Genomic DNA, 57043 nt, shown 5'->3' with positions numbered 1-57043 from the left:
GCGCTCGGCGAGCCAGGCATCGGCGCGCACCAGGCCGTCCGGGCCGTCGTGATGGGGGCGCCGGCAGGAGCCGTGCATCAGCCGGCCGTGGCGCTCGGCGAGCACGAAGCCGGGATGCGTCGCGCCCTCGTGCAGCAGGTGGGGCGCCCAGTCGGCGATGCCGGTCGTGCCCGCCTCGCCGGGGAGCTTCAGGTCGTAGTCGATGCGCACGCCCCGGGGCAGGGGCGTGTCGAGGCGGACGTCGATCAGGTGCAGCCAGGCGTGGCGACCCAGCGGCAGCCGCCTCAGGCGCGAATCATTCAGCGCCAGCCGGCGCGGGGGGTGTCCGACCGGGTGCAGCATCAGGCTCGGTGCGAGGGGTCGTGAGCCCACCAGCCAGATCACCAGGCGCTCCGCGCTCAGGCGGCGCAGGATGGGGCCGGCGAGGACCTCGGGCAGGGGGGCGGTGTCGGAAGACATGGCAGTCCTTTGCATCAGTGAGCCGTGGCGGCCGATGACACTGGTCGTGGTCGAGTCAACCGACTAGGCTGGCGGCGGCGAGGTTCCCCCTCGGCCCCCTTTCCATTGATGGAGACCCTGACCATGACCGTGATGCTGCTCGGCCTGTTGATCTTTCTCGGTGCGCACTCGGTGCGCATTCTGGCGGACGACTGGCGAAGCGCCCAGATCCAGCGAATGGGCGAGCTGCCCTGGAAGGCGGCCTTCTCGGTGGTCTCGCTCCTCGGCCTGGCCCTCGCGATCTGGGGCTACGGCCAGACGCGCCTGGACCCGGTGTGGGTCTGGCAGCCGCCGGTGGGCCTTGGCCATGCCGTCGCGCTGTTCATGATACCTGCCTTCGTGCTGCTGGTGGCGGCCTACGTGCCGCGCAACCACCTCAAGGCGAAGCTCGGCCATCCGATGATACTGGCGGTCAAGCTGTGGGCCTTCGCCCACCTGCTGGCCAACGGACGGCTTTCCGACATCGTGCTCTTCGGCGCTTTCCTGCTGTGGGCGGTGGCCGACTTCCGCGCGGCCCGGCGGCGTCCCCGGGCGGCGCTCGCCGCTCCGAGCGTGGTCGGCACCGCGGCCACCGTGGCGATCGGCCTAGCGGCCTATGGGGTGTTCGCCCTCTACCTGCACGCCTGGCTGATCGGCGTGCCGGTGATGTGATCCACCGGCGCGGCGACCAGCGCGCCTAGATCGCCGCCGCCCCGGTCGCCCCGGCTTGACCCTTGGGCCACCCAAGGGTTTAGCCTGAATCGTCATCCATGGCGGGCCGGGGCCCCCGGTCCGCCTTTTCGACGACCGTCGGGGAGGAGCGGATGACGGAACACTTCCTGTCGCTATGGCACGAAGCGGCCCTCACCAGCCTGGGGTTCTTCTGGATGGCGCTCTGGGCCTTCGCCCTGGGCTATCTGATCAGCAGCCTGATCCAGGTGCTGGTCACCCGCCAGCGCATGCAGCGTGCCATGGGCACGGACGGGCCGCGCAGCATGCTGCTGGCGAGCTTCTTCGGCTTCATCTCCAGCTCCTGCAGCTTCGCGGCCCTGGCCACCACCCGCACGCTCTTCCAGAAGGGCGCGGGCCTCGCGCCCTCGCTGGCCTTCATGCTCGCCTCCACCAACCTGGTGGTGGAGCTGGGGTTCGTGATCGCGATCTTCCTCGGCTGGCCCTTCGTGGTCGGCGAGTACGCCGGCGGCATCCTGCTGATCCTGCTGGCCTGGGCCTTCATTCGCCTGACCCGCCCCGACGCGCTGATCGCCCGGGTGCGCGAGCGCCTGCAGGGAGACGGCGAGCAGGACGAGGGCGAGGCCGCCCCCGACTGGCGAGAGACGTTGAAGAGCCGCGAGGGCTGGCGCCGGATCGGCCAGACCTACGTCATGGAGTGGCAGATGGTCTGGAAGGACGTGCTGATCGGCTTCACCGTGGCCGGCGTGATCGCCGCCTTCGTGCCGGAGAGCTTCTTCCAGGCCCTGTTCCTCGGCGCCGGTGACGACGACCCCGGCTTCCTCGCCCTGCTGGCGCAGGCGCTGGTCGGCCCGCTGGCGGCCTTCTTCACCTTCATCGGCTCCATGGGCAACATTCCGCTGGCCGCCGTGCTCTTCGACAACGGCGTGAGCTTCGCCGGGGTGATGGCCTTCATCTTCTCCGACCTGGTGGTGCTGCCGGTGCTGCGCATCAACGCCACCTACTATGGCTGGCGCATGGCGCTCTACATCCTGGCGCTGCTGCTCAGCACCCTGGTGGTGACGGCGCTGCTGCTGCATCTCGGCATGGACCTGCTCGGCTGGCTGCCCCAGGGGAGCGGCACGGGGGCGATCACCGAGCGCGACTTCTTCGCGTTCAACTACGGCTTCGTGCTCAACCTGAGCTTCCTGGCCGCCTCGGCGGGGCTGGTCTGGCTCTGGTGGCGGGGGCGCCAGGCCGGCGGGCATCACCACCATGACCACGGGGGCGGCGGCGCCTCCCTGGGCCGCCGCGTGCTGCAGGCCATGGTGGCGCTCTCCCTGGCCTGGCTGGCCGGTGGCCTGCTCGTGGCGCCCCTCATCGGCTGAGGGGCGCGGCCGGGCGGCGCGCGACGTGTGCCGATTCAACGCCCGCCCTTGCGGTATGCTGGAGCCCTGGCAAGGGAGGGCACATGGCACACGATCATCACCATCATGCCGGGCACGACAGCCAGCGGCGGCTCTTCTGGGCGATCCTGCTGACCGGCGGCTTCATGGTCGCCGAGGTGGTGGGGGGCCTGCTCTCCGGCTCGCTGGCCCTGCTGGCCGACGCCGGCCACATGCTCACCGACACCGCGGCCCTGGCGCTGGCCTGGTTCGCCGCCCGCATCAGCCGCCGTCCGGCCGACGAGAAGCGCAGCTTCGGCTACCACCGGGTGCAGATCCTTGCCGCCTTCGTCAACGGCCTGACGCTGATCGCCATCGTGGCCTGGATTCTCATCGAGGCGATCCGCCGGCTGCTCTCGCCGGTGGAGGTGGCGGGCGGCACCATGCTGGTGATCGCCGGCCTGGGGCTCGTGGTGAACCTGGTGGTGTTCGCCATCCTGCACTTCGGCGATCGCGAGAACCTCAACGTTCGCGGCGCCGCCCTGCACGTGCTGGGCGACCTGCTGGGCTCGGTGGCGGCGATCGTCGCGGCCCTGGTGATCCTGGCCACCGGCTGGATGCCCATCGATCCGCTGCTCTCGGTACTGGTGGCGCTGCTGATCCTGCGCAGCGCCTGGAAGCTGACCCGGGAGTCCGGGCACATCCTGCTGGAGGGGGCCCCGGCGGGCGTCGACGCCGCGGCGCTGCGCCGCGAGATTCCCGAGCAGCTCGAGGCGGTCTGCAACGTGCATCACGTGCACGTCTGGTCGCTGACGCCGGGGCGCCACCTCGTTTCGCTGCATGCGGCTATCGACGAGGGCGAGGATCGCCAGGCCACGCTGGTGGCGATCCGCGCCCTGCTGGTGGAGCGCTACGGCCTTTCCCACGCCACCATCCAGCTGGAGAGCCGCCACCACTGCGCCGACGAGCCCGCGGCCCACGAGGCGCATCGCGACTGACCCGGTGCCGGGGCCTCGACGTGTGAGTTACCCCCTTGAACCGACGAGCCCCACCACGCTGACCAGGATCAGGACGCCGCCGAGCACCCGGAAGTAGAGATTGGTGCGGCTGCCGACCAGGAAACGGTGAGCACGCTCGCCGAGCAGATGCCCCACTAGGGCGCAGGGCAGCAGCCATAGCTGATGGATGAGCTGCAGGTCGACGCCGGCGATCACGAAGGAGACCATCTTGATCAGCACCAGGATGAACCAGAGCACGAAGAGTGTGTCGCGCAGCTGGTGGGTGGCGACATGGGTGGCGAACACCGCGACGATCAGTGGGGCTCCGATCAGCGAGGTACCGCTGACGTAGCCACCAAGCGCCAGGAGCACGCCGTCCAGGACGCGGTTATGGCTACGAAAGGGCCTGTCGAGCACATAGCCGACCGCATAGACCATCACGATCACGAAGATGATGCTGGTCAGCACGTCGCCCGGCAGGGTGAGCAGGCCCACCACGCCGACCAGCTTGGGGATGATCATCACCTTCATCGCCTTGAGCAGATAGCCCCAGTCGATATTGCCCTCGCTCGGCGCCCTGCCGGCGTTCTCGGCCACCAGCTGTCGGTGGCCGCGCCAGGCGATCCAGCTGGAGAAGATCAGCAGATGGATGGCGATGATCGGCAGGAAGACCAGCGGATCATCGAGCACCAGCAGCAGGAAGGGCAGCGACAGCACGGCACCGCCGAACCCCAGGCTGGTGCGCACGAAGCCGCTCCAGACGAAGATCAGCCCGATCAGGACGAGTTGAGAGGTCTCGAGGTCGGCCATCAGGGCGCTCCTTTCCCGTATGGAAGTGTCATGTCTGAGGTGGCCGTGTCATGGCGTCAACGTGCCCCAGACGCCGGCCAGTACCTCCAGTGCCTCGGCGATCACCGCCTCCTCGCCGCGATCCCGGCGCCAGACGAAACTCAGCGCGCAGGGCAGGTGCACGCCTTCGACGACCACCAGGCCCCGTTCCTGGCGCTCGGCCATGGCCAGGGCGTCGCGGGCCAGGCTGAGCCCCACGCCGGCGCGCACCAGGTCGAGCATGCAGGCCTCCTGGTCCACCTGGGCCACGCCGTTGGGCACGATGCCCAGCGGGTCGAGCACGCCATGCAAGAGGCGGTGATGGGCGGAGTCGTCGGGTGTGGTGATCCATGGCAGGGTGGCGAGGCGGGGCCAGTCGGCGCCGGCCAGGCGACTGCCCCAGCCGGCCGGGGCGATCACGTGGTAGTCGAATCGGGTGAGCTCGCAATGGACGATCTCGGCAGCGCCCGGCCCCTCGCCGGGAGGCGCCAGGAAGAAGCCGACGTCCAGCTCGCCGCGTCGCACCCACTCCAGCACGGTGCCGCTCATGCCGTGGTGCAGCTCGGTCTCGAGCTGCGGAGCGCGCTCCACCAGGCGCCGCAGGAAGGCCCCCAGGCGGATGAACTCCGGGTCGACGATGGTACCGATCTTCAGCCGGCCACGCAGGGTACTGTGCAGGGCCCGGGCGTTCTGTTCGAAGGCGGCCATGGCCGCCAGCGCCTTCTCGGCGGCGGGAAGCAGCGCGCGGCCGTCGGCGGTCAGTTCCAGCCCCTGGGGGCGGCGTTGGAACAGGATGAGGCCGAGGCCCACCTGGAACTGCTTGAGCTTCAGGCTCACCGCGGGCTGGGTCAGGTGCAGTCGCTCGGCGGCGCGAGAGACGCTGCCTTGCCTGGCCACGGTGACGAAGGCACGCAGGGTCTGGAGGTCCTGCATGGTGTCGTCTCCTCGGCATGAAGTGATATCAGCCAAACTTATATGCTGGTTTTGGATTACTCAATTGATCCCGGCGACGAGCGGGCTAGTCTAGGCGCCAGGTGGGGCGCTTCTGTCACGCCGCAGCCCCGATGCCGACAACGACGAGACGAGGCCGCCATGAGCACAGCCAACATCCAGCATTATATCAATGGGCAAATGTCAGCCGGCGACTCCGGTCAGCACCAGGCCGTGACCAACCCGGCCACCGGCCAGGTGACCGGTCAGGTGGCCTTGGCCTCCCACGCCGATGTGGCCACGGCCGTCGCCGCGGCCGAGGCCGCCTTCCCGGCCTGGGCCGATACCCCGCCGATCCGCCGAGCCCGGGTGATGTTCAAGTTCCTCCAGCTGCTGGGCGAGCACAAGGATGAGCTGGCGCGGGCCATCACCCTGGAGCATGGCAAGGTGTTCACCGATGCCCAGGGCGAGGTGGCACGCGGCATCGACATCGTCGAGTTCGCCTGCGGCATCCCGCAGCTGCTCAAGGGCGACTATACCGAACAGGTCAGCACCGGCATCGACAACTGGACCACGCGCCAGCCGCTGGGGGTGGTGGCCGGCATCACCCCGTTCAACTTCCCGGTCATGGTGCCGATGTGGATGTTCCCGATTGCCATCGCCGCCGGCAATACCTTCATCCTCAAGCCGAGCCCGCTGGATCCCAGCGCCTCGCTGTTGATCGCTGACCTGCTCAAGCGGGCGGGGCTGCCGGACGGCGTCTTCAACGTGGTGCAGGGCGACAAGGCGTCCGTGGAGGCGCTGCTCGATCACCCCGGGGTCAAGGCGCTCTCCTTCGTCGGCTCCACGCCGATCGCCAACCTGATCTACGAGCGGGGTGCCCGCCACGGCAAGCGTGTCCAGGCCCTGGGCGGAGCCAAGAACCACATGGTGGTGATGCCCGATGCCGACCTCGACAAGGCCGTGGATGCGCTGATTGGCGCGGCCTACGGCAGTGCTGGCGAACGCTGCATGGCGATCAGTGTGGCGGTGCTGGTGGGCGACGTGGCCGATGAGGTCGTGCCGCGCCTGGCCGAGCGTGCCCGTTTGCTCAAGGTCAAGAATGGCCTGGAGCTGGATGCCGAGATGGGGCCCATCGTGACGGCCCAGGCCCACCGGCGCATCACCGGCTACATCGAGCAGGGCGTGGCCGAGGGCGCCGAGCTGGTCGTCGACGGCCGCGACCTCGATGTCGCCACGACCGGCGACGACTGCGCCGAGGGCTTCTGGATGGGCGGCTCGCTGTTCGATCACGTCACCCCGGAGATGACCCTCTACCAGGAGGAGATCTTCGGCCCGGTGCTGGCCTGCGTTCGGGTGCCCGACATCGCCACCGCCATCCGGCTGATCAATGATCACGAGTTCGGCAACGGCGTGAGCTGTTTCACCGAGAGCGGCAGCGTGGCCCGCGAGTTCGGGCGTCGCATCCAGGTCGGCATGGTCGGCATCAACGTGCCGATCCCGGTGCCCATGGCTTGGCACGGCTTCGGCGGCTGGAAGCGCTCTCTGTTCGGGGACACCCACGCCTACGGCGAGGAGGGCGTGCGCTTCTACACCAAGCAAAAGTCGATCATGCAGCGCTGGTCGGATTCCATCGAGCATGGGGCCGAGTTCGTGATGCCCACCGCCAAGTAGGTCCGATCCTTTCGTTTACGCGACGCCACTACCGAGAGTACGCCATGGCCGATCATTCCAACGATAAACACGCCTACGACTACATCGTGGTGGGCGCCGGCACCGCCGGCTGTCTGCTCGCCAACCGCCTGAGCGCCGACCCGGCCAACCGGGTGCTGCTGATCGAGGCAGGGGGGCGCGATAATTACCACTGGATCCATATCCCGGTGGGCTATCTCTACTGCATCGACAACCCACGCACCGACTGGCGGTTTCGCACCGAGCCCGACCCGGGCCTGAACGGCCGCTCCCTGCTCTATCCCCGCGGCAAGACGCTGGGGGGCTGCTCCAGCATCAACGGCATGCTCTACCTGCGGGGCCAGGCCCGCGACTACGACGGCTGGGCCGAGCTCACCGGCGACGACGCCTGGCGCTGGGAGAACTGCCTACCCGACTTCATGAAGCACGAGGACCACTACCGCTTGGACGACGGGGGCGATGCCGATGCAGCCCACCGCGACTTCCACGGCCATGGCGGCGAGTGGCGCGTCGAGCGCCAGCGCCTGAAATGGCAGGTGCTGGACGACTTCGCCGCGGCCGCCGTGCAGGCCGGCATCCCGCGCACCCGCGACTTCAACCGCGGCGACAACGAGGGGGTCGACTACTTCGAGGTCAACCAGCGCGGGGGTTGGCGCTGGAACACCGCCAAGGCCTTCCTGCGCGGCGTCGAGAAGCGCGACAACCTGACCCTGTGGCACTCCACCCTGGTGCGGGGACTCGAGTTCGCCAAGGGGCGGGGGAGCGAGCCGTGTTGCTGCGGCGTCACGGTCGAACGGGGCGGCGAAGTCGTCACAGCGAGCGCCAGTCGCGAGGTGATCCTGGCGGCGGGCGCCATCGGCTCGCCGCAGCTGCTGCAGCTCTCGGGCATCGGCCCGGCCGACCTGCTCGCCGAACACGGCATCCCGGTGGTGGCGGACCTGCCGGGGGTAGGAGAGAACCTCCAGGACCACCTGCAGATCCGCTCGGTCTACCGGCTGACGGGGGCAAGGACCCTCAACACCCTGGCCAACTCGCTGCTGGGCAAGGCGAAGATCGGCCTGGAGTATGCCCTGACGCGCTCTGGGCCGATGAGCATGGCGCCCTCCCAGCTGTGCGCCTTCACGCGCAGTTCCGACGATCAGCCCCATCCCAATCTCGAGTACCACGTCCAGCCGCTGAGCCTGGAGGCCTTCGGCCAGCCGCTGCACGACTTCCCGGCGATCACGGCGAGCGTGTGCAACCTCAACCCGACCAGCCGGGGTACGGTGCGCATCAAGAGCGCCGATCCCCGCGAGGCTCCGGCCATCGCCCCTAACTACCTGAGCACGCCGGAGGATCGCCGGGTGGCCGCCGACTCGCTGCGGGTCACCCGGCGCATCGCCGAGCAGCCGGCGCTGGCCCGCTACCGGCCCGAGGAGTTCAAGCCGGGCCTGCAGTACCAGAGCGACGACGACCTGGCGCGGCTGGCCGGCGACATCGGCACCACCATCTTCCACCCGGTGGGCACCGCGAAGATGGGGCGCGACGACGATCCCCAGGCGGTCGTCGATGCCCGCCTGCGGGTCCGGGGGGTGCGGGGGCTGCGGGTCGTCGATGCCAGCATCATGCCGACCATCACCAGCGGCAACACCAACTCGCCGACGCTGATGATCGCCGAGAAGGCCGCGGCCTGGATCCTCGCCTCGCCGTGACGCCCGTCCTGCGTGGCGGAGGGGGCGCGTCCGGCCCCGTCGCCGCGTCACGGTTTCATCACCGTTTCCTCACTTTCTCGTCACGCGGCGAAAATAAGGTTTGACCTGCCCTCGGCGAGGGCGCACTATGCGGGCAGTTGGTTAGCAATTGGAACGTCCAAGCGGTCATCGAAAGCTCATAGCGTCGATTTCCCGGTGAAAGTTTCTTGTTTTACCCACTGCAACTCGGGTATTTCCCGGCACAATCTCACGCTATTCGAGGAATTCGATCATGGCTACTGGTACCGTCAAGTGGTTCAACGACACTAAAGGCTTCGGCTTCATCTCTCCGGACGACAACGGCGACGACCTGTTCGCGCACTTCTCCGAGATTCAGGCTGACGGCTTCAAGTCCCTGCAAGACGGTCAGAAGGTCTCCTTCGACGTCACCCAGGGCAAGAAAGGCCTCCAGGCTTCCAACATCAAGGTCATCGACTGAACGTCGATCGACCCTGATGTGACTGCCTGACGGCAGTCGAGAAAGGCCCGCGAAAGCGGGCCTTTTGCGTGGGCGGCATTCCGGTCCTTTATTCTAAAAAGTGATTTCTAGATTTCTAAAAATAACTTTTTAGAATAACCGTCGGCGGTCACAATGGGAGCCGTTCTGTCGCGACCGGATCCCCCCATGCCGCTGGATGCCTGGCTCTCCCTTGCCATCGTCATCGCCGTCTTCCCGCTGATGGCCTTCTCGCGCGTCGGGCCGGACATCGTGCTGCTCGGCGCGGTGATCCTGCTGCTGATCCTCGGCGTGATCGAGCCGGCCCAGGCGCTGGCGGGCTTCTCGAGCACGGGGCTGTTCACCGTGGCCTTCATGTACGTGCTGGTGACCAGCATCCGCGAGACCGGCGGCATCGACCTGATCATCCGCCACGTGCTGGGGCGGCCGCGCAGCGAGGGGCGGGCGCTGCTGCGCCTGCTGCTGCCGGTCGCCTCGCTCAGCGCCCTGCTCAACAACACCCCGGTGGTGGCGACCTTCATCCCGGCGGTGCTGAGCTGGAGTCGCCGCGTCGGCGTGCCAGCGCACCGCCTGCTGATGCCGCTCAGCTTCGCCTCGATCCTCGGCGGCACCATCACCCTGTTCGGCACCAGCACCAACCTGGTGGTCCACGGCCTGCTGGTCGACCGCGACCCCTCCCTGGCCATGGGGCTGTTCGACATCGCCTGGGTCGGCGTGCCGGTGGCCCTGGTGGGGCTGCTCTACCTGCGGCTGCTGGCGCCGCGCCTGCTGCCGGCCCGGAGGGGCGCCGCCTCGGCCTTCGACAATCCCCGCGAGTTCACCATCGAGATGGAGGTGGCCCCCGAGGGACCGCTGGTGGATCGCACGGTCGAGGAGGCCGGCCTTCGCCACCTGCAGGCGCTGTTCCTGGTCGAGATCGAGCGCGACGGCAACGTCGTCAGCGTGGTGGGGCCCGGCGAGCGCCTCAAGGGCGGCGACCGGCTGGTGTTCGCCGGGACCAGCGAGGGCGCCGTGGAGCTGCAGCAGATCCGCGGGCTCGTGCCGACCCGCCAGGGCGCCTCGAGCCTCGAGAAGGACTTCAAGGAGCGTCGCCTGGTGGAGGCGGTGGTCTCCGGCCAGTGCCAGTTCATCGGCCGGCGCATTCGCGACGGCCACTTCCGCACCCTCTACGGCGCGGCGGTGCTGGCGGTCTGCCGCGGCGGCGAGCGGGTCGCCGGCAACCTCGGCCAGATCCGCCTGCAGCCCGCCGACGTGCTGCTGCTGGAGGCGCGCCCGCCCTTCATCGAGCGCCATCGCCAGTCCCGGGACTTCCTGCTGATCAGCACCGTCAACGGCGCCGCGCGCCCGGTCCACGAGAAGGCCTGGCTGGCCTGGGCCATCCTGGCGGGGGTGGTGGCGCTGGCGAGCCTCGGGGTGATGAGCATGATGAAGGCCGCCATGCTCGGCGCGCTGCTGGCGCTGGCCACCGGCTGCTGCTCGGTCGGCGCGGCGCGGCGCGGACTCGACACCCAGGTGCTGCTGACCATCGCCGCCTCCTTCGGGCTCGGGGCGGCCCTGGAGAGTTCGGGCGCCGCGGCCACGCTGGCCGGCCTGGCGCTGTCGCTGGCCGACGGCAATCCCTGGCTGCTGCTGGTGGGGAGCTACCTGCTGGTGGCGCTGCTCACCGAGCTTGTCACCAACAACGCGGCCGTGGTGATCACCTTCCCGGTGGTGATGGCCGGGGCCGAGAGCCTGGGGGTGAGCCCCATGCCCTTCGTGGTGGCGGTGATGTTCGCCGCCTCGGCGAGCTTCCTGACGCCGATCGGCTACCAGACCAACCTGATGGTCCACGGCCCCGGGGGCTATCGCCTGGGCGACTTCCTGCGCCTCGGCGGCCCCCTTAACCTGCTCATCGCCCTGGTGGCGCTGACCCTGATCCCGCTGTTCTGGCCCTTCTGAGCACGCTCGCCGCCGGGCGGCGTTTGCGGTAGGGTGTCGTCCTTCGACCGACCCGATTTCCGGCCCTGGAGGCGACTTCATGAATCATCCCGGCGAACTGATCATCGAGCCGAGGAACGGCCAGCCGGCCGATGCCTGCGTCATCATCCTGCACGGCCTGGGCGCCGACGGCCGCGACTTCGAGCCGCTGGTGCCGGCGCTGCCGCTGCCCGATGAGGCCGCGGTGCGCTTCATCCTGCCCCATGCGCCGCGCCTCCCGGTGACCGTCAACGGCGGGATGACCATGCCGGCCTGGTACGACATCAAGGAGATGAGCCTCGACCGCCAGATCGACGAGCCGCAGCTGCTGGCCTCCGCCGAGCGCATCCAGGCGATGCTGCGCGAGCAGATCGAGCACGGCATCGACAGCCGCCGGATCATCCTGGCGGGCTTCTCCCAGGGCGGCGCGGTGGCCTACCAGGCGGCGCTCTCCTTCGAGGCGCCGCTGGGTGGCCTGTTGGCGCTCTCCACCTACTTCGCCACGGCCGACAGCGTGACGCTCGCCGAGGCCAACCGCACGCTGCCCATCGAGGTCCATCACGGCAGCTTCGACCCAGTGGTGCCCGAGTCGCTGGGCAAGGCCGGGTACGATCGCGTGCTCTCGCTGGGCTATCCGGCGCACTACCGCCGCTACCCGATGGCCCACGCGCTCTGCCCGCAGCAGATCAGCGACATCGGCCGCTGGCTGGACGAGCGGCTGGCACGCTGAGCGGACGCCGGCCATGCCCGCTCGCGACGCTCGCGTGACGGCGGCCGCCTCCCCGGTGGGCGCGCTGCGCGTCTGCTGGCGCTGCGCGCGCCCCAATTTCCTGGTGCTGGCGCCGCTCTGTGCGGGGCTGGCGGTGACCAGCGCCTGGCTCGACGGCCGGGCGCCGGAGGGCGGGGCGATCCTGCTGGTGCTGGTTGCCGCGCTGCTGGCCCACGCCGCGGTGAACCTCTTCAACGAGCATCACGACTTCGCCAGCGGCCTGGATGCCACCACCCGGCGCACGCCCTTCTCCGGCGGCAGCGGCGCGCTGCCCGCGCACCCCGGTGCGGCCCGGGTGGTGCGGCGTGCCGCGCTCGCCTGCCTGGCCGGGGTCGTGGTCATCGGCGCTTGGTGCCTGTGGCGCGCCGGGCCCGCGCTGCTCGCCTACGGCCTGCTCGGCGTGGCGCTGGTGGTGGCCTACACCGGCTGGCTGACCCGCCGGCCCTGGCTCTGCCTGGTGGCGCCGGGGGTGGGCTTCGGCACCCTGATGGTGGTCGGGGCGAACCACGCCCTCACCGGCGCCTTCTCCGCCACGGCGCTGGTCGTCTCGGCGGTGCCGACCCTGCTGGTCAGCGCCCTGCTGCTGGCCAACCAGCTGCCGGACATCGAGCCCGACCGCCGGGTGGGTCGCCATCACCTGGCCATCGTGCTGGGCGCCCGGCGGGCGGCGCGCCTGGTGGCGGCGCTGGTGCTCGCGGCCTTCCTCGTGGTCCCGCTGGGCTGGGCCGCGGGCCGGCTGCCCGGCGAGGCGTGGGCGATGTGGCTGGCCGCCCCCCTGGCCCTGCGGCTCGTCGTCGGCCTCTGGCGCCTGCCCTCGGAGGTGGAGGACGGCGAGCTCGCGCCCCTGCTGCCGCTGCTGGGCCTCAACGTCGCGCTGCTGCTGGCGACCCTTGGGCTGCTCAACCTGGGGCTTTGGTTGGCCAGCTGAGGGCTCTGGCGCGCCGCCTGACGCTTCGGCGAAGGTCGCCTCGACAGGCCCATGGCGCCGGGGCAGGATGGCATGACGTGATGCCGCATGCTCCCAGGACCGTGACCACATGAATGCCTCTCCCTTTGCCCCGCTTCCCGATGCCCAGGGCTATTTCGGCCGTTTCGGCGGCCAGCGGATCCCGCCGGCCCTCAAGGCCGTGATGGACGAGATCGACGCCGCCTACGAGGAGATCCGCCACCGCGAGGATTTCCAGCGCGAGCTGGCCGACCTGCTGGCCGACTACGTGGGACGCCCCAGCCCCATCTTCCATGCCCGGCGTCTCTCCGAGCAGCTGGGCGGTGCCCAGATCCACCTCAAGCGGGAGGACCTGAACCACACCGGTGCCCACAAGATCAACCACTGCCTCGGCGAGGCGCTGCTCGCCAAGTTCATGGGCAAGACCAAGGTGATCGCCGAGACCGGCGCCGGCCAGCATGGCGTCGCGCTCGCCACCGCCTGCGCCCTCGTGGGCATCCCCTGCGAGATCCACATGGGGCAGGTCGACATCGAGAAGGAGCACCCCAACGTCACCAAGATGAAGATCCTCGGGGCGACGCTGGTGCCGGTGACCCGCGGCACCGCGACCCTCAAGGATGCCGTGGACAGCGCCTTCGAGGAGTACCTGAAGGACCCGCAGCGCTTCATCTACGCCATCGGCTCGGTGGTGGGGCCGCACCCCTTCCCGAAGATGGTCCGCGACTTCCAGGCGATCATCGGCCGCGAGGCACGGGAACAGTTCCTCGAACGCCACGGTCGCCTGCCGGACCATGTCACCGCCTGCGTGGGCGGCGGCTCGAATGCCATCGGCATGTTCACCGCCTTCCTGGAGGATGACGGCGTGCACCTGGTGGGCGTGGAGCCGGCCGGGGAGGGGCTCGATACCCCGCGACACTCCGCTACCCTGACCCTGGGCCGGCCCGGCGAGATCCACGGCATGGCCTGCTACGTGCTGGAGGACGAGGCGGGCCAGCCGATGGCCGTGCACTCCATCGCCTCGGGGCTCGACTACCCCGGCGTGGGACCCCAGCACAGCTACCTCAAGGAGCTGGGGCGAGTGGATTACCAGAGTGCCACCGACGACGCCTGTCTCGAGGCCTTCCTCACGCTGTCGAGGGTCGAGGGGATCATCCCGGCCCTGGAGAGCGCCCATGCCGTGGCCTGGGCGATGCGGACGGCGCCGACCCTGGCCGCCGACCGGCATATCCTGGTCAACCTGTCGGGCCGGGGGGACAAGGACGCGGACTACGTCGCGGCGCGTCTCGGCCTCTAGCGCTCGTCGCCCCATCGCCTCGTCGAACCGTCGAGTCGTCGAACCGTCGAACCGTCGAACATGTGGTCCCGACCATCCTGGGCTAGGGTGTGAGATGTACGAAGGGCGGGAGATCCTTCATGATCGACGCGGGGAACCCCGGGACGGTGGGCATGGGACGCATCAGGGATCACTGGCGGCACTGGGTGTCGTCTAGGCGGCAGCGGGCCTCGTTGGCCGGCTCGCTGCTGGACGGCTTCCCGGGTGTGGCGATGCTCGTCGATGCTGACGGCGTCATCCTCTGCGTCAATCCCGGCTTCGAGCGCTACAGTGGTCATCCGTCGTACACGATGCTGGGACGGCGCGTCACCTGCCTGGATGTGGATCCGCTGCACGGTGACATCGCCCGGGCCCTGGCGCACAGCGTGACGCGCCGTGGCGCCTGGCGCGGTGGGCTGACGTGTCGCCGGGCCGACGGGCAGGTCACCCACCAGCAGGGCGTCTTCCAGCCGCTGGAGACGCGTCCCGGCGAGCCGCTGCGCCTGCTGATCACCCTGCAGGACATCACCGTGCTGCATCGGAGCGCCGTCGACGATCATGACCGGCTCACCGCCCTCCAGGGCACGGTGGACCGGCTGCCCGGCGTGGTCTTCCAGCTTCGCCAGTCGGCGCGGGGCGATCTCGAGTTCCGCTACCTCAGTGCCGGGCTCCAGGCGCTGGCGGGGCTCCCGTCACGGGAGGCGGTGAAGAGCGCCGAGACGCTGCTGGGAAGGCTGCACGAGGACGATCGTCAGCGCCTCGACACCACCCTGGCGCAGTCGGCGGTCAGCCTGGCGCCCTGGTCGCTGGAGTTCCGCCTCTCCCTCGGTGACGAGGTGCGCTGGATCGAGGGGCGGGCCACCCCCCGCCGGCAGCGCGACGGCGATACCCGCTGGGACGGCGTGCTGCTGGACATTACCGCGCGCAAGGACGAGGAGCAGCGCACCCAGAAACTGGTCCGCACCGACATGCTCACCGGGGTGCTCAATCGTCGCGCCTTCTTCGACTACGGCGAGGCCGTGCGGGCGCTGGCCGCGCGTCACGGGCGGGCGGTGCCCCTGGCCATGCTCGATATCGACCACTTCAAGCAGCTCAACGATACCCACGGCCATGCCGCCGGCGACCTGGCCCTGCAGGCGTTCGCCACGGCCTGTCGCGACTGCCTGCGGCCCTATGATCTCTTCGCGCGCATCGGCGGCGAGGAGTTCGCCGTCATGCTGGTGGATACCTCGCCGGAGGAGGCTCGGGGCGTGCTGGATCGCCTGCGTGCCGCGGTGCAGGCGCTCGAACTGGACGTGCAGGGCGAGCGCCTGCGGGTCACGGTGAGCCTGGGGCTGGCGGTGATCCCCCCGCAGGGGAGCCTCGATTTCGCGCTCTCCCAGGCCGACGCGGCGCTCTACCGCGCCAAGCGCGAGGGCCGCAATCGCCTCGTCTCGGCGCCGGGCTATCCCGAGCCCCATGAACACGTTCGCTGATCGATGGTCCGATGGCTGGAGAAACGCCGCCGAGATCGGCAGGATGGGTAACCCCTACACCGCAACACGAGGAGCCATGCCATGTCTCTGTCGGAAGACTTTCGCCTGCCTGTTGCCTGTCCGAGTTGCGGCAGTCACCTGATGCGCGTCTCCAGCGTCAAGAATCCCGATGACCAGGTGCACTGCGCCTCCTGCCACCGTTACGTCTGCCTGTGGCACGAGGCGCAGTCCGTGCTGAGAAAGGGACCCGGCAGCGAGAGCGAGGCCCTGATCGAGAAGGCGGTCAACCGCGGCGCCTGAGGAATGACCCATGGCGGCGCGCCATCCGCCGAGGCGGACCACCGCGTGGCGCAGCATCGGGAAGGGCCGGGCCGAGAGGCGCCGGCCCTTCGTCGTCTCCGGCCCTCGATCGACTAGAGCAGCTCCTCGCCGGCCAGGGCCAGGCGCGAGCGCTCGACGCTCTTCAGGGTGACGTGGCCGGCGTGGGGCCAGTCGCGGAAGTGCTGGACCACCGCCGCCATGCCGCAGGTGTTGGCGGTGAGGTAGGGGGTGTCGATCTGGCCGACGTTGCCGAGGCAGACGATCTTGGTGTTGCGCCCGGCCCGGGTGATCAGCGACTTGAGCTGTTTGGGGGTGAAGTTCTGGGCCTCGTCGATGATCAGGAAGGTGTCGTTCAGGGTGCGCCCGCGCATGAAGCCGGGGGCGCGGATCTGCACCCGTGAGCCCAGCAGCTGACGGGTGGCGTCCTGGTTCCAGGTGCTGCTGCCGTCGTGCTCGTCGCGCAGCAGGTTGTCCATGTTGTCGTGGAAGGCGCCCATCCAGGGCGACATCTTCTCCTCCTCGGTGCCGGGCAGGAAGCCGATGTCCTCGCTCATGGAGATCGGCGCCCGGGTGAAGACGATGCGTTCGAAGCGCTTGCTGTCCAGGGTCTGCTGGAAGGCGGCGGCCAGCGTCATGAAGGTCTTGCCGGTGCCGGCGCTGCCGGCGATGGTGACCAGGTCGATCTCATCGTCCATCAGCAGGTTGAGGGTGAAGTTCTGCCGGCTGTCGTGGGCGTGCACGCCCCAGACGCTGGCGCCGTGGCGGTAGTTGGTCAGCAGCTCCAGGTGGGCGTGCTTCGGCCCCACCTCGCGGACGATGGCCTCGAAGCTGGCCCCCTCGTCGCTGTCGGAGACCAGCATGCCCAAGTGCCATTCGCGCGGCATCTCGCCGGCGAGGCGGTAGACGACGCGCTGCTCCTGGCGCTCGACCTTCACGTCCGCGGCGAGGCTGTCCCATAGCCCGCTGCCGTCGTGGCCAGCGTCGGGGTAGATCCGGGCGCCGTCGGTCATGGCGTCGCTGTCGTCGAAGGCGCGGTCGGTGAGGTAGTCCTCGACCGGCACCTCCAGTGCCGCCGCCTTGACCCGCAGGTTGATGTCCTTGGTGACCAGGATCACCGAGGCGTCGGGGCGCTCGTCGCGCAGTCGGCAGGTCTCCGCCAGCAGGCGGTTGTCGGGGCTGTCGTCCAGCGGATCGAGCGCTTTCAGGTCGTGGTAGCAGAGCAGGCGCAGGCGACCCTCGGGGCCGACCAGCCGTGGGATGGGAATGCCGTCGCGAATCTGGTCGATATCGACGTTGGCGGTGAGGTCCGAGAGGGTGCGGCTAACTTGACGGGCGGTGCGGGCGATCTCGCGGATGCCGTTCTTGTGCTTGTCGAGCTCCTCGAGCACGGTCATGGGGATGACGACCTCGTGCTCGTCGAACTGGTAGAGGGCGGCGGGGTCGTGGATCAGGACGTTGGTGTCCAGCACGTAGAGCCGGGTGGCCTTCTTGTCGATGCGTACCATCGGCGCAGTTCTCCTGGTGTCATGGTGTCGACACTGCCGGCGCGCGATGTCAGGGAGGTGACAGGGGCGCTGGCGCTGTCGTCCCGCTCGATGTCTGTCGTGTCACCTCCTGATGGCCTGGGATGGGGGCTGGCCAGCTACCGGTCTGTCGGGTACCGGCCTGATTGGAGCATGGACGCCGTTTGTCGATGCTGCAATGCAATATCATGATGAACCCTCAACGCTGGCTCAGCGAGGGGGCTCGACCTCCTGGAAGATGCCTTCCAGGTCCAGCGTGGAGTGCCGGCCCAGCGCCTCGACGTTATCGTCCAGCCAGGCCTCGGTGGTCGCGCGGCCCAGGTCGTGCAGATGGCAGAGGAAGGCCCATTCGGCATTGAGCTTGCTGGAGACGGAGAGGTGCGAGAGCGGCTCGTCGCCGCTGAGGTGGTGGAGCCTGGCGTCGCCATAGCAGCCGATGTCGATGTCGTGCTCGCCGAGCAGCTTCTGCAGCGTCGCGATCATGCGCACCTCCTTGATCAGGGCGGCATTGAAGGTGATCTCGTTGAGCCGGTTGAGGATGTCAGCGGCGCTGGTGGGCAGCTCCTGACGGTAGAGGGGGGTAATCTGCACCAGCAGGATGTCGCCCGCCGTGCAGTCGTGCAGCAGGGGCGAGAGCGAGGGGTTGCCCATGTAGCCGCCGTCCCAGTAGGCCTCGCCGTCGATCTCCACGGCCTGGAAGACGGTGGGCAGGCAGGCCGAGGCCATCACCGCATCGAGACTCATCTCCTCCCGGGAAAAGATTCGCTGCTTGCCGCTGCGCACGTTGGTGGCGGTGACGAAGAGCTTGAGGCGCTCGCAGGCGCGCACCCGGTCGAAATCGACCCGCTCGGCGACGATGTCCCGCAGCGGATTGAGATTGAAGGGGTTGAAGTGGTAGGGCGAGACCAGTCGACTCATCAGGTCCAGGGCGATATAGCCGGGGGAGTGGTCGAGGCTCCAGTTGCCGGTCATCACGTCCAGCGGGGTGCGACGCACGGGGCTCGCCATGCCCGCTCGGCTCACCGCACGCCAGAAGTCACGCAGCGCCAGGCGGGCAGTCTCCTCGTCGCCACGGGTCAGGGCGTCGGCCATCACCACGCCGTTCATGGCTCCAGCACTGGTGCCACTGATGCCCTCGATTTCGATGCGCTCGTCCTCGAGCAGGCGGTCCATCACTCCCCAGGTAAAGGCGCCGTGAGCACCGCCCCCCTGCAGGGCCAGATCTATGCGCTTTCTTTCGCTCATGTCCGCTCCATAGGCCGGTGAGCCGGCACGCGACTGACTGAGGTCTCGCTCAGCGTAATGGTGTGACGGGGCAGCGGCCAGTCCGACCCTCCCGACGGAGAGCCGCCTCGCCTCGACGGGCTTTCCTGCCGGCACTGTAACGTTCTCGAGGCACTCTGCCGAACGTCGTTAACGGATTGTTTTTCAAGAGAATAAAAGCCCCTTCGCGCCAATCTCCCGGTCCTGTGTTCAGGTCATGGAGCACTCACGGTTCCGCAACAAATGGGTGGCCGGACATCCCTATCGGCCCGGAAGTACGCGAGATGTATAAATTTCTCACTCTTACAGTTGCTTACATCTGTGACGAGAGGTCGTTGGCACGGTTCATGCTCCTGTCTTGAAGACTGCGAGCGGGAAGCGTCATTCAAGGGTCCTCCATTATGAGTTGGGACGCTGGCGCGAGTTCGCAGGCTGCAGCAGACACAACAAATGGAGACATGATCATGAAAAAGTATCTTGTACTCGCGGGTACGCCCTTGCTGGCCCTGGTAATGGCCATCTCCACGGCGCACGCGAACCCGAGTGCCGGTTATGCAGATGACATCGACCAGGAAGTGGATTCGAATGCCAATGCGACCGGCGGCAACAGCGGTAGTGCCAACGGTGGCGCCGGATTCGGTATGGGCTATGCGGGCGGTGGTACCGGCGGCAGTGCCGACGGCGCTGTTGACGACTCCGGCGGGAACGGCGGGAACGGTGGTGCCGGCACTGGCGGATATGCAGCAGGGTCCGGCGCAGGTGGCATGGGTGGCTCGACTGGCCGCGGTGGTGACGCCTGGGCCATGAGCGAATCCTACAACACCTCGACCAGTGTCATCTCCATCCAGGAACTCAACTCCACCGTCAATGGTGCCGGTATCAGCATCAGCGGGGCCCGCGGTGCGGCTGGGGCGACCGGTGGTGAGGGTGGCGGTGCCATGTCGGCCAGCCTTGGCATGGGTATCGGCGGCCATGGTGGTGATGGCAATGGCGGTAATGGCGGTGACGCCGGTGCATCGACCTGGACCGACGCCTCGGGTGGAGATTCAGGTAGTACCGGTACCGGCTTCGGTATGGGCTTCGGTACCGGCGAGGGTGGCAATGCCGGTGCATACGCAGGCTCCAGCTCCGGCGCCAATGCAGAGAATGATGATGGCGATGATGGAGCACAGAGGGCCGATTCGGATTCCGGTGCCGGGGCAACCGCCACTGCCGGAACCGGCGGTGCAGGTTCAGGTTCAGGCAGCGGCTCCGGTACGGGTAGCAGTTCCGCCACGGCGGGTGCAGGCGGGAGCGGTGGTGATGCTGGCGCCGTGGCCGGCAACGGCGGCGCCGGTAACGGCGGCGGCGGTGGCGGCGGTCAGGGCACCGGCGGCAACGCCTATGCCTATGCCGGCGCCGGCGGCACTGGTGGTGACGGCGGCAACGGCGGGGCAGCCAGCCTGGCCACCGGTGCGGCCAACGTGTCCGTGGGAGGCGGCGTGTTCGGTGGCATCAACAACATGAACGTGTCCACCGGCCTCTACAACTCTCAGCTGTCCGGTACCAGCGTGGCGGCTCACAGCAACGTGAGCATCGGCAACTGATCCGGAGCGCATGACGCGCTGACATGATGCGAGCGTCGGGAGCCGGTGGAGGAAACTCCACTGGCTCCTCGGTGAAGCGTCCCTATGGCCGGATTTCGGGAGTTCACGCCATGAAGAGCACGACAGTCAATTCTTGCCCCGGCAGGGGCCGTCATCACCCCACGGCGACGATGCCATTCCTCCTGGCGGCGTTGTTGATGATGATGGGCGCGCCGGACGGTCAGGCGGAAACGGCAACCACCCTGTACCACGAAGCCGCCTTGGTCGGAGAGGGGGGCGGAGAACGCATGACGCAAGGTTTCACGACACAAGGTTTCACGGAGGGTTTCGCGGCCATGGAGCAGCTGGATCTCTCCACGATGGAGCGGAGCAGGGCTCGGGAAGGGCAGATGACCGTTAACGTCAACACGGTCAAGAGCGTCCAGAAGATGCAGGCATCAGTGAGCGATACCTCCTTCGATATCGGCGGCAATATGGTCTCGGGAAGCATCACCTTCGCGCCGGAAGCGCTGGGCAGCTACAGCGGCACCGGTATCTTCAGTGCCGTGACCGGCAACGGCAACTCCATCAACAGCGCGGTGGGCATCAGCGTGTTCATTGCGGACTGACGCGATGAACGCTCGTCGCACGACGCGCCCACCAAGAGACGATTTGCCATGAACGTGCATCGACGCCTTCGTTGTGGACTGGCATCACTGCTGATCATTGCAGGCAGCATTGACGCTCTCGCCGGCCAGGTGACCATTGCCAATCGGTTCGGCAACTTCCAGGTCGAGGCCAAGAGCCTGCAGGAGAAGGGCTGGGACCGGGTGATTCGGCAGGAGTACGATTACAGCTGTGGATCGGCCGCCGTGGCGACGCTCTTGACCTACCACTATCAACGCGACACCACCGAGGCCGAGGTCTTCGAGACGATGATTCGCGCCGGCGATGCCGAGCAGATTCAGCGTCACGGGTTTTCCATGCTGGACATGAAGCGCTATCTGGATCGTCGTGGGCTCAACGCCGACGGCTTCAGGATCTCGCTGGACGACTTCATTCGCATCGGCGTTCCGGCCATCACCATGGTGAACACCGGTGGCTACAAGCACTTCGTCGTCGTCAAGGGAATCGATGACGGCAATGTGCTGGTGGGAGATCCTGCCGCCGGGACCCTGGTGGTGCCTCGCGAGCAGTTCGAACAGCTGTGGAACGGCACGGTCCTCGGTGCGCGCGCCGAGATCGAGGTGGCCCGCCGGCATTTCAACCATGACCAGGACTGGGCCGTTCGCCCCGACTCCCCGCTCGCCAGGGGCGTGAACCGCTCGAGCGTCGGTGCCAGCCTCCTGACCCTGCCCGCGTACAACGAGCTGGGGCGGTAACGAGGAGATGGCACGATGAACTCTCGGGCTTTCGGTAACACGACGGCGAGCCGCTTGGGCTGGGCCTTTGCGACGGCACTCTTCCTGACGGCCGCCTCCCAGGAGGGGTCGCTCTCTGCGGGGGCGCCGGCATCGGCCTCCCATCAGTATCAGGGGCCTGTCTCGCTCCACGACGCGGACAGGCTCTATGCCGAGGTGTCGCGGTCTCGCGGCGCCCAGGACGGTTTCCACCGCGGGGCCGTGATCGTGGAAGAGGAGTTGGGGCAGATGCGTGCCGGCTTCAATTTCGGAGGGCTCGATGTGGATTTCGGCGCCCGTCTGCAGACCCTGATCGACAACCGCGTCGAGCTGGTCTCCGTCGTGAACTTCACCAGGGCAGGCGCCAATATCGTCTCGCAGACCTTTCGTGATCCTGGCGGGACGGCGACCCAGGTCGGTAACGGCACGCTATCGGTGACCGACGTGACCCCCGGTGGGGTGAACCTGACGGGCCTGGCCGACTTCTCGGGGATCGCCTTGAACGATGCCAAGGGCTTTACCACTGCCCTGCACAACATCACCCGGGATGCCATCATCAGCGGCGTGGTCAGCAACGCCTCGGGACGCGACATTCAGCAGCGCATCGATATCAACATTCAGCTCAACAATATCGGCGCCCTGGATGCGGCCAGGAAGCGGGCCGCGATCCTGGATTCCTTCTCCGGCATCCTGCGCTGAGACCGACGTTTTCCACGCTCTCTCATCTGGCCATAGCCATAACAATCCGAGGCTGCCTGCAAGAGGCAGCCTCGGGCTTTTGACATCGCTGTGCAGCAGTTCCGTGGGATGATTTCGCGCCCCCGGTGTCGGCCTAGAAGACGTTCATGCCGATAGGCATGCGCAGGGTCAGGGTGGTGTCCGGGGCGTCCTCGGTGATGCCGAGCTCGAGCCCGAGGTTGACGTTCACATCCGGACTCAGCGCGTAGTTCCAGCCCAGCAGCAGGGAGCCGACGTTCAGCGTCTGCGACTCTACCCGGGTGGTGCTGCCAGTGACCGTATTGACGTATTCGGTCTTGGTCTTGCCGATGAAGTCATTCTTGTAGCCCAGCGTGAAGGACGTCCGTGGATTGATCGCATAGGCCATGCCGAAGCTGAGGCGGACGGCATCGCCCGGATCGACGTCGCCGACCTCGATATTGTCCCCATCATCGTCCGTCAGGCGCTGATCGACACTGTCCTCGAGGTGAAAGACATAGCCCAGGTTGGCGAAGTAGACCGCTGGTGCCGACGGCAACAGCATGGTGATACTGGGCTCGATCGAGTGGAACCCCGTGCCCGTCGAGAGCTCCAGCGGGTTGCCGGCGCTGTCGCGGTCGATATCGAAGGGGCCCCTGCCGGTGGTGGTCTTGTAGCGCAGGTTGCCGATGAAGAAGGGCATGCCGTTCTGGCCGCGATTCAGCTGATAGTGGGCGGCCAGTTCGATATCGCCCAGGCTGTCGCCGGAGAGCTCGCGGTCGATGCTGAAGACGTCGTCCTCACTCTGCTCGATGGGGACGTTGACCCTCTCGTTCTCGTCCCGATAGACATAGGGCACCTTCATCTCGAGTTCCAGACGATCGGTGAAGCCCAGGCGACCGGTCAGGGAGGCCGTGTAGTTGTCGCGGTCGACGTCCTGGGCGGTGAACACCCCGATCAGCAGCGTGCTGAGCACGCTGACCCCCTCGAAGGTCATGCGGTTGATGCTTTCGTGGGCGTACTGGAACTCGGGTTCCAGGATGAGCCGGCCCTTGGGCGTGAGCACCCCGCCGTACTCGGCGGCGGCTTGAATCTGCGGTCGCTCATCCTGCGCTTCGGGTGCCTGCCCTACCGGTTTCCCCCGAACGCTCTGTATCGCTTCCTGTCGTGTTTCCTGGGTCGCATCCTGGGCCAGGGCCGGCAAGCAGCCAAGCATGGCGATGAGGCCCGCAGCATAGCGGACAGTCGTGGTTCCTGAACTCATGGCTTCGTTCCTGTTCTTGTTGCTTGTCACGCGCCACATGCTGCGCCCTATCGGCAGCGCCTCGAGGCGTGCAGTGATGATCCCCGTTGCGTCGCCCCTCCCCAGGGGCGAGCCGTCATGGGCCGCAGTGCGCTGGCCCCGGCTCATGTTCAGGTTAGTTGAATGGTCTTGGATGTCGACGAAAAGTCTGATGCCGCCTCATCCGGGCCGCCGTTCCTGTCGATGCCATGTTTCTCGAGCAATCGGTACAGGGTGACCCGAGAGATGCCGAGCTCGCGCGCCGCGTGCAGTATCTTGTGCTTGTTGCGCGCCAGCGCGGCCTTGATCGCCTCGCATTCCGCCGCATCGCGGGCCTGCTGCAGGGAGTCGGTGCCGCGGGAGTGGCCGTTGCGCCGCTCCAGCCCCAGGTCGGCGGGGCTGATCAGGCGATGCTCGCACATGATCATGGAGCGCCTGACCCGGTTCACCATCTCGCGTATGTTCCCCGGCCAGCGATGCTGTCGCATCACCATCAGGCTCTCGTGGCTGAACCCCCGCACCTTCACCGGCTTGTCGTCGGCGAAGCGGCGAAAGAAGAAGTTGGCCAGCGGTTCGATATCCTCCGGGTGCTCCCTGAGCGCAGGCGTCTGCACCTGCAGGACATTGAGCCTGTGGTAGAGGTCCTCCCTGAATTCTCCCTTCTCGATGGCCTGCTCGAGATCGACATGGGTCGCCGCCAGCACCCTGACATCGACGGGAATCTCCTTGAGCCCGCCAACGCGAAACACCGTCAGGGTCTCCAGAAACCGCAGCAGGTTGACCTGCATGTCCAGGGGAAGATCGCCGATCTCGTCCAGGAAGAGGGTACCGTCCTGTGAGTTCTCGATGATGCCGGTCTTTCGCTGGTTGGCGCCGGTGAAGGCGCCTTTTTCATGGCCGAATAGCTCCGACTGGATGAGTCCCGCGGGCAGCGCGCCGCAGTTGACGACGTTGAAGGGCCCGTGGCGTCGCGACGAGAGATCATGAATGGCCCGGGCGGTGAGCTCCTTGCCGGTGCCGGATTCTCCGGTGATCAGCACGGGGGCGTCGACCGCGGCCACCTTGTGAATGGTCCGGTAGAGATGCTGCATGACCGGCGTATCGCCCACCATGCGCAAGTCATCGTTCTGACGGTCCGTTCGAAAGGCGTCGTAGCGATCCTGCAGCCTGGCCATGCCCAGGGCACTTTCCAGGAGCGCATTGACGCTGCGGGCGTCCAGGGGAGCGGTCCGATAGGCAAAGCAGTTGCTATAGATCAAATCGCGGGCCCTGTCGCTCAGTCGGTCGACATCCTCCACGAGCACCACCCAGTGAAGCGTCGAGAGCTCAACGGCCCGCTCCATCTCAAGCGGAAACGATTCGGCGCCGGCTTCGAGAAAGGTCAGGCCAATCCTGCAGTCATGCTTGCCAATGAAGCTCAGGGCTTCCTGGAGGTTGTCGGTCTGAAAAACCGACCAGTCATGGTGGGGGAGCTCCTCGACGATGGCCTGAAATAGCGAGTGATTGCCGATTGCCATGATCTGCCGTGATGATTCCATCATCCTTTGTCCTTATGGTTGTTTCTGGCAACCATTATTGATGGTGATCAGGGCCCTGCGAAGCCTGCCGATAGCCGCGGGTCTTATCCCGCTTGTCATGATCGATTTATTTATCGCGATGCCAGTCGCATGATGCCTGCCGACCGTGTCCCTCCAGGACATGAACATGCCCGCCCCCCTGGCCGAAAGGGGGAGAGGAAGTGACGCATCGAAGCCTTGCGATCGCTGTCCGTTGCCTGCCGTTCACAGTGTTGGCGGCTCTGTCATGATTGTAAAGTCATGTTACAAATCATCGGCGTAGGTCTTACTCGAAAAGCACGCTGCCATGCAAGAGAAACTCTCGGCTTTTCAGAGGATTGAAGAAAGGCGGCCGACTCTGGTCGAGAGAGCGTCAGGCCATTTTCATCATGAATTTGGTACTCGAGACTGGGAGGAGTTACTGGAATGATGCCTGGGTAGGCGAAAGCCTCATCAATGCTTCTGAGAGACCTCATGTTGCCGGAGTCACGTCGTCTCCGGCCGCGCAATTTCTCACGTTCGCGACCGTTTTGGCACGGTGATCGATCCAGAGAGGGAGGCACCATCGCGTCGCGGGTCGAACGGCCCGGTCGCGTCATGGAGGCCGAGCGGCTCTGTCGAACCCCGCCCGCCGGCCTCCCTGCCCGGAGAGGGCTTGAGGTGCTGCCGCCATCCCTGGCGCAGGGCCCGGCGCGATGGCCGGGTAGTGAAGGAGAAGCGTGGCGGTGGAAAGGGGAGGGCTACTCCACGGGGGGCGTGGGGCGTATCAAGATCTCGTTGACGTCCACATGCGCCGGCTGGTCGAGCGCGTAGATCACCGCGTTGGCGATATCGCGATCCTCGAGGGCGTACTCCGGTGGCTCGTCGAAGAAGGGGGTGTCCACCATGCCGGGCTCGATCAGCGTCACCCGGATGCCGCTGCCGCGCAGCTCTTCCCGCAGGTTGTAGCCGATGCCGGTGACCGCCCACTTGGTGGCGCCGTACATGGAGCCGGGGATGGTGGCACGGCCGGCGGCAGAGCCGGTGAGCAGTACCTGGCCGCGACTGTGGCGCAACGCCGGCAGGGTCGCCTGCAGGGTCAGGCCCACTCCATAGATATTGGTCAGGATCATGTCGCGCCAGGCCTCGTGGTCGGCGCCGCTGAACCCGCCCGGCGAGCCGCCGCGTCCCGCGTTGGCGAACACCGCATCGATGCGCCCGAAGCGCTCCAGCGCCTGTTCGACCATGGCCTGCTGCTCTTCCATGGAGGTGACGTCGCAGCCGACGGCGAGAACGTTTTCCGGACCCAGCTCCTCGGCCAGGGCCGTCAGCTTCTCCCGGGAGCGGGCCGCCAGCACCAGCTGATAGTGCGCGCGGGCGGCGGCGCGGGCCGTGGCCGCGCCGATACCGCTCGAGGCTCCGGTAATCAGTAATACCCGATCTTTCATCGTCCTCTCCTGTGCCAGTGAGACGCCAGACTGCAGAATGGCGCAGTCACCGCCGTCCGTGCAATCCCGCCGCCCACCTCGGGGCGTAGCGGTGCGGGGCCTCAGTTCATGGCCAGGGGCGCCTCGTCACGGTCGCAGCGGAAGAAGTTCGAACTCGCCAGCCACTCCGGATCCGGGTAGTAGGTGAAGAGGTACTGATCCTCCTTGATGCTGTCGATCAGCGGGGTCGCCACTTCCTGGCGAACCGCCGGGCAGCCGTGGCTGCGGCCGAGACGGCCGGTCTGCTCGATGAACGCCTCGCTCACATAGTCGGCGCCATGGATGACGATAGCGCGCTCGTAGGCCAGGTCGTTGACGCCGGGCTCCAGCCCCTCGAGGCGCAGGGAGTAGCCGTTGCTGCCCCGGTAGCTGTTCATGGTGCGAAACAGCCCGATGCTGGACTGGTGACTCTCCGGGACGTTGGAGAAGCTCCTGGCCACGGCATTGCCCGATCCCTGGCCGTGGGAGACCAGCTCCTTGAACAACAATCGCTGACGCTTCAGGTCGAAGACCCACAGGCGCGGCTCGGTGGAGGGCAGCGAGAAGTCGATCACCGCCAGCCGCTCGGCATCCGGGTCGGCGCAGGAGAGCGCGCGGGCCGCCAGGCGCATCACCCGGGCATCGGCGCCGGGGGCCAGTTGGCGCAGGGTCTGGGCGAGGGAGGCTGGCTGATGCGGCGTGTCGGGCGATGCACTGTGCGCCTGGGCGGCATCGCTGGCCAGCAAGGGCAGGGCGCCCAGCAGCAGGGCGCTGCAGAGGGCCGCGCCGGGTAGCCATCGGCTCGGGACATTCATGGGCATTCGGGAAACCTGTCGATGGGGTGCGCTGCCGGCTCGACGTCCATTCCGGGACGGAGCGGCGATCACGCGAACGGACAAGCGGCGTCCCTGCGGCTCGAGATCAGACACTATGATGACGATGAGCATCATAATGAATCAGCCACCGACATCAACCACGAGGAGGTCGCCATGTTCTGGGCAACCGGATGGACGCCGCGGGTCCTCACCGCGTCGATGCTGCTGACGCTGGCCTCCTCGGCGCTGGCCGAGGCGGTCGCGCCCTCCCTGGCCGACAGCCTCGCCGCTCGCCTGGATGAGCAGGAGGTGACCCTGCAGGCGTTCTATGCGGCGCGCGATGGGCGCCCCGCCTGGCAGGAGGCCGCCACCGTGGCGGCCCTCGCCAACGCCCTGCGCACGCTGGACGCCGATGGCCTGACGCCGCAGGACTATCGGCCGGATACCCTGGTGGCCTCGCATCGTCAGGCGCTCGACGAGGAAAGCCCCCCGGCGGCGCGGGCGCGCTTCGACCTGGAGACGAGCCAGACCCTGCTGACGGCCCTGCGTCACCTGCAGCGCGGCAAGGTGGATCCCTATCGCATCGACCCGGGCTGGGAGGTGCCCATCGAGGCGCCGCCTCTGGACTTCGCGGCGATCTCCGAGGCGGTGGACACCCGTCGCTTCGAGCAGGCCTTCGCCGCGGTGCGTCCCAGTGCGCCGCCTTACGAGCGCCTGCGGGCGAGCCTCGCCCGCTACCGGCATATTGCGCGGCAGGGGGGCTGGCCGATGCTGCCCCCCCGACCGCAGTCGCTGCGTCCGGGGGAGCGCCACGACGAAGTGCTGCTGCTGCGCGAGCGCCTGGCGATCCTGGGCGAGCTGGAGGTGATGGCGGTGGAACTCGTCGCCGAGCCCACCTCGGTCCCGCCCGACCCGCGCCGTTACGATGCGCGTCTGGTGGCGGCCGTGGAGCGCTTCCAGCAGCGCCACCTGCTGGAGGTGGACGGCATCGTCGGGCCCCGCACGCGATCGGCCCTGAACGTTCCCGTGGTCACGCGCATCGACCAGATCCGCATCAACCTGGAGCGGGCGCGCTGGCTGCTCCACGGCCTGCCGGACTCCTTCGTGCTGGTCGATATCGCCGGCTACCGGATCCGCTACTTCCGCCCGGACGGCGACGTCTGGCAGTCGCGCATCGTGGTCGGCCGGCCCTATCGCCGCACCCCCTCGCTGCGCTCGCAGATCACCCACCTGACGATCAATCCCACCTGGACGGTGCCGCCGACCATCCTGCGCGAGGACGTGCTGCCCGAGGTGCGCCGCTACCTCGGCTACCTGTGGGAGCAGGACCTGATGGTGCTGAGCCCCTCCGGCCAACGCCTCGACCCGCGTGACGTCGACTGGTGGCGCCCCGGCAACGTCATCCTGCGCCAGCGCGCCGGCCCTCAGAATGCCCTGGGGCACGTGGTGCTGCGCTTTCCCAACCAGCACCTGGTCTATCTCCACGACACGCCGGCACAGGCGCTCTTCGACCGCGAACAGCGCGCCTTCAGTTCGGGCTGCATCCGCGTGCAGGGGGTGCTCGAGCTCGCCCAGCACCTTTTCGACGACACCGGCACCGACGCCCGGGTCGACCGCCTGGTCGCCGCCGGACGGACCCGCAATGTCCACCTGGAGCGAGCCGTGCCGGTCATCCTGCACTACTGGACGGTGCACCCTGACGAGGAGGATCAGCTGGTCTTTCGCCCCGATATCTACGAGCGTGATGCGGCGCTGCTCGAGGCGCTGGACGGCTCCCCAGCCAGCTAGTGGGGGCGGTGGGCCATGTGTTTCAGGGTCACACCCGGATCATCACCTGGTCCCCATCGAGGCGTACCGGCCAGGTGCGCAGGCGGACGGCCTCGTCCTCCAGGCACTGGCCGTCTTTGAGCCGGAAGTGCTGCTTGTAGAGCGGCGAGGCCACTACCGGTTCGCCCTGGACGTCGCCGACGATGCCGCGGGCGATGACGTTGGCGTCCGAGAAGGGATCGCGATGGTCCACGGCGAAGAGTTCGGTGGCATGGCCGATATCTCCCGGCGGCTTCGGGCCGGTGGGCCGCGGCGTGTTCGGGCCGCATGGAAGGTAGAACAGGGCCACCTGGACCGGGCCGTCGGCGGTCTCGAGCCAGGCGGCGACGCCGGAGTGGGCCACCAGATCGGCCCGGGAGCACAGGGTCTGCCAGGTCTGGGACATGGTCGGGGCTTCTGCGGTTGCGGTGATCATGGGAAATTTCCTTCTCTGGGCGGGGAGCTCGGTGGACGTCGATATGATCGCTGGGGGCCGATCCGTCGACAGGTCCCGGGGTGCCGGACCATCGAGGAGGCGCCGTGAACTCTTCCCACGGCGCTACCGACGCCATCCATGGCGTAGGACCTCCTCTTCGACCTGTCGCGGCGCCCCTCATTGGCTGGGTGACGTCGAAACGGCCCATCAGGCAGGCCGCAGCTGGCCGCGCTCCTCGGTGACGATGATGTCCGGGTCGGGGCGCGCGTCGTTGACGAAGCTGCGGAAGCGCTTGAGCTTCTCGGGGTCGTTGAGAGCGCCAGCCCACTCGCACTCGTAGTTGTCGATGACGGTCTGCATCTGCGCCTCGAGCTCATCGCCGATGCCCAGGCTGTCCTCGAGCACCACCTCCTTGAGGTAGTCCAGGCCGCCCTCCAGGTTCTCGCGCCATACCGAGGTACGCTGCAGGCGGTCGGCGGTGCGCACGTAGAACATCAGGAAGCGGTCGATGATCGTGATCAGCTGCTCATCGTCCAGGTCGGTGGCGAAGAGCTCGGCGTGGCGCGGGCGCATGCCGCCGTTGCCGCAGACGTAGAGGTTCCAGCCGTGCTCGGTGGCGATCACCCCGACGTCCTTGCTCTGGGCCTCTGCGCACTCGCGGGTGCAACCGGAGACCGCGAACTTGAGCTTGTGCGGAGAGCGAAGGCCCTTGTAGCGGTGCTCCAGCTGGATCGCCATGCCCACGCTGTCCTGCACGCCATAGCGGCACCAGGTGCTGCCCACACAGGACTTCACGGTGCGTACCGACTTGCCGTAGGCGTGACCGGTCTCGAAGCCGGCCTCGATCAGGGTGCCCCAGATGTCCGGGAGATCCTCGAGGCGGGCGCCGAACAGGTCGATGCGCTGGCCACCGGTGATCTTGGTATAGAGGCCGTAGGTCTGCGCGACCTGACCGAGCACCACCAGCTTGTCCGGGGTGATTTCGCCGCCGGCGATACGCGGCACCACCGAGTAGGTGCCGTTCTTCTGCATGTTGGCCATGAAGGTGTCGTTGGTATCCTGCAGCGGGATGTGCGCGGCGTCGGTGATCGGCTCGTTGAAGCAGGACGCCAGGATCGAGGCCACCGCCGGCTTGCAGATGTCGCAGCCTAAGCCTGGCGAGTCTGCAGAGCCTTGACCGTGCTTGCCGATCAGCTCGCCGAAGGTCTTGATGCCCTCGACGCGGACGATGTCGAAGAGCTCCTGCCGGGTGTGGGAAAAGTGCTCGCAGATCGACTGGTCGACCTCCACGCCGCGAGCTTCCAGCTCGTGGTCGACCACGTTCTTGAGCAGGGCCGCGCAGCCGCCGCAGCCGGTGCTGGCGCGGGTCTTGGCCTTGACGGCGCCCAGGTCGGTGGCTCCGTCGTCGATGGTCGCGCAGATCGACCCCTTGGTGACGTTGTGACACGAGCAGATGGTCGCGCCGTCGGGCAGGGCGTCGGCGCCCAGGGTCGGCGCGCCCTCGGTGGAGGGCAGGATCAGCGCGGCCGGGTCCTCGGGCAGCTCCAGGCCGTTGCTGTAGTACTGCATCAGGGTGTCGTAGGTGGCGTTGTCACCTACCAGCATGGCGCCGAGCAGCTTCTTGCCGTCGCTGGAGACCACCAGCTTGCGGTATTCCTGTTTGATCTGGTCCAGGTAGCGGAACATCCGCGCACCGGGGGTCTGGTTGCCGTGGGCGTCGCCGATGGCGCCCACGTCGACGCCGAGCAGCTTGAGCTTGGTGCTCATGTCGGCGCCCTCGAAGATCAGCTCACCCCCGAGCAGGGTATCCGCGGCGGCCTTGGCCATCTGGTAGCCGGGCGCCACCAGGCCGAAGATGCTGTTGTTCCACAGCGCCACCTCACCGATGGCCAGGATCGCCGGGTCGCTGGTCAGGCAGCGGTCGTCGATCACCACGCCGCCGCGCTGGCCCATCTTTAGGGCGGCGTCCCGGGCCAGCTCGTCGCGGGGCCGGATGCCGGCGGAGAACACGATCAGGTCGGTCTCCAGCACCTTGTCGTCCTGGAAGACCATGCGGTGGAAGCTGGCCTCGCCGTCCTCGATGTGCTGGGTGGCGCGGCCGGTGAGCACCTGGACGCCCAGCGCCTCGATCTTCTCGCGCAGCAGTTCTCCGCCCTCGGTGTCGACCTGCATCGGCATCAGCCGCGGGGCGAACTCGACCACGGCGGTGTCGAGGTCGAGCCCGCGCAGGGTGTTGGCCGCCTCCAGGCCGAGCAGGCCGCCGCCGACCACCACGCCGGTGGTGGCCTTCTCGGCCGCGGCGCGGATGTCGTCGAGGTCATCCAGGGTGCGATAGACCAGGCAGTTCTCGCGGTCATTGCCGGGGATCGGCGGCACGAAGGGGTAGGAGCCGGTAGCCAGCACCAGTCGGTCGTAGGCATAGCGGCCCTGGGCGGTCACCACCTCGCCCTTGTTGCGGTCGAGGGCGGTCACCGTCTCATGGAGACGCAGCTCGATGCCGTTCGCCGCGTAGAAGTCCGCATCGCACAGGGCCAGCGACTGGGCGTCGCGCCCGGCGAAGTACTCGGAGAGGTGGACGCGGTCGTAGGCGCGATGACGCTCCTCGCCGAATACCGTGATGCGGTACTGCTCGGTGCCGCCGCGTTCGATGAGTTGCTCGACCAGATGATGGCCGACCATGCCGTTGCCGATGATGATCAGATGGGGACCTGGGCTGGGCGTGTTCATGCGGCTTCCTCCTGCGGGGAGCTGTCCCGGGCGTGGGACATGGTGGGATTCGTGGCATCGAGCAGGGCCGTGGCATCGGCCTGGCCGAACAGCAGCGCCTGGCGGCAGGCGGAGAGGTCGTGGCCGGCCAGCGACTGCTTGAAGTACCAGGGGCCCGAAGCGGTATCGCCGTAGAGCACGGCTCCTTCGAGGCGGCCGTCGCGCAGCAGCAGCCGGCGGTAGTCGCCATGTTCCGGGTCGTGGTAGGTCAGCACCTCATGGTCGTCCGCGGCCTCGATGGGCCCGAAGGCATAAAGCGAGACGCCACTGACCTTGAGCTTGGTGGCGGTGGGAGCCTCCACGTAGCCATCGATGCTCTCGCCGGCCAGCCGTGCGGCCAGCACCTCGACCTGCTGCCAGATCGGCTCGACCAGGCCGTAGGTCTGTCCATTGAACTCACAACATTCGCCCAGGGCGTGGATCGCCGGGTCGGAGCTGGTGAGGTGTGCATCGACGACCACCGCGCGGTTGACCTCGAGCCCGGCCGACCGGGCAAGCGCCACGTTGGGGGTGATGCCGATCGCCATCACCACGCAGTCGACGGCCAGCCAGCGGCCGTCGGCGAGTCGGGCGCCCGCGACATGGCCCTGGTCGTCGGCCGCCAGGTGGTCCAGCTGGCCGTTGGTGATGATCTCGAGGCCGCGGCTCGCGAGCTCGCCCTCGAGCAGCCTGGCGGCGGTGAGGTCCAGCTGGCGGTTCATCAGCCGGTCGTCGCGCTGGACGATGCTCACCGTCATGCCGCGCTTGCGCAGCCCCTCGGCGGCTTCCAGGCCCAGCAGGCCGCCGCCGATGACCAGCGCGCGACCCCCGCCCTCGGCGGCCAGGGCCTGGGCGCAATCGACCAGCGCCGCGGCGTCGTCGAGGTCGCGGAAGACATAGACGCCGGGCAGGTCGAGGCCCGGGATCGGCGGCATCGCTGGCCGTGAGCCGGTGGCCAGCACCAGACGGTCGTAGCTGAACTCGCGGCCGTCGGAGGTGGTGATCCGATGAGCCTGGCGGTCGATCTCCGTGACCCGCTCGCCGAGCACCAGCTCGACACCCTGTTCGGCATACCCGTCGGTATCGCGCAGGGTCAGCGCGTCACGTTCCATCTCGCCGGCCAGCAGCGGCGAGAGCAGGATACGGTTGTAGGCGGGTGCTTTTTCCTCGCCAATCACGGTGATGCGTGAGGGTCGTGCCTGCTTGTCGAGCAGGGACGCGAGCAGCCGGTGGCCGGCCATGCCGTTACCGATGATGACCAGGTGCGCATCCCGGGTGGGCAGGGGCACGTCCTGTGTGGAACCTTGATGGGGCATCGTGCGCTCCTCAATCCGCAAAAAAAGAAAAGGCGTCTCGGCACACCCTGATAAGGGGAGTGCGGAGACGCCTTTGTCATCGCTTTGCCGAGACGGTCGCCATTGACCGCCCTGCTTCTTGTCCTGAATAGAAGCAAAGGATCAGCCAGGATGTGCCACTCGGTTTTTATTTTCTTTTAATTCAGTTTTTTACAATGGTGTGTGTCGGGTCGTCATCGGTCGGGTCAGCGAGGGGCTGCACTCGGCTGGTGCGCTACCTCATCGAAATGCACGGGGCTGTAGCACTCGCTTAGGGTGGCGTGATCGAGCCGGCGGCCATGTCTTCGCATGTGCTGGTCGATGTGCTCGGCGAAGTGGCCTGCCGCCGTGGGGTCCGGACGCAGCACATCGTCGCCGAACAGGCGCTGGGCGATGGGGGGCGTACCCAGCGACAGCAGGGAGAGATGATCCACCGAGCGGTCCAGGTAGGGGGGCAAGGACAGCCACTCGCGGGCCTGGTGGAGGTGCTCGGGATCGGCGGCGAGCCACCGGCTGGCGTCAAGGAGTGCCGCGATCAGGCGTTGCAGGGTGGCCGGATAGCGCCTGGCCCAGGAGCGCGTCACGCCGAGGACCTTTTCCGGATGGTCGGGCCATAGCTGGACGCCGGTGGCGGCGAGGGTGCCCAGTTCGCGGGCGACCGCGAGGCTGCCCCAGGGTTCGCCGACACAGCACCCGTCGATCTCCCCCGCCTGCATGGCCTCCACCATGCGCGGTGGCGGCAACACGCTGAGCTCGACGTCCTGGTCGGGGTCGAGGCCGCCCAGCGCCAGCCACCGGCGCAGTTGATAGTGCTGGCAGGAGAAGGGGTAGACCATGCCCAGGCGTGGGCGCGTCTCGGGGTGGGCGGCGAGGTAGGCGCCCAGCGCCCGGGCGCTGTCGGCCGGCTCATCGCCGAGAGCCACGCCGGCGCGTTCGGAAAGAGAGCGGGACAAGACGATGGTGTTGCCGTTGCGGCTCAGGGTGATCGGCGCCAGGGTATCGCAGGGCGCGCGTCCCAGCCCCAGGCTCATGGCCAGCGGCAGCGGAGCGAGCATTTGGGCCCCGTCGAGCAGCCCGGCGGCGACCTTGTCGCGCAATGTCGACCAGGCACTCTCCCGCGAGAGCATGACCTCTAGTCCCACGGCGTCGAAGAAGCCACCCTCCCGGGCGATGATCGGCAGGGCCGCGTCCAACAGCGGCACGAAGCCCAGCGTCAGGCGGCCGAGCTCGGCATCTTGCAGTGTGGTCATGATCCAATCTCCAGGCGTTCGAGGATATCGATGACGCTCTCGGCGACGTCGGCGATGCGTTGGCCGCGGTCCATGGCGATCTTGCGCAGCATGCGATAGGCCTGTTCCTCGTCGCAGCTCTGGTGCTTCATCAGCAGCCCCTTGGCGCGTTCGATGCGCTTGCGTTCGGCCAGCTGGTTGCGTGCCTTGTCGAGCTCCTGGCGCATCGACTGGAAGGAGTCGAAGCGGGCGATGGCGACCTCGATGATGGCCTTGACCCGGCCGGGGACCAGGCCGTCCACGACATAGGCGCTGACGCCGGACTTCAGCGCCGCCTGCATGGTGTCCGGGTCGTGCTGGTCGGCGAAGAACACCACCGGACGGGGATTCTCACGATTCAGCACGGCCATGCTGTCGAGGGTGTCGCGATCGGGGGAGTCCATGTCGATGATCACCACGTCGGGCTGATGGCGGGCGACCATCTCGTTGAGGCTCGCCGGGCTCTGCAGGCGACAGGTGACCTGATGGCCCTCGTTGGTCAGGGCTTCCTCGACCATGGCAGCACGCACGACCTCATCGTCGACAAGTAGGACCTTGAGCGGTGGTGGCATGGTGTTGGGCTCGTTCTCGTGGATGTTATCGATGGGGGGCTGGCTGCCTTCTCTGCCAGCCAGCGAGCCAGTGTTCCATGCAAGCAATGTTCCAGGACGCGACAAGTGAGCGGCGCTGTGCACGACAACAGGGCATGGGAGCGCCCCGTTGTCGCCGGGTGAGCGGCGGCGTCGGCAAAAGGCGTCCTGGGCCCGGGCTCGCGACAGCGGGTTTCCTGCCTCCCTGTGGTGCGAAGACTGCGTCATGAGGGGTGTCATGGTGCGTTTTGGCCTTGCCGCCAGGTGACACCATGATCCTGCTGGCCTCCGTGAGGCCCTGCAGCATGGGCCGATGGCGGCCCTAAAGGAAGATGTGGCATATCGCTTGCATCATGGAGTGGAGACAAGCCACCGGGAGCCAAAGAGGGCTCTCGCGGTGAACCTTTCGGCAACATGACAACGGCGTCCAACCTCGGTGACCTGCGGGTCACGACAGGGTGGGCGCCTTTTTGTTTCTTGCGCAATCAAGAGGTATGCCATGCACCAGGCCCGAACGACTTGTCCATACTGCGGCGTCGGCTGTGGCGTGCTGGCTCACGTCGACGGGAATCGCCTGACCGACGTGGAAGGCGACGGCGATCATCCGGCCAACTACGGGCGTCTGTGCGTCAAGGGCTCGGCGCTCGCCGAGACCCTCGGTGATCACGGCCGCCTGACCCGTCCACGCGTCGATGGTGTCGAGGTCGACTGGGACATCGCGCTCGATACGGTCGCCGAGCGGTTGCAGACCACACGTGCCGCCCATGGCAACCCGTCCGTGGCGGCCTACCTGTCTGGCCAGCTGCTCACCGAGGACTACTATGTTGCCAATAAGTTGTTCAAGGGCTTCCTCGGTACGCCGCACCTGGACACCAACTCGCGGCTGTGCATGGCCTCGGCAGTGGCCGCCTACAAGCGCTCGCTGGGCGCCGATGCCGTGCCGTGCAGCTACGAGGACCTGGAGGAGGCCGAGTTGGTGGTGCTGGTGGGCTCCAACCTGGCCTGGAACCATCCGGTGCTCTACCAGCGCCTGCGCACCGCCAAGACCCGCAACCCGCTGATGCGGGTGGTGGTGATCGACCCGCGGGTCACCGACAGCTGCGAGATCGCCGACCTCTACCTGGGCCTCAGGCCCGGCAGCGACGCGCGGCTGTTCAATGGCCTGCTGGCCTGGATGGCCGACAAGGGCAAGCTCGACCGGGTCTTCCTGGAAAAGCACACCCAGGGCCTGGACGAGGCGCTTGCCGCGGCCCGCGTGGATGACATCCGCATCGAGGCCATCGCCGCCGACTGCGATGTCGACCCAGAGCGTCTGGAGACCTTCTTCTACTGGTTCGCCAGTCAGCTGCACGTGGTGACCCTGTACTCGCAGGGCATCAACCAGTCGTCCAGCGGCACCGACAAGTGTAACGCCATCATCAACTGCCACCTGGCCGGCGGCAAGATCGGCCTGCCCGGCGCCGGACCCTTCTCGATCACCGGCCAGCCCAACGCCATGGGCGGCCGTGAGGTGGGCGGGCTCGCCAACCAGCTGGCCGCCCATATGGACTACCACACCCCGGGAGCCATCGATCGGGTGGCGCGCTTCTGGACCACCGCCAGCCTGGTGCCGACCCTGCCCGAGGGACCGGGCCACAAGGCCGTCGAGCTGTTCGAGGCCATCGAACGCGGCGAGGTCCAGGCCCTGTGGGTGATGGCCACCAATCCGGCGGTCAGCCTGCCCGATGCCAACCGTGTGCGTGCGGCGTTGGCCAAGTGTCCGCTGGTGATCGTCTCCGAGTGCATGGCCGACACCGACCTGCTCCCGTATGCCGATATCGTGCTGCCGGCCTCGTCGTGGTCGGAGAAGGACGGCACCGTGACCAACTCCGAGCGGCGCATCTCGCGCCAGCGCGGCCTGCTGCCGCCACCGGGGGAGGCGCGCCACGATTGGTGGATCATCTCCGAGGTGGCCCGTCGCCTGGGCTACGGCGAGGCCTTCGCCTACGACCACCCGCAGCAGATCTTCGCCGAGCATGCCCGGCTGTCCGGGTTCGAGAACGACGGCGAGCGCGTCTTCGATATCTCTGTGCTGTGTGAGCTGGATCGCGAGGGCTACGATGCCCTGGCACCGATCCAGTGGCCGGTCACCACCGCGTCGCCCCGCGGTACCGCGCGGCTGTTCGAGGACGGCCGTTTCGCCACCCCGGATGGCCTGGCCAGGCTGATCGCGGTGCGGCCGACAGGCCCTGCACAGGCGCTCAGCGAGGCGCGGCCGCTGCGCCTCAACACCGGCCGCGTACGCGACCAGTGGCACACCATGACGCGCACCGGTCGGGCGCCGCGGCTGATGAACCACCGCGCCGAGCCGTTTATCGAGGTGGCCCCGGAGGATGCCAAGGCACACGGCCTGGGCGACCAGCAGCTGGCGCGGCTGACCGGTGCCGACGGCGAGTATCGCGGCCGGGTGCGCGTCTCCAAGGGGCAGCGCCGCGGCGAGGTGTTCGTGCCCATGCACTGGACCGACCGCTACAGCGGGATGGCACGCATGGGCAGCCTGCTCGCGGCCCATGTCGACCCGGTCTCCGGCCAGCCTGAGTCCAAGCACGGCGCGGTGGCGCTGGAGCCGCTGGCGGTGGGCTGGGAGGCCACCCTGCTGGTCGCGGGCGACCTGGACGACGACTTCGATGGCCGCGACGAGGGCGCCTACTGGGCGCGCATCCCGCTGACCCACTGCCGGCGTTGGCAACTGGCCGGTGGGGAGCCCAGCAGCGCTGGCGGCGGCGTTGAGACAGCGCCCCGCGACTGGCTGGCCTGGGTGCAGGAGTGGCTGCCCGCGGCGCCCACCCTGTGGTGTGACGACCCCGCCAGCGGCCGTCTGCGCGCCGCGGGCATCGAGGACGGACGCCTGCGCTGGTGGCTGATGGTGGCCCCGCCCGCCGAGCTGCCGGGGCTGGCCTGGCTCGATGAGCGCTTCGCCGAGGCGCAGCTGGGTAGCGATATGCGTCGCCGGCTGCTGGCCGGTTGCGATGCGGGTGAGGCCGACCGTGGACCGCTGGTATGCAGCTGCCACCAGGTCGGGCAGAGGGCCATCGTCGAGGCCATCCACGCCGGTGACCGCAGTGTCGAGGCACTGGGTGCGAGGCTTGCCTGTGGCACCCAGTGCGGCAGTTGTATCCCCGAAATCAAGTCCCTGATCGAAGACAGTGCCGAAGAGGAGGGTGCCCATGCGCGTTCTGAGCAAAAGCCGGAAACAGTACAAGTGGCCTGACGCCCTGGGTGGCCTGGCCCGGCTGGGCATGGGCGTCACTCGCTTTTTGGCCGAGCTGAAGGGCCCCAGGGCCGACGGACGCGAGCCGAGCCTGCCGCTGGGCGGCGAGTGTCGGCCTGGCAGCGTCTACCTGGTGGGCGCCGGGTGTGGCGATGCGGAGCTGTTGACGCTCAAGGCGGCGCGGTTGCTCACGCAGGCCGACGCCGTGGTCTACGACCGCCTGGTGGGCGATGACGTGCTGGCCCTGGTGCCTTCTGGTGGCGAGCGCTATTACGTGGGCAAGGCCAGCGGCCATCACAGCGTGCCCCAGGCCGAGATCGGTGCCCTGCTGGTCGACCTGGCGCGGCAGGGCAAGGCGGTGGTGCGTCTCAAGGGAGGGGACCCCGGGGTGTTCGGGCGCATGGGCGAGGAGCTCGCGGCGCTGGCCGAGGCCGGGGTGCCGGCACACATCGTGCCCGGCATCACCGCCGCCTCGGGGGCCTGCGCCTCCATGGGCATACCGCTGACCGACCGTGGCCACGCCCAGCAGCTGCGCTTCATCACCGCCCAGCTGTGCCGGGAGGGCGGTGCCCCGGACTGGGCCGCGCTGGCCCGGCGCGACGAGACCCTGGTGTTCTACATGGGCCTGGCCAAGGTCGCGGCCATCTGCGCCGGCCTGCGTGGTGCCGGGCTGCCTGACGACTGGCCAATCATGCTGGTGGCTAATGCCAGCCTGCCCGACCAGGTCGCCCTGACCGGCACCCTGTCCGACATGCCGGGCAGGCTGGCGGCCTCACCGTTGCCCTCACCCTGCCTGATCGTGGTCGGTAGCGTGGTACGCATGGTCGAGACCAGCCCGGCGGCCGTGGCGCCGGGCCAGGCCTGCCACCGCTGAGGGTGGCGGCCCCGGGCCCGTAGCCTGCCGCGGCCCATCAGTCGTTGTCGTTGAGGGTGGCGTCCAGGGTCAGTAGCGCCGCCTGCCAGGAGGATGCATCGGCGGCGGCATCATAGGCCAGCGGCAGGTCGTGCTGGGTGGCCAGCGCATCGGCCTCCGGGTTCGTGAAGCTGTGCCGGGCCAGGGGATAGTTCGTCACCTTGACGTCGGCCCCCTGGGCCTTGAGGGCGCGGGCCATCGCCACCAGGTCGTCGCGGGCGACGAAGCCGTCCTCGGCGCCATTGTGGATGCGCACGCTGCCTGCGAAGGCCTGGGGCATGTTCACCGCCACCGTCGGCACCCCGTGAAAGCTGATGGCGGCCTCGAGTGGCATGCCGGACAGCGCCATGTTCATGACCACGCTGCCGCCGAAACAGTAGCCGATCGCTGCCATGCCCCCATCGGCCACCGCCGGATGCTCGCCCAGCCGGGACATCGCCGCCTCGAGCCGGGCGCGGGCCGCCGGCCAGTCCTGCATCACCCGGCTGGAGAACTCCTTGGCCTCGGCGGGGTGACCGGCGAGCTTGCCATCGCCGTACATGTCCACGGCCAGGGCCACGAAGCCGAGTGCCGCGAGCTGATCGGCCCGGGCACGGGCATAGCCGTCCAGCCCCCACCATTCATGCACCACCAGGACCGCCGGTTGTGGCTGGTCGGTGCTGGCATTGCGCGCCAGGTAGCCCTCATAGGTGGTGCCGCCGGTGGCGTACTCGAAGACCTCACCGACCACGCGTGGCCCGGACTGGATAGTGACCTGCTCGTCGTTGCCGGGCGAGGGCTCGGCCTGTGCCTGGATGCCGGCCGTGCCCGTCATCAGGCCAGCGGCCAGGCATGCCAGGGTGAATAGGTGTCGCATCGGGGGGGGCTCCTTGGCGGTGATCGTCGTCATCCTCGACGTGGGTCGTCTTCGCTCATTCACGCTTTCTTAATGTAGCCAGCCTGGAGGGGGGCGTCCTGCGTTTTCGCGATGACCCGGAACTGCGCGTCGCGGGGAGACTCGGCCGCGCCCCGGGCCGCGAGTGCCTGAAAACGCAAACGCCACCGCCGCGGTGAGGCGACGGTGGCGTGGCGAGCGCCAGGGGCATCCCTGCCCCCTCGAGAGGTGGCTCAGCGCAGCGACAGGGCCGCCGAGGGCTCGCTACCGGCCGCATCCTGGTAGGCGGCATTCTCCTCGGCCTCCACCTCGGGAGAGAAGCGCACCAGCAGCGCACACAGCGAGGCGATGATCACCGCCACCCCGAGGTAGAACAGGCCTTCCTGATAGCTCAGGGCCTCGGAGCGGAACAGGAAGCCGGCCGCCACGGCCCCGGCGTTACCGCCCGCGCCGACGATGCCGGCTACCGCGCCCAGCGCCTTCTTGTTGATGAAGGGCACCACCCCGAAGGTGGCGCCCTCGGCCATCTGCACGAAGAGGCTGAACACCAGCATGATGCCGATGGCCAGCGCCAGGACATGCATCTGCGAGAAGAACAGCAGGGCCACGCCCTCGCAGAGCATGGCGATGAACAGCCAGCGGACCCGTCCCTTGAGGCCCGAGTTGCGGGCGAAGAGGTCCGAGAAGATGCCGCCCAGGGTGCGGGCGAAGAGGTTCATCAGGCCGAACAGGCCAGCGATGATGCCGGCGGTGGCCAGCGTCAGGCCGAAGTTGTCGAAGAAGTAGATGGCGGCGATGTTGTTGATGGTCAGTTCGACCCCGAAGCAGGCGGCATAGACCACGAACAGGGCCCACACACGGATGTCCTTGGCGGCGGTAGCGAAGCTGGCGCCCATGCCGTGCTCCCCATCGGCCTCCGGCAGCTCGCCGCGGGCACGCAGCTCGTCGAAGTTGCCGTCCGGTGCGTCCTGGGTGAAGAAGTAGTAGGCGATGCCGGTGAGGAACAGCACGATGCCCGGGACCACCATGGCCAGGCGCCAGCCGAGGGCCTCGTTGACGCCGAGCATCAGGATGCCGGAGAAGATCAGCGGCATCAGGATCTGGGTGGTGCCGCCGCCCAGGTTGCCCCAGCCGGCCGAGGTGGCGTTGGCGGTGCCCACCACGTTGGGCGCGAACATCACCGAGGTGTGGTACTGGGTGATCACGAAGGAGGCGCCGATGGCACCGATGGCCAGGCGAGCCAGGAAGAAGGACTCGAAGCTATCGGCGAAGCCGATGCACATCACCGGCAGCGAGCCCAGACACAACAGCCAGGTGTAGGCGCGGCGCGGGCCGATCCTGTCGCATAGCACGCCGATGGCCAGGCGCACGATCACGGTGATGGCCACCGAGGCGATGATGGTGTTGCCGATCTGAGTCTTGGTGAGGCCGAGGTCGTCTCGCACCACCGCCATCAGGGGGGCGATTCCGAACCAGCCGAAGAAGCAGATGTGAAAGGCGAACCAGGAGAAGTGGAAGGCGCGCATCTGCGGCATCTTCCAGTTGAACAAACGTATCCTGTTGGCCTTGTTTTGGATTTCCATGGGGCATACCTCGTCGAATGACGTTCGAACACACGATCTTGGGCCTTCGCCGTTGAAGGTCGGGTTCGACGCACTCGTACCCCGGTGGGGCCTGGTCCACGTCTGGCACTCTCTGCCAATAACAATGCATGTCCATTGCCACTACAATGAGAGTTCTTTTTTTTCAGTAGTTTATGGCGTTTTTGGCGGGCGAGGCGAGGGGCTGGTGGAGGCGTGATGGTGCATGGCAGCAAGCCCTGACGGGGCCTTGCCCCGCCATGGTGCCTCACGGCATGGCGAGGCGACGGTCGTGGCGGAGGGGAAGTGGAGGACGGCCGGCGGCGCGGCGAGAGGCCGAGCATGGCCCCCCGGCACGCCAGGCTCCATCCGGGGCTTGCCTGTCGCTGACCAGACGCCGCCGGTCACTCGTAGCCCTTCGCCTGCAGGCGAAAAAGCCTCGCATAGCGACCGTTGGCGGCCATCAGGCTCGGGTGATCGCCCTGCTCGAGAATCTCGCCGTTGTCGATCACGAGGATCCAGTCGGCGGCGCGCACCGTCGAGAAACGGTGGGAGATCAGGATGGTCATGCGGTCGCGGCTGTGTTCGCGGAAGTCGGCATAGACGGCGGCCTCCGCCGCGGCGTCCATGGCCGCGGTGGGTTCGTCGAGCACCAGGATGTCGGCCCCCTCGCGCATGTAGGCCCGCGACAGGGCGATCTTCTGCCACTGGCCGCCGGAGAGCTCCTGGCCGCCCTTGAACCAGCGCCCCAGCTGGGTGTGATAGCCACCCGGCATCTCGGCGATGAAGGCGTCGGCCAGGCCGCGCCGCGCCGCCTCCTGCCAGCGCGCCTCGTCGCTGAAGGCCTCGACGTCCCCGGCGCCCAGGTTCTCGCCCACCTTCATCTGGTAGCGCACGAAGTCCTGGAAGATCACCCCGATGCGCCGGCGTAGCGTCTGGATGTCCCAGTCGCGCAGGTCGCTGCCGTCGAGCAGGATGCGTCCCCCGGTCGGCTCGTAGAGCCGGGTCAGCAGCTTGATCAGGGTGGTCTTGCCCGAGCCGTTGGCGCCCACCAGGGCGAGGCTCTCACCCGGCCGCAGGTGCAGCGATATCCTCGCGAGGGCCGGCGTCGCGCTGCCCGGATAGGTGAAGCTCACCGCCTCGAAGCGGATGCCGTCGCCCGGTATCGCGCCCTCGGTCAGCGTGCCTGGCTCGGCCGGCACCGGCTGTTCGAGGTACTCGTAGAGGTTCGACAGGTAGAGGTTGTCCTCGTACATGCCGCCGATCGCCGTGAGGCTCGCCGAGAGCGCCGCCTGGCCCTGCTTGAAGACCATCAGGTACATGGTCATCTCGCCCAGGGTCAGCGTCCCGGTCACCGTCTCCACCACCACCCAGGCGTAGGCGCCGTAGAAGGCGAGGGTGCCGAGCAGGCCGAGCAGGAAGCCCCAGGTCTCGCGGCGGATGGTCAGGCGCCGGTCCTCGTCGTAGAGGGTGTCGAAGATCGTCCGGTAGCGCTCCAGCAGCAGCGGCTCCAGGCCGAACAGCTTGACCTCCTTGATGCTGTCCTCCCGGGCCAGCACCGTCTCCAGGTACATCTGCATGCGCGTCTGGGGCGAGCGCCAGCGAAACAGCCGGAAGGCATCCCCCGAGAACTTGGCCTCCGAGACGAACACCGGCAGGGCGCCGATCACCAGCACGAGGATCGCCCAGGGCGAGAACTGCACCAGCAGCACGCCGAAGCTCGCCAGCGAGATGGCGTTCTGGGCGAGCCCGAAGGTCTTGTTGACCAGGCCCAGCGGCCGCGTGGACGCCTCGCGGCGCGCCCGGGTCAGCTTGTCGTAGAACTCCGAGTCCTCGAACTGCTCGAGCGACAGGGTGCCGGCCTTCTCGAGAATCATCACGTTGACCTTCTGGCCGAGCAGCGCGCGCAGTAGCGACTGCTGGGCGGCGAGGCCGCGCTGGGCCAGGGCGATCGTGGCGATCACCCCGGCTTCCGCCAGCACGTAGCGCAACACCCCCCACCACTCGACGCGGCCGGTGTCGCGATGCAGGGCCATCGCCGCGACCACGGCGTCGACGATCAGCTGGCCGATCCAGGCCGCCACCGCTGGCAGCACGCCGGCGACCAGGGTGCAGAGCGCGAGCCCCAGGGTCAGCGGACGCGAGGTCTGCCAGACCAGCGCCAGGGCGCGATGGCTGTAGCGAAAGACGCCGATGAAGCTGGCGAGCATGCCGCCCGAGGGCGGCGCGGAAGGGACGTGAGGTGAGGACAAGCGCGTGGCTCCTGGCAGTGAAGGGAAGAGGCGTCAGACCAGCGGCGAGACCCGCCTGGGCTCCTCCTCGAGCAGCGCCGCCAGCCGGCGCAATCCCTCGTCGAGCCGGGCGCGCTCGGCGGGCGGCGTCACGCAGATCCTCACCGCCTGCGGGGCGGGCTGGCTGCCCACGCAGAAGGGATCGGCGCCGAGCAGGGTGACGCCGCTTTCGGCGGCACGCGCCACCACGTCCACCGCCCGCCAGGGCTCGGGGAGGCGCAGCCAGGCGTGGAAGCCGCAGGGGTGGGCGACGATCTCATGCCCCGCGAGGCGCTCGGCGAGCAGCCGCTGGCGCGCGGCCACCTCCTGCCACTGCCACTCGATCAGGGTCGCGGCCTCGTCGCCGGTCAGCCAGTCGACGGCGGCGCGGGTCATCAGCTCCGGCATCGCCCAGCACTGGGCGCGCAGGGCGGCGGTGAGGCGCGGCATCAGGTTGGCGGGGGCCCGCAGCGCGCCCAGGCGCAGCCCGCCGGCGAGCAGCTTGGAAACGCTGAAGATATAGAGCGCGCGCTCCGGCGCCAGGCGATAGAAGGGCGTGCCGCGGGTCGCGGCGGTGACGAACTGCACGCCGTCCTCGAGCAGCAGCAGGTCGTGGCGCCGGGCCACCTCGACGATCGCCTGGCGCCGCGCCTCGCCCATCCGCGCGCCGGTGGGGTTGTTGTGCTCGGGCATCAGGTAGAGCAGGCGGATGCGCTGCTGCTGGCAGAGCCGCTCCAGCGCCTCCGGCCGGAGCCCCTCGTCGTCCATCGGCACCGCCAGGTGCTTGAGGCCCAGCTGGCGGCCGGTGGCGATCATGCCGGGGTAGGTGAGGGCCGCCGAGGCCACCGCCTCGCCGGGCTGCACCAGCGCCTGCAGGGCCAGGAAGTCGGCGTGCTGGCCGCCGGCGGTGAGGATCAGCTCCTCGGCCGACAGGGGCAGCCCCTGGCGGGTCAGCCAGCCGGCCAGCGCCTCGCGGCTGGCCGGGCTGCCCTGCTCGGACGGATAGGCCAGGGCGGCCTCGACGGCGGCCGGGGACTGGCTGAGGCGCGAGAGCACGCCGGCAAGCTGCTCGGCCCGCCAGGGGTGGGGGATCGGCACACTGAGCGACAGGTCGATGCTGCCCTCTTCCGCCCGGGAAAGGTGGTGGAAGCGCGGCGCCTCCGCCGACGGCGAGCGCACCCGGGTGCCGCTGCCGACCCGGGCCTCGACCAGGCCCCGGCGTTCGGCCTCGCGGTAGGCGCGGGTGATGGTGCCGACGGTCACCTTGAGCGCGTCGGCCAGCAGGCGCTGGGGCGGCAGGCGCTCGCCGGGAGCGAGGGTGCCGGCGGCGATATCGGCGGCCAGCTGGTCGACCAGCGCCTGGTAGCGCGGGGTGCCGGTCCCCTCGAGGTTGGGCAGCCACCGGCAGCGCGCGCGGGCCTGGGCCTGGATGTCCATGGGGCGACTCTCCAACGGATGACGGTAGAGGCATGCAGCGAACTTCGGTACATGACCGGAGGCGGGCAATGTCGGGGTGACAAAGCCGTCCTTGATCGGCGAAGCGGGCCGCGCATACTGAGATTGTGCGCGCAATTGTCGATCCTGTCAGGCAGTTGCGCGAAATTGTACCCCTACAATAGTCGGCACTCGCGTCGGTCCGCCGCGATGCCCGCACGAAAGGAGTCCCCATGACCCTCCCGCTGCCCGAGCTGCTTGCCCTGGTGGGCCCGATGATGCTGTTCGCCATCAGCATGTCCGCCACGCCCGGTCCCAACAACATGATGCTGACCGCCTCGGGCGCTAACTTCGGCTTCCTGCGCACCCTGCCGCACATGTTCGGCATCTCGATCGGCGTGATGGGGCTGATGGGGGCCGTGGCGCTGGGGCTCGGCGCCCTGTTCGAGCAGTGGCCGCCGCTGCAGCAGGGGCTCAGGCTCGTCGGCAGCGCCTACCTGCTGTGGCTGGCCTACCGGATCGCCACCGCGCCGCCGCCGGAGGGCGAGGGCGCCGACGCCGCGGCGCGGCCGCTGAGCTTCTGGCAGGCCGCCGCCTTCCAGTTCGCCAATCCCAAGGCCTGGGTGATGGCGATCTCGGGGATCGCCTCCTTCACGCTCTCCGGCGATGCCTTCCTGGCCTCGGCGGTGGTGGTGATCGCGGTGATGGGCGTGACCAATCTGCCGTCGATCGCGCTCTGGGCGGGTTTCGGCGTGGCCGTCGGTCGACTGATGACCACCCCGCGCCACTGGCGGATCTTCAACGCCGTGATGGGGCTTCTGACCGCGGCCTGCGTGGTGATGATTCTCGGCTGAGCCGGGCCCGAAACGACCGCGCCCCGCACGAGGCGGGGCGCAGGAGGAACGATGGCGGGGCGTGATCAGCCCTCGTCGTCATCGCCGGCGGGCGGCTCGGTGCTGGCCACCACGGCGCCGGTCTCGCCGCTCGCGAGGGCGGCCAGCATCGGCTCGGCCTGACGCTGGAAGGCCATCAGGCGCTCGCCCTCGAGGCTCTGGTTGTCCGGCAGGGCGACCTTCATGGCGTTCACCTGACGGTTGTTGACCAGGACCTCGTAGTGCAGGTGCGGCCCGGTGCTGCGGCCGGTGTTGCCGGAGAGGGCGATGCGCTCGCCCATGGTGACGCGCTCACCGTTGCTGACCATCGGCCGGGAGAGGTGCAGGTAGCGGGTCTTGTAGCCGTTGTCGTGGCGGATCACGATGTAGCGCCCCGCCGCCGGGTGGTTGCCGACCTTCTCGACGCGGCCGTCGGCCGGGGCGCGCACGGTGGTGCCGATCGGCATGGCGAAGTCGGTGCCCTTGTGGGGGCTGACGCGGCCGGTGACCGGATGCAGGCGATTGGGGTTGAAGTGCGAGCTCAGCCGGTAGCGGCCCTCGAAGGGGTAGCGGTTGAAGGCCGGGTCGAGGCTGTCCCCTTCCGGGGTGTAGAAGCGGTTGTCGTCCGGGTTGCGCACCACGGTGAGGTTCATGCGCGCACCCTCGTAGGCCACCGCGAGGACGCGCGGATCGAGGCTCTCGCCGTCGATGATGTCGGACTCCACCAGCACCTGGAAACGATCGCCGCGACGGGTGTCGCGGCGAAAGTCGAGTTTCTTTTCCAGGACGCGGGAGAGCTCGGCGACCTCGGCGCTGGTCAGGCCGGTGGCCTTGGCCGATCGCGCGAAGCTGCCGCTGATGGTACCGGCGAACAGGCGCTGGGTCGCCTCGCCGGCGCGCTCGATGGTGGCGACCTCGAAGGCGTCTTCCTGGCGCTCGACCAGGTAGCCGTCGCGGGCGTTCTTCATCATGCGCAGGGCCAGCAGGTCGCCCTGCTCGTCGAGCTGGTACTCGAAGCGGTCGCCGACCCGCCAGTGGGTCAGCAGGCGCGGCTCGGGCAGGGTGTCAAGCAGTCCCATCACTTCGCTGTAGCCCATCTCGAGGTGCTGCTGGGCCACGATCGCGAAGGTGTCGCCGCTCTGCACGGTATAGGTCTGCCACTGCGGCACGTAGGGCTCGTCGGCGACGATTTCCTGATCGAGGACGATCGGGCCCTCGTCGAAGAGCGCCAGTTCGTCCTCGGTGACCTCCTCGTAGGAGGTGGCATCGGCCACCATGCCGTCCTCGAGCTCGAGCATGCCGGCGGCGATGGTGCCGATGACCATGGCCATGTGCTGGGCGCCCTCATCGAGGCGCACCGCGTCGCCCTCGGCATCGGCCTGGGCGTTGCGCGGCGAGGCGTCCGGCTGGGCGGGCATGGCCAGGGTCGCGGGAACCCCGGACTCGGCCTGGTTGGCCCGCGCGGCCTCGAGGAAGTCGATGTCGACGATTTCCGAGGCGGTCAGCGAAGAGATCGGCACGTGTCCGCGCGTCGCGTCCAGCGCCTGGTTGGCCTTCGCTAGGGCACCGCTCACCGCATCGCGCTTGGCGTCGAGGGAGGGCAGGCCGGGACTGGCGTCGGCGTCGAGGGGAACGAGCACGGTATCGAGCGACTGGCGATCACGCTGAACGTCTTCGAAGGTAGTGAGGACCTTCTGGGCTCCCAGCACGGTCACCATGGTTGCCACGGGTAACAGCAGCAGCTTATGGGTGCGGGGTAGCGAATGAAGGATTCGCATCATGGGAATTAAGGCCGTGACAGTTGAAGAAAGAAAACGGAAAAATGGCCTTAGAACCATACTCTATGATGTATGAGATGCCTAGTCTGTATGGATATACAGAAAGGCCCGCTCGAGGCGCCAGGGCGGCGGTGTTCGAGCGAGCTGCGGGGGCGTGAACGCCGTTATCTAAGCGTATTTAATAGTGCGATGCGCGGTTTTTCAACCCGCGAGTGGGCGATCACTCGGTCAGGGTGCCGTCGCGGTAGGCCCGAAGCGCCTGTTCCAGCTCGTCCTGGCGATTCATCACGAAGGGGCCGTAGTGGGCGATCGGCTCACCGTGGGGTTCGCCGCCGAGCAGCAGGGCCTGTCCGCCCTCCGTGCTGGAGAGGTGGAGCGTGTCCCCGTCGCCCAGGCGCGCGAGCTGCCCCTTGCCGACGCGGGTGCCGGCGACCTCCAGGCCGCCCGCGAAGACATAGACCAGCAGCGTGGTGGCGGGGGCCGTCAGCTCGAGTGCGCCGCCGGGTTCCAGCCGCGCATGGGCGACGGCGCCCTGGCCGGCCAGTCGCGTCAGGGGACCGTCGACGCCGTCGCCGTCCAGCGTCTCCCAGTGCCCGCCCAGCGCCGTCAAGGAGGCGTGGCTGCCGGTCAGTCGCGGCATCTCCTCGGCCCGCACGTCCCGATAGGTCGCCTCGCTGAGCTTGTCCCTGGCCGCCAGGTTCAGCCAAAGCTGGAAGGCGTGGAGCCCCTGCTGGTCGGTCAGCGGCATCTCGGAGTGGATGATGCCGCGACCGGTGTGCATCCACTGGGCATCGCCGGCGCGGATCGTGCTTGAGTGACCGAGGTGATCCTTGTGGGTCAGGCCCCCGTGGATCACGTAGGTCAGGGTCTGGATGCCCCGATGGGGATGGGGCGGAAAGCCGCCGATGTAATCGTCCGGCCGGTCGGAGCCCAGCTCGTCGAGCATCAGGAAGGGATCCAGGCCGCCGCCGAAGTCGTGCAGGCGCTGAATCTGGACGCCATCGCCATCCTGGCTCGGCCGGGTGTTCAGCAGGCGTGCTACCTGCCGGGTCGTTGCGGTGGTGGCCATGGTCCTGTCTCCATCATTGATTGGGGAGTCATGACTGGCATTCTAGGTCGTTTTTTTCGAAGATTAAGCGCAATGTTTCGCCGTTTATGTTCGAGGAATTCGAAATGTCACGTGTCACCCTGGCCCAATGGCAGATGCTGGCCGCCGTGGTGGATCATGGCGGCTTCGCGCGTGCCGCCGAGGCCATCCACAAGAGCCCCTCGACCCTCAACCACGCGGTGCACAAGCTGGAGCAGCAGCTCGGCGTCAAGGTGCTGGAGCCAGTAGGGCGGCAGGTGCGCCTGACCGAGGCCGGCGAGATGCTGCTGCGCCGCGCCCGTCAGCTGATCGAGAACGCCGACTCCCTCGAGGACGTCGCCAGCCGGCTGGCCGAGGGCCTGGAGGCGGAGATCGTGCTGGCCATCGACCAGATCTTCCCCCCGGACGCCCTGGCCCGGGCGCTGGAGGCCTTCTCCGACTCCTATCCTCACGTGCGGGTGCAGCTTCACGAGACGGTGCTCAACGGGGGGCTGGAGATGCTCCAGGATGGCCATGCCGACCTCTTGATCTCGGGCCTCGCTGCCAAGGGCTTTCTGGGTGAGCCGCTGGTGACCATCCCCTTCGTCGCCGTGGCCCACCCCGACCACGCCCTGCACCGGCTGGGACGCGTGCTGGACCTGCGCGACCTGGAGCAGCACCGCCAGCTCGTGGTGCGCGACTCCGCTCAGCGACAGCCGCTGGATGCCGGCTGGCTGAAGGCCGAGCAGCGCTGGACGGTGAGCCACCTGGACACCTCCATCGACATGCTCGAGCGCAATCTCGGCTTCGCCTGGGTGCCCGAGACGCGCATCGCCGAGGCCCTCCAGGCGGGGCGCCTGGTGCCGCTGCCGCTGGCGGCGGGGGCGCGCCGCGAGGTGCCGATCCAGCTGATCCATCGTGACCGGGACCGCGCCGGGCCGGCCACCCGTGCCATGGCCCGCCATCTGCAGGAGGCCGTCCTGGCCTGTGCACTCGCTGCCAGCACCTGAAAAAATCGAATGGTTGGCCGGAAAAAGTGCGCTTGAGCTTCGATTTTGTGGTCGTAAGCTGAAGTCATTCATGACGAACCGAGGAGGCCGAGATGGGGCTCTTGATCGATGGACAGTGGCACGACCAGTGGTACGACACCAAGAAGCACGGTGGCGAGTTCGTGCGGGAATCGGCGAAGCTGCGCGACTGGATCACCCCCGATGGGTCACCGGGGCCCCAGCACCAGCCGGGCCTGCCGGCCGAGGCGGGGCGCTACCACCTCTACGTCTCCCTGGCCTGCCCCTGGGCGCATCGCGTGCTGATCATGCGGCGCCTCAAGGGGCTGGAGGGGCTGATCGGCGTCTCCCACACCAGCCCGCTGATGCTCGATCAGGGCTGGAGCTACCTCCGTGACGAGGGCTCCAGCGGTGACGAGGTCAACGGCGTCGATTACCACCGCGAGCTCTATACCCTCACCGACCCGCACTACACCGGCCGGGTGACCGTGCCGGCCCTGTGGGACAAGCAGCAGGGTCGCATCGTCAACAACGAATCGGCCGACCTGGTGCGCATGCTCAACGACGCCTTCGACGGCCTCACCGGCGACCGGCTGGACCTCTATCCGACCGACCTGCGCGAGACCATCGATGCCGTCAATGACGACGTCTACGAGCACGTCAATAATGGCGTCTACAAGTCGGGCTTCGCCACCGAGCAGGACGTCTACGAGAAGCACGTGCTGGCGCTGTTCGCGGCCCTCGACCGGCTCGAGGCGCGGCTCGCCGAGCAACGCTACCTGGCGGGCGAGTGGCTGACCGAGGCCGATATCCGCCTGTTCACCACCCTGGTGCGCTTCGATGCCGTCTATCACGGGCACTTCAAGTGCAACCTGCGGCGCATCGAGGACTACCCGAACCTCGCCAACTACCTGCGTGAGCTCTACCAGTGGCCGGGCATCGCGGAGACGGTGAACTTCGACCACATCAAGCGCCACTACTATTACAGCCACGACACCATCAACCCGACCCGCATCGTGCCCGCCGGTCCGTGCCTCGACCTCGAGCGGCCCCACGATCGCGAGCGCCTGCCGGGGCAGGGGATTCGCGAGAATGGGTAAGCGACTGTCGCGCACGGCGTGACCCAGCGTGGCGGAGAGAGGCGCTGGGGACAGAGCGAAGCGGAGGTCTTTTTCCAGGGATGGAAAAAGTAGCGCCCAGGGAAGGGTTCACAGCGCCTCCACGCAGCCTGTCGCCAGAAAGCCGCTCTCTTCTTCTGCCGCGCCAGCTAGCAGAACTGGTCGCAGCACCGGCATCATCGGCGCTGGTGCTTGGCGAGCCAGCGATCTAGGGCGTTGGCGAACTCACGGCGGTCGGCCTCGGAGTAGCCGCTGGGCCGCCAGTGTGCTCGCCGCTGGCGCGCAGGGTCTCCATGCCTGTCCTGATATCAGTCGCCTCTGCACCGGGTGCAGAGGCGTCATGGTCAGGAGTTCTTGGCCAGCCACCGGTACAGGGCGTTGGCGAACTCGCGGCGGTCGGCGTCGGAGTAGCCGCTGGGGCCGCCGGTGTGCTCGCCGCTGGCCCACAGCGTCTCCATGCCTGTCCTGATATCAGTCGCCTCTGCACCGGGTGCAGAGGCGTCATGGTCAGGAGTTCTTGGCCAGCCACCGGTCCAGGGCGTTGGCGAACTCGCGGCGGTCGGCGTCGGAGTAGCCGCTCGGGCCGCCGGTGTGCTCGCCGCTGGCCCGCAGCGTCTCCATGAAGTCCCGCATCTGCACCCGCGCGCGGATGTTGTTGGCATCCAGCGCCTCGCCGCGGGTGGTCATCACCCGCGCCTCGCGCTCGATGGCCTCCAGGGCCAGCGGCAGGTCCGAGGTGATCAGCAGGTCGCCCGGCTGGAGGCGCTCGACGATCTCGTTGTCGGCGGCATCGAAGCCCTGGCTCACCGCCAGGCCCTTGACCCACTTCGAGGGCGGCAGCGGCACGGTGTGGTTGGCCACGAACCAGGTCGGCGTGGCGGTGCGCTCGGCGGCGCGGACGATGATCTCGCGCGCCGCCCGGGGGCAGGCGTCGGCATCGACCCAGAGGCTCGGCATTTAGGGCTCCTGAAAAGGTGGAACGAATAAGGCTGGCCAGGTCACCGCGACGATGGTAGCATGCGCGCTCCTCGCATGTGTTGACCCCACCATCATGACGACGCGACCTCCCCCCGACGGGCGAGGCAAGCGCCGAAGCGGGAAGCCCAGCCACGAGAGCTGCGCCTCACGCGTTCGAATTGTGTAGATGGAGCGCCACCGAGATCCGCCACCCGGGCGAGATCGGCGCCAACGGTCGCCACAGCGGCTCATGCGGCCATCGACTGCGATGGCATGGGCCGAATGCCAGGTGCGACCGGCGTCCCCGACTCCGATTTACGCTCTGCTCCGCTGCCTTCGGGCCGACGGTCGGCAGGGTGCCTTGATGGCTTTACCGCGTCAGGGGCGCCACCGATGTTACCTGCCGGCGATGCCGGCCTATTAAGGTGTGATTCATGACCTCGACTTCTGTCGTCTCGCCGAGCTTCGGCGAACTGGCCCTGCTGCCTGCCGTTCTTTCTGCCGTTGAATCCCAGGGGTACACCACCCCGTCGCCGATCCAGGCGCAGACCATTCCCGCGCTGCTGGAAGGCCGCGACATGCTGGGCCAGGCCCAGACCGGCACCGGCAAGACCGCGGCCTTCGCCTTGCCGCTGCTCTCTCGCCTCGAGCTGACGCGCCGCGAGCCCCAGGTGCTGGTGATGGCCCCGACGCGGGAACTGGCCCAGCAGGTGGCCGCCTCCTTCAGCAAGTACGGTCAGAACCTCAAGGGCCTGGAAGTCGCCACCCTGTGTGGTGGTCAGGAATATCGCGAGCAGCTCTCCGCCCTGCGCCGTGGCGCCCAGGTCGTGGTGGGTACCCCCGGCCGCATCATCGATCACCTGGATCGTGGCAGCCTGAAGCTCGACGGTCTCTCCGCGCTGGTGCTCGACGAGGCCGACGAGATGCTGCGCATGGGCTTCATCGACGACGTCAAGCGCGTGGTCGCCGATACCCCCAAGAACGCCCAGCGGGTCTTCTTCTCCGCGACCCTGCCGACCGAGATCGAGCGCATCGTCAACCGCTATCTGGTGGACCCGGTCAAGGTGGCCATCGAGGCCAAGGTCGGCACCGCGGCGAGCATCGACCAGCGCATGGTGCGGGTCGACGGCGGGGCCAAGCAGGAGGCGCTGGCGCGCATCCTCGAGGTCGAGCCGGTCGATGGCGCCATCGTCTTCGTGCGCACCCGGGCCGCCTGCACCACCCTGATGGAGCAGCTCTCCGCCCGTGGCCTGAGCGTCGCCAGCCTCTCCGGTGACCTCGACCAGAGCCTGCGCGAGCGCACCATCCAGCGCCTCAAGCGCGGCAAGGTCGACGTGCTGATCGCCACCGACGTGGCCGCCCGCGGCCTCGACGTGCCGCGCATCACCCACGTCATCAACTACGACCTGCCCCAGGATGCCGAGGCCTACACCCACCGCATCGGGCGTACCGGCCGTGCCGGCCGCACCGGGGTCGCGATCACCTTCGTCGGCTTCCGCGAAGGCCGCAAGGTGGGCTGGCTCGAGCAGGCTACCGGCCAGAAGATGAGCGAGATGGCGCTGCCCGACGAGGCCGCCATCCGCGCCCATCGCGACGAGATGTTCCACCAGCGCGTGGTCGCCGCTCTGACCGCCGGTGCCGACGAGCAGCGTGCGCTGATCGAGCGCCTGGTCGAGGAGGGTCACGACCCCATCGAGCTGGCCTGCGCCTTCTCCCGCATGGCGCGTGCCGACGAGCCGCCGATCGGTCGCCTGCAGGCGCCCCGCGCCGAGCGCAGCAACGACCGCAACGCGCGTGATGCCAAGCCGAAGCGTCGCGACAGCGCGCCGCGCGAGGGCATGACCCGCTACCGCGTCGCCGTGGGCCACCAGGACGGCGTCAAGCCAGGCCAGCTGGTCGGCGCCCTGGCCAACGAGGGCGGCATCGAGGGCAACCGCATCGGTCGCATCGACATCCGCACCGCCTTCTCGGTGGTCGAGCTGCCGAGCTCGCTGCCGGAGAGCATCCTGGCCAAGATGGCCCGGGCTCGCGTCGCCGGTCGTCCGCTGGAGATCAGCGAGGACAAGGGCGCGCCGGAGCGGGCGCCGCGTCGTCGTCGTGACGACGAGGCACCGGTGAAGCGTCGCGAACGCGCCTGAGCCTTGAAGCGTCGCCGCCCGGGGTGAGTCTCCGGGACGGCTGACGTCCGTGACCATGGCAGGCCGGGGATCTCCCCGGCCTGCTTGTCGTTGATAACATCGGAAGAGGACTGACACGAGCATGTGGAAGCGCTTGCCGTTCCGGCTGCGGGGCTACCTGATCACCATGACCGGGGTGCTGCTGCTCTCGCCGGATGCCCTGCTGGTCAAGGGGACCGGCGTCTCGCCGGTCACTTTCCTGTTCTGGCGCGGTCTGCTGCTGGGCATCGTGCTGCTGCTGATCGCCCTGGCGCGCTACGGCCATCGCCTGCCCGAGGCGATCCGCGCCTGCGGGCCCGCCGCCTGGTGGTGCCCGCTGGCCTTCGCCGCCAGCGGCTGGGCCTTCGTCATCGCCAACCGCTTCACCTCGGCGGGTAACGTGCTGGTGATGATGAACCTGGCGCCCCTGGTGGCCGGGCTGATCGGCCTGGTGTTCTTCCGCCAGCGCCTGCGGCGCCAGACCTGGGTGGTGATCGCCATCTGCGTCGGCGGGGCCAGCCTGATGGCGGCCGGCGAGGTGGGGCAGGGCAGCCTGCTGGGGCTCGGCGTGGCGCTGTTCGTGCCGATCTCCATCGCCATCAACACCACCGTGGCCAGCGCCCAGAAGGGCGAGCGGCGCCGCGGCATCGACACCACGGTGATCCTGCCGCTGGGCTGTCTGGCGATGCTGCTGCCGGCTGCGCTGGCCGGCGGCGCGACCCTGCCCCCGGCCGAGGACGTGCCGCTGCTGGCGATCATGGCGCTGTTCCTGCCGGCGGCCTACTTCCTGATCCAGACCGGGGCGCGCTACCTGCCCGGCGCCGAGGTCAGCCTGGTGCTGCTGCTGGAGACCCTGCTCGGCTCGCTGCTGGTGTGGTGGTGGGTCGGCGAGGTGCCGACCCAACTGGCGCTGATCGGCGGCGGCATCATCGTCGTCACCATGATGACAAGCTCGCTGCGCGACCTGCATCGCCAGCGCCGCAAGGCCGCCGGCGGGGCGCCGGATATCGGGCGCATCCAGCAGCAGGCCGTCGAGGACGAGGCGTCGGTCGGCGAGACCGCCGAGGTCTCACGCCGCTAGCCCCGAGCCGCTAGGCCAGCCGTCACGGCAGAACAACGCCCCCGCACCGTCTGGTGCGGGGGCGTTTTCGTTGGGGCTTTCCCGGATCGGGGTAGGCTCAGGCGACGCTGGGTGTTTCCACGAGCCACTCGGCGAAGCGGGCGATCAGGCCGCCGGCCTCGGGGGTAGGGGCGACCGCGACGAACCGCGCCTCGGGGTCGTCGCCCTGGTCGGCGAGGGCTTCGCGCTGGTGGGCGAGGTAGGCCCGCATCACGGGGACGCTGAACTCCGGGTGGAACTGCACGCTCCACTGCCGCGGCCCGTGGCGCAGCGCCTGGAAGGGATCATGGTCGTTGTCGGCCAGCACCGCGGCGCCCGGCGGGGCGGTGAGCACCGACTGGGAATGGGTCAGCTGGGCGGCGAAGGTCGCCGGCAGGGCGCCGAACAGGGGATCCGCCTGCCCGGCCTCGCTCAAGCGCAGCCGGCGGGTGCCGACCTCGCGGCCGTCCGGATGGTAGCCGCTTTGGCCACCGAAGGCCGCCGCCATCAGCTGATGGCCGTAGCAGACGCCGAGCATGGCGACGCCGCGCTCGCGGGCCTCGACGAGCCAGGGCTTGAGCGCCTCGCTCCAGGGCTCGGCCTCGCTGACCATGGCGTGGGAGCCGGTGATCACCACGCCGTCCTCGGCGGCCGGTGCCGGCGGCACGCCCTCGGTGCGGGCATCGTGGACCGCGAGGATCAGATCGTCGCGCGCCTCGGCCAGCGGGGCCAGGGCGGCGAGGAAGAAGTCCTCGAAGTCGCCGTGGTCGCGGACCACATCGGCGAAGCTGTCTCCGGTCTTGAGGATCGTCAGGCGCGGCATGGGGGCTCCAGGCGAGGGCAGGGAGCCGGCATTCTACTTACGTCGTAGCCGCTCGCCCAGTGCCGCCATGAACTGCGCGCCCGCCTCGAGCTGCTCGATGTCGAGGTACTCGTCGGGCTGGTGGGCCTGGCCGATGCTGCCCGGGCCGCAGATCACCGTGGGCAGCCCCTCGCGCTG

48 protein-coding genes (2 of these 48 running past the window's edge) are annotated in these 57043 nt (G+C 68.2%); 24 read left to right on the top strand and 24 right to left on the bottom strand.

Annotation, left to right across the window (positions count from 1 at the left end; all coding sequences use genetic code 11):
* Positions 1-459, bottom strand: partial view of an alkaline phosphatase D family protein gene (locus tag C9F13_RS04275; protein WP_108444958.1) — the start only. Its footprint begins 1479 nt before the window's first position; 459 of the gene's 1938 nt are visible here — the first part of the coding sequence; the start codon lies at positions 457-459; the stop codon falls past the left edge of the window.
* A 123-nt stretch (positions 460-582) separates the two neighbouring features.
* Between C9F13_RS04275 and C9F13_RS04270 the strand changes: the two genes are divergently transcribed.
* From C9F13_RS04270 to C9F13_RS04260, 3 genes are all read left to right on the top strand, one after another.
* Positions 583-1149, top strand: a complete 567-nt coding sequence (locus C9F13_RS04270) for an NnrU family protein (RefSeq protein ID WP_108445349.1) — start codon at positions 583-585, stop codon at positions 1147-1149.
* Positions 1150-1301: 152 nt separating this feature from the next.
* Complete coding sequence (locus C9F13_RS04265; RefSeq protein WP_108444957.1) at positions 1302-2534, top strand: permease; 1233 nt, start codon at positions 1302-1304, stop codon at positions 2532-2534.
* A gap of 83 nt (positions 2535-2617) precedes the next feature.
* Entirely contained in the window at positions 2618-3529 is a 912-nt protein-coding gene (locus C9F13_RS04260; RefSeq protein WP_108444956.1) for a cation diffusion facilitator family transporter, read from the top strand.
* A gap of 27 nt (positions 3530-3556) precedes the next feature.
* Here the strand turns inward: C9F13_RS04260 and C9F13_RS04255 are convergent, their stop codons facing one another.
* A complete protein-coding gene (locus C9F13_RS04255) occupies positions 3557-4339 on the bottom strand; it encodes a TSUP family transporter (RefSeq protein WP_108444955.1) in 783 nt (260 codons plus the stop codon).
* Positions 4340-4387: 48 nt separating this feature from the next.
* Positions 4388-5290, bottom strand: coding sequence for a LysR family transcriptional regulator (locus C9F13_RS04250; protein WP_108444954.1), 903 nt, complete (start codon positions 5288-5290; stop codon positions 4388-4390).
* 159 nt (positions 5291-5449) lie between these two features.
* On the opposite strand from C9F13_RS04250, the gene C9F13_RS04245 reads away from it, so the two are divergent.
* The 9 genes from C9F13_RS04245 (at position 5450) to C9F13_RS04205 (ending at position 15924) form a co-directional block, all read left to right on the top strand.
* Positions 5450-6961, top strand: a complete 1512-nt coding sequence (locus C9F13_RS04245) for a CoA-acylating methylmalonate-semialdehyde dehydrogenase (protein WP_108444953.1) — start codon at positions 5450-5452, stop codon at positions 6959-6961.
* A gap of 44 nt (positions 6962-7005) precedes the next feature.
* Entirely contained in the window at positions 7006-8670 is a 1665-nt protein-coding gene (locus C9F13_RS04240; protein ID WP_108444952.1) for a GMC family oxidoreductase, read from the top strand.
* A 271-nt stretch (positions 8671-8941) separates the two neighbouring features.
* Complete coding sequence (locus tag C9F13_RS04235) at positions 8942-9148, top strand: cold-shock protein (protein WP_021818720.1); 207 nt, start codon at positions 8942-8944, stop codon at positions 9146-9148.
* A gap of 186 nt (positions 9149-9334) precedes the next feature.
* Positions 9335-11104 carry an SLC13 family permease gene (locus tag C9F13_RS04230; protein ID WP_108444951.1) on the top strand — a complete coding sequence of 590 codons (1770 nt, stop codon included), beginning with the start codon at positions 9335-9337 and terminating at the stop codon, positions 11102-11104.
* Positions 11105-11183: 79 nt separating this feature from the next.
* Positions 11184-11852: an alpha/beta hydrolase gene (locus C9F13_RS04225; protein ID WP_108444950.1), complete on the top strand. Its 669-nt coding sequence runs from the start codon at positions 11184-11186 to the stop codon at positions 11850-11852.
* A gap of 13 nt (positions 11853-11865) precedes the next feature.
* Positions 11866-12819 (top strand): prenyltransferase, encoded by a 954-nt coding sequence (locus tag C9F13_RS04220; protein WP_108444949.1) that lies wholly within the window; start codon positions 11866-11868, stop codon positions 12817-12819.
* Between the two features lie 109 nt (positions 12820-12928).
* Positions 12929-14131: a tryptophan synthase subunit beta gene (trpB, locus tag C9F13_RS04215; RefSeq protein ID WP_108444948.1), complete on the top strand. Its 1203-nt coding sequence runs from the start codon at positions 12929-12931 to the stop codon at positions 14129-14131.
* A 119-nt stretch (positions 14132-14250) separates the two neighbouring features.
* Positions 14251-15624: a sensor domain-containing diguanylate cyclase gene (locus C9F13_RS04210; protein WP_108444947.1), complete on the top strand. Its 1374-nt coding sequence runs from the start codon at positions 14251-14253 to the stop codon at positions 15622-15624.
* An 81-nt stretch (positions 15625-15705) separates the two neighbouring features.
* Positions 15706-15924, top strand: coding sequence for a hypothetical protein (locus C9F13_RS04205; protein WP_108444946.1), 219 nt, complete (start codon positions 15706-15708; stop codon positions 15922-15924).
* Positions 15925-16037: 113 nt separating this feature from the next.
* On the opposite strand, the gene C9F13_RS04200 is transcribed toward C9F13_RS04205, so the two are convergent.
* Together C9F13_RS04200 and C9F13_RS04195 are read right to left on the bottom strand one after the other, a co-directional pair.
* Positions 16038-17450 carry a PhoH family protein gene (locus C9F13_RS04200; RefSeq protein WP_108444945.1) on the bottom strand — a complete coding sequence of 471 codons (1413 nt, stop codon included), beginning with the start codon at positions 17448-17450 and terminating at the stop codon, positions 16038-16040.
* A gap of 228 nt (positions 17451-17678) precedes the next feature.
* Positions 17679-18713, bottom strand: a complete 1035-nt coding sequence (locus C9F13_RS04195; RefSeq protein ID WP_108444944.1) for a patatin-like phospholipase family protein — start codon at positions 18711-18713, stop codon at positions 17679-17681.
* A 482-nt stretch (positions 18714-19195) separates the two neighbouring features.
* Here C9F13_RS04195 and C9F13_RS17450 point away from each other — a divergent pair, with 482 nt between their 5' ends.
* From C9F13_RS17450 to C9F13_RS04175, 4 genes are all read left to right on the top strand, one after another.
* Complete coding sequence (locus tag C9F13_RS17450) at positions 19196-20317, top strand: hypothetical protein (protein ID WP_157955166.1); 1122 nt, start codon at positions 19196-19198, stop codon at positions 20315-20317.
* A gap of 110 nt (positions 20318-20427) precedes the next feature.
* A complete protein-coding gene (locus tag C9F13_RS04185) occupies positions 20428-20925 on the top strand; it encodes a hypothetical protein (RefSeq protein ID WP_108444942.1) in 498 nt (165 codons plus the stop codon).
* Positions 20926-20973: 48 nt separating this feature from the next.
* A complete protein-coding gene (locus C9F13_RS04180; RefSeq protein ID WP_108444941.1) occupies positions 20974-21678 on the top strand; it encodes a C39 family peptidase in 705 nt (234 codons plus the stop codon).
* A 15-nt stretch (positions 21679-21693) separates the two neighbouring features.
* Positions 21694-22395 (top strand): hypothetical protein, encoded by a 702-nt coding sequence (locus C9F13_RS04175; RefSeq protein WP_108444940.1) that lies wholly within the window; start codon positions 21694-21696, stop codon positions 22393-22395.
* Positions 22396-22528: 133 nt separating this feature from the next.
* Here the strand turns inward: C9F13_RS04175 and C9F13_RS04170 are convergent, their stop codons facing one another.
* The 4 genes from C9F13_RS04170 to C9F13_RS04155 all read right to left on the bottom strand — a co-directional run bounded on the left by C9F13_RS04170 (position 22529) and on the right by C9F13_RS04155 (position 27496).
* Positions 22529-23656 (bottom strand): transporter, encoded by a 1128-nt coding sequence (locus C9F13_RS04170; RefSeq protein WP_157955165.1) that lies wholly within the window; start codon positions 23654-23656, stop codon positions 22529-22531.
* Between the two features lie 149 nt (positions 23657-23805).
* Positions 23806-25215: a sigma-54 interaction domain-containing protein gene (locus C9F13_RS04165; RefSeq protein ID WP_211310895.1), complete on the bottom strand. Its 1410-nt coding sequence runs from the start codon at positions 25213-25215 to the stop codon at positions 23806-23808.
* A 755-nt stretch (positions 25216-25970) separates the two neighbouring features.
* Positions 25971-26657 carry an SDR family oxidoreductase gene (locus tag C9F13_RS04160; RefSeq protein WP_108444938.1) on the bottom strand — a complete coding sequence of 229 codons (687 nt, stop codon included), beginning with the start codon at positions 26655-26657 and terminating at the stop codon, positions 25971-25973.
* 101 nt (positions 26658-26758) lie between these two features.
* Complete coding sequence (locus C9F13_RS04155) at positions 26759-27496, bottom strand: murein L,D-transpeptidase catalytic domain family protein (protein ID WP_108444937.1); 738 nt, start codon at positions 27494-27496, stop codon at positions 26759-26761.
* A 168-nt stretch (positions 27497-27664) separates the two neighbouring features.
* Between C9F13_RS04155 and C9F13_RS04150 the strand changes: the two genes are divergently transcribed.
* Positions 27665-29278: a L,D-transpeptidase family protein gene (locus C9F13_RS04150; protein ID WP_108444936.1), complete on the top strand. Its 1614-nt coding sequence runs from the start codon at positions 27665-27667 to the stop codon at positions 29276-29278.
* A 28-nt stretch (positions 29279-29306) separates the two neighbouring features.
* On the opposite strand, the gene nirD is transcribed toward C9F13_RS04150, so the two are convergent.
* The 5 genes from nirD to C9F13_RS04125 all read right to left on the bottom strand — a co-directional run bounded on the left by nirD (position 29307) and on the right by C9F13_RS04125 (position 35651).
* Entirely contained in the window at positions 29307-29732 is a 426-nt protein-coding gene (nirD, locus tag C9F13_RS04145; RefSeq protein WP_108444935.1) for a nitrite reductase small subunit NirD, read from the bottom strand.
* A 207-nt stretch (positions 29733-29939) separates the two neighbouring features.
* Complete coding sequence (gene nirB / locus C9F13_RS04140; protein ID WP_108444934.1) at positions 29940-32459, bottom strand: nitrite reductase large subunit NirB; 2520 nt, start codon at positions 32457-32459, stop codon at positions 29940-29942.
* Positions 32456-33793: an NAD(P)/FAD-dependent oxidoreductase gene (locus C9F13_RS04135; RefSeq protein ID WP_108444933.1), complete on the bottom strand. Its 1338-nt coding sequence runs from the start codon at positions 33791-33793 to the stop codon at positions 32456-32458. Before C9F13_RS04135 ends, nirB begins: the two co-directional genes overlap by 4 nt.
* Before the next feature lie 224 nt (positions 33794-34017).
* The gene (locus C9F13_RS04130; RefSeq protein WP_108444932.1) at positions 34018-35061 is read right to left on the bottom strand and encodes a CmpA/NrtA family ABC transporter substrate-binding protein; all 1044 of its coding nucleotides are present in this window, start codon (positions 35059-35061) and stop codon (positions 34018-34020) included.
* Positions 35058-35651 (bottom strand): ANTAR domain-containing response regulator, encoded by a 594-nt coding sequence (locus tag C9F13_RS04125; RefSeq protein ID WP_108444931.1) that lies wholly within the window; start codon positions 35649-35651, stop codon positions 35058-35060. The genes C9F13_RS04130 and C9F13_RS04125 overlap by 4 nt, the downstream gene beginning before the upstream one ends.
* Positions 35652-36168: 517 nt before the next feature.
* Between C9F13_RS04125 and C9F13_RS04120 the strand changes: the two genes are divergently transcribed.
* Together C9F13_RS04120 and cobA are read left to right on the top strand one after the other, a co-directional pair.
* On the top strand, positions 36169-38919 hold the full coding sequence (locus C9F13_RS04120; protein ID WP_108444930.1) for a nitrate reductase: 2751 nt from the start codon (positions 36169-36171) through the stop codon (positions 38917-38919).
* Positions 38876-39793, top strand: coding sequence for a uroporphyrinogen-III C-methyltransferase (gene cobA, locus C9F13_RS04115; protein ID WP_108444929.1), 918 nt, complete (start codon positions 38876-38878; stop codon positions 39791-39793). The genes C9F13_RS04120 and cobA overlap by 44 nt, the downstream gene beginning before the upstream one ends.
* A gap of 37 nt (positions 39794-39830) precedes the next feature.
* Here the strand turns inward: cobA and C9F13_RS04110 are convergent, their stop codons facing one another.
* The 4 genes from C9F13_RS04110 to C9F13_RS04095 form a co-directional block, all read right to left on the bottom strand.
* Positions 39831-40688, bottom strand: a complete 858-nt coding sequence (locus C9F13_RS04110) for a dienelactone hydrolase family protein (RefSeq protein ID WP_108444928.1) — start codon at positions 40686-40688, stop codon at positions 39831-39833.
* Positions 40689-40939: 251 nt separating this feature from the next.
* Positions 40940-42289 carry a NarK family nitrate/nitrite MFS transporter gene (locus tag C9F13_RS04105; RefSeq protein ID WP_108444927.1) on the bottom strand — a complete coding sequence of 450 codons (1350 nt, stop codon included), beginning with the start codon at positions 42287-42289 and terminating at the stop codon, positions 40940-40942.
* Positions 42290-42690: 401 nt separating this feature from the next.
* Positions 42691-44496, bottom strand: a complete 1806-nt coding sequence (locus C9F13_RS04100; RefSeq protein ID WP_108444926.1) for an ABC transporter ATP-binding protein — start codon at positions 44494-44496, stop codon at positions 42691-42693.
* A 75-nt stretch (positions 44497-44571) separates the two neighbouring features.
* Positions 44572-45993 carry an aminotransferase-like domain-containing protein gene (locus C9F13_RS04095; RefSeq protein ID WP_108444925.1) on the bottom strand — a complete coding sequence of 474 codons (1422 nt, stop codon included), beginning with the start codon at positions 45991-45993 and terminating at the stop codon, positions 44572-44574.
* 230 nt (positions 45994-46223) lie between these two features.
* Here C9F13_RS04095 and C9F13_RS04090 point away from each other — a divergent pair, with 230 nt between their 5' ends.
* Positions 46224-46844, top strand: coding sequence for a LysE family translocator (locus C9F13_RS04090; protein ID WP_108444924.1), 621 nt, complete (start codon positions 46224-46226; stop codon positions 46842-46844).
* 65 nt (positions 46845-46909) lie between these two features.
* Here C9F13_RS04090 and C9F13_RS04085 read toward each other — a convergent pair whose 3' ends face one another.
* The gene (locus C9F13_RS04085; RefSeq protein WP_108444923.1) at positions 46910-48643 is read right to left on the bottom strand and encodes a peptidoglycan DD-metalloendopeptidase family protein; all 1734 of its coding nucleotides are present in this window, start codon (positions 48641-48643) and stop codon (positions 46910-46912) included.
* A gap of 217 nt (positions 48644-48860) precedes the next feature.
* The gene (locus C9F13_RS04080; protein WP_108444922.1) at positions 48861-49709 is read right to left on the bottom strand and encodes a pirin family protein; all 849 of its coding nucleotides are present in this window, start codon (positions 49707-49709) and stop codon (positions 48861-48863) included.
* A gap of 104 nt (positions 49710-49813) precedes the next feature.
* On the opposite strand from C9F13_RS04080, the gene C9F13_RS04075 reads away from it, so the two are divergent.
* Both C9F13_RS04075 and C9F13_RS04070 read left to right on the top strand, forming a co-directional pair.
* Entirely contained in the window at positions 49814-50716 is a 903-nt protein-coding gene (locus tag C9F13_RS04075) for a LysR family transcriptional regulator (protein WP_108444921.1), read from the top strand.
* Between the two features lie 92 nt (positions 50717-50808).
* Positions 50809-51813 carry a glutathione S-transferase family protein gene (locus C9F13_RS04070; RefSeq protein ID WP_108444920.1) on the top strand — a complete coding sequence of 335 codons (1005 nt, stop codon included), beginning with the start codon at positions 50809-50811 and terminating at the stop codon, positions 51811-51813.
* A gap of 362 nt (positions 51814-52175) precedes the next feature.
* On the opposite strand, the gene C9F13_RS04060 is transcribed toward C9F13_RS04070, so the two are convergent.
* Both C9F13_RS04060 and C9F13_RS04055 read right to left on the bottom strand, forming a co-directional pair.
* Entirely contained in the window at positions 52176-52301 is a 126-nt protein-coding gene (locus C9F13_RS04060) for a DUF188 domain-containing protein (protein WP_281261063.1), read from the bottom strand.
* A 37-nt stretch (positions 52302-52338) separates the two neighbouring features.
* Positions 52339-52788 (bottom strand): YaiI/YqxD family protein, encoded by a 450-nt coding sequence (locus C9F13_RS04055; protein WP_108444919.1) that lies wholly within the window; start codon positions 52786-52788, stop codon positions 52339-52341.
* A 434-nt stretch (positions 52789-53222) separates the two neighbouring features.
* Between C9F13_RS04055 and C9F13_RS04050 the strand changes: the two genes are divergently transcribed.
* Together C9F13_RS04050 and C9F13_RS04045 are read left to right on the top strand one after the other, a co-directional pair.
* On the top strand, positions 53223-54926 hold the full coding sequence (locus C9F13_RS04050) for a DEAD/DEAH box helicase (RefSeq protein ID WP_108444918.1): 1704 nt from the start codon (positions 53223-53225) through the stop codon (positions 54924-54926).
* A 121-nt stretch (positions 54927-55047) separates the two neighbouring features.
* Positions 55048-56025 (top strand): DMT family transporter, encoded by a 978-nt coding sequence (locus C9F13_RS04045; RefSeq protein WP_108444917.1) that lies wholly within the window; start codon positions 55048-55050, stop codon positions 56023-56025.
* Between the two features lie 97 nt (positions 56026-56122).
* Here the strand turns inward: C9F13_RS04045 and C9F13_RS04040 are convergent, their stop codons facing one another.
* Together C9F13_RS04040 and argE are read right to left on the bottom strand one after the other, a co-directional pair.
* Complete coding sequence (locus tag C9F13_RS04040) at positions 56123-56866, bottom strand: glutamine amidotransferase (RefSeq protein WP_108444916.1); 744 nt, start codon at positions 56864-56866, stop codon at positions 56123-56125.
* A gap of 33 nt (positions 56867-56899) precedes the next feature.
* Positions 56900-57043, bottom strand: the 3' end of a protein-coding gene (gene argE, locus C9F13_RS04035) for an acetylornithine deacetylase (RefSeq protein ID WP_108444915.1). The gene runs 1011 nt beyond the window's last position; the window shows 144 of its 1155 coding nt (coding positions 1012-1155); its start codon lies beyond the right edge, outside the window; its stop codon occupies positions 56900-56902.

The organism is Halomonas denitrificans (assembly GCF_003056305.1).
GTDB lineage: Bacteria > Pseudomonadota > Gammaproteobacteria > Pseudomonadales > Halomonadaceae > Halomonas > Halomonas denitrificans.
This window is presented reverse-complemented; position numbering and strand designations above follow the sequence as displayed.

Excerpts from the sequence above, each read along its gene's own strand:
- C9F13_RS04040 (WP_108444916.1), bottom strand. The coding sequence starts at position 56,866 with ATGCCGCGCCTGACGATCCTCAAGACCGGAGACAGCTTCGCCGATGTG.
- C9F13_RS04050 (WP_108444918.1), top strand. The coding sequence starts at position 53,223 with ATGACCTCGACTTCTGTCGTCTCGCCGAGCTTCGGCGAACTGGCCCTG.
- C9F13_RS04265 (WP_108444957.1), top strand. The coding sequence starts at position 1,302 with ATGACGGAACACTTCCTGTCGCTATGGCACGAAGCGGCCCTCACCAGC.
- C9F13_RS04070 (WP_108444920.1), top strand. The coding sequence starts at position 50,809 with ATGGGGCTCTTGATCGATGGACAGTGGCACGACCAGTGGTACGACACC.
- C9F13_RS04205 (WP_108444946.1), top strand. The coding sequence starts at position 15,706 with ATGTCTCTGTCGGAAGACTTTCGCCTGCCTGTTGCCTGTCCGAGTTGC.
- C9F13_RS04105 (WP_108444927.1), bottom strand. The coding sequence starts at position 42,289 with ATGGAAATCCAAAACAAGGCCAACAGGATACGTTTGTTCAACTGGAAG.
- C9F13_RS04175 (WP_108444940.1), top strand. The coding sequence starts at position 21,694 with ATGAACTCTCGGGCTTTCGGTAACACGACGGCGAGCCGCTTGGGCTGG.
- C9F13_RS04240 (WP_108444952.1), top strand. The coding sequence starts at position 7,006 with ATGGCCGATCATTCCAACGATAAACACGCCTACGACTACATCGTGGTG.
- C9F13_RS04095 (WP_108444925.1), bottom strand. The coding sequence starts at position 45,993 with ATGGACATCCAGGCCCAGGCCCGCGCGCGCTGCCGGTGGCTGCCCAAC.
- nirD (WP_108444935.1), bottom strand. The coding sequence starts at position 29,732 with ATGATCACCGCAACCGCAGAAGCCCCGACCATGTCCCAGACCTGGCAG.
- C9F13_RS04235 (WP_021818720.1), top strand. The coding sequence starts at position 8,942 with ATGGCTACTGGTACCGTCAAGTGGTTCAACGACACTAAAGGCTTCGGC.
- C9F13_RS04220 (WP_108444949.1), top strand. The coding sequence starts at position 11,866 with ATGCCCGCTCGCGACGCTCGCGTGACGGCGGCCGCCTCCCCGGTGGGC.
- C9F13_RS04120 (WP_108444930.1), top strand. The coding sequence starts at position 36,169 with ATGCACCAGGCCCGAACGACTTGTCCATACTGCGGCGTCGGCTGTGGC.
- C9F13_RS04160 (WP_108444938.1), bottom strand. The coding sequence starts at position 26,657 with ATGAAAGATCGGGTATTACTGATTACCGGAGCCTCGAGCGGTATCGGC.
- C9F13_RS04155 (WP_108444937.1), bottom strand. The coding sequence starts at position 27,496 with ATGCCCATGAATGTCCCGAGCCGATGGCTACCCGGCGCGGCCCTCTGC.
- C9F13_RS04180 (WP_108444941.1), top strand. The coding sequence starts at position 20,974 with ATGAACGTGCATCGACGCCTTCGTTGTGGACTGGCATCACTGCTGATC.
- C9F13_RS04270 (WP_108445349.1), top strand. The coding sequence starts at position 583 with ATGACCGTGATGCTGCTCGGCCTGTTGATCTTTCTCGGTGCGCACTCG.
- C9F13_RS04260 (WP_108444956.1), top strand. The coding sequence starts at position 2,618 with ATGGCACACGATCATCACCATCATGCCGGGCACGACAGCCAGCGGCGG.
- C9F13_RS04210 (WP_108444947.1), top strand. The coding sequence starts at position 14,251 with ATGATCGACGCGGGGAACCCCGGGACGGTGGGCATGGGACGCATCAGG.
- C9F13_RS04165 (WP_211310895.1), bottom strand. The coding sequence starts at position 25,215 with ATGATGGAATCATCACGGCAGATCATGGCAATCGGCAATCACTCGCTA.
- C9F13_RS04150 (WP_108444936.1), top strand. The coding sequence starts at position 27,665 with ATGTTCTGGGCAACCGGATGGACGCCGCGGGTCCTCACCGCGTCGATG.
- C9F13_RS04080 (WP_108444922.1), bottom strand. The coding sequence starts at position 49,709 with ATGGCCACCACCGCAACGACCCGGCAGGTAGCACGCCTGCTGAACACC.
- C9F13_RS04100 (WP_108444926.1), bottom strand. The coding sequence starts at position 44,496 with ATGCTCGCCAGCTTCATCGGCGTCTTTCGCTACAGCCATCGCGCCCTG.
- C9F13_RS04110 (WP_108444928.1), bottom strand. The coding sequence starts at position 40,688 with ATGCGACACCTATTCACCCTGGCATGCCTGGCCGCTGGCCTGATGACG.
- C9F13_RS04245 (WP_108444953.1), top strand. The coding sequence starts at position 5,450 with ATGAGCACAGCCAACATCCAGCATTATATCAATGGGCAAATGTCAGCC.
- C9F13_RS04225 (WP_108444950.1), top strand. The coding sequence starts at position 11,184 with ATGAATCATCCCGGCGAACTGATCATCGAGCCGAGGAACGGCCAGCCG.
- C9F13_RS04230 (WP_108444951.1), top strand. The coding sequence starts at position 9,335 with ATGCCGCTGGATGCCTGGCTCTCCCTTGCCATCGTCATCGCCGTCTTC.
- nirB (WP_108444934.1), bottom strand. The coding sequence starts at position 32,459 with ATGAACACGCCCAGCCCAGGTCCCCATCTGATCATCATCGGCAACGGC.
- C9F13_RS17450 (WP_157955166.1), top strand. The coding sequence starts at position 19,196 with ATGAAAAAGTATCTTGTACTCGCGGGTACGCCCTTGCTGGCCCTGGTA.
- C9F13_RS04185 (WP_108444942.1), top strand. The coding sequence starts at position 20,428 with ATGAAGAGCACGACAGTCAATTCTTGCCCCGGCAGGGGCCGTCATCAC.
- C9F13_RS04055 (WP_108444919.1), bottom strand. The coding sequence starts at position 52,788 with ATGCCGAGCCTCTGGGTCGATGCCGACGCCTGCCCCCGGGCGGCGCGC.
- C9F13_RS04085 (WP_108444923.1), bottom strand. The coding sequence starts at position 48,643 with ATGATGCGAATCCTTCATTCGCTACCCCGCACCCATAAGCTGCTGCTG.
- C9F13_RS04170 (WP_157955165.1), bottom strand. The coding sequence starts at position 23,656 with ATGAGTTCAGGAACCACGACTGTCCGCTATGCTGCGGGCCTCATCGCC.
- C9F13_RS04200 (WP_108444945.1), bottom strand. The coding sequence starts at position 17,450 with ATGGTACGCATCGACAAGAAGGCCACCCGGCTCTACGTGCTGGACACC.
- C9F13_RS04075 (WP_108444921.1), top strand. The coding sequence starts at position 49,814 with ATGTCACGTGTCACCCTGGCCCAATGGCAGATGCTGGCCGCCGTGGTG.
- C9F13_RS04045 (WP_108444917.1), top strand. The coding sequence starts at position 55,048 with ATGTGGAAGCGCTTGCCGTTCCGGCTGCGGGGCTACCTGATCACCATG.
- C9F13_RS04125 (WP_108444931.1), bottom strand. The coding sequence starts at position 35,651 with ATGCCACCACCGCTCAAGGTCCTACTTGTCGACGATGAGGTCGTGCGT.
- trpB (WP_108444948.1), top strand. The coding sequence starts at position 12,929 with ATGAATGCCTCTCCCTTTGCCCCGCTTCCCGATGCCCAGGGCTATTTC.
- C9F13_RS04135 (WP_108444933.1), bottom strand. The coding sequence starts at position 33,793 with ATGCCCCATCAAGGTTCCACACAGGACGTGCCCCTGCCCACCCGGGAT.
- C9F13_RS04130 (WP_108444932.1), bottom strand. The coding sequence starts at position 35,061 with ATGACCACACTGCAAGATGCCGAGCTCGGCCGCCTGACGCTGGGCTTC.
- C9F13_RS04250 (WP_108444954.1), bottom strand. The coding sequence starts at position 5,290 with ATGCAGGACCTCCAGACCCTGCGTGCCTTCGTCACCGTGGCCAGGCAA.
- C9F13_RS04255 (WP_108444955.1), bottom strand. The coding sequence starts at position 4,339 with ATGGCCGACCTCGAGACCTCTCAACTCGTCCTGATCGGGCTGATCTTC.
- C9F13_RS04090 (WP_108444924.1), top strand. The coding sequence starts at position 46,224 with ATGACCCTCCCGCTGCCCGAGCTGCTTGCCCTGGTGGGCCCGATGATG.
- cobA (WP_108444929.1), top strand. The coding sequence starts at position 38,876 with ATGCGCGTTCTGAGCAAAAGCCGGAAACAGTACAAGTGGCCTGACGCC.
- C9F13_RS04195 (WP_108444944.1), bottom strand. The coding sequence starts at position 18,713 with ATGAGCGAAAGAAAGCGCATAGATCTGGCCCTGCAGGGGGGCGGTGCT.